The 55,181-nt window shown below is 73.1% G+C and carries 52 protein-coding genes and 2 riboswitches (1 of these 54 cut by a window edge); of the genes, 23 read left to right on the top strand and 29 right to left on the bottom strand.

Annotation, left to right across the window (positions count from 1 at the left end; genetic code table 11):
- Positions 1-1,066, top strand: the 3' portion of a protein-coding gene (gene ald, locus ACYVM4_RS14655) for an alanine dehydrogenase (RefSeq protein WP_368822041.1). 29 nt of this gene lie to the left of the window's left edge; the window shows 1,066 of its 1,095 coding nt (coding positions 30-1,095); its start codon lies off the left edge, out of view; its stop codon occupies positions 1,064-1,066.
- A gap of 25 nt (positions 1,067-1,091) precedes the next feature.
- On the opposite strand, the gene ACYVM4_RS14650 is transcribed toward ald, so the two are convergent.
- Complete coding sequence (locus ACYVM4_RS14650) at positions 1,092-1,592, bottom strand: MarR family winged helix-turn-helix transcriptional regulator (RefSeq protein ID WP_368822040.1); 501 nt, start codon at positions 1,590-1,592, stop codon at positions 1,092-1,094.
- Between the two features lie 72 nt (positions 1,593-1,664).
- Between ACYVM4_RS14650 and ACYVM4_RS14645 the strand changes: the two genes are divergently transcribed.
- A complete protein-coding gene (locus ACYVM4_RS14645) occupies positions 1,665-3,620 on the top strand; it encodes an ABC transporter ATP-binding protein (protein WP_460668999.1) in 1,956 nt (651 codons plus the stop codon).
- Between the two features lie 81 nt (positions 3,621-3,701).
- Here the strand turns inward: ACYVM4_RS14645 and metE are convergent, their stop codons facing one another.
- Both metE and ACYVM4_RS14635 read right to left on the bottom strand, forming a co-directional pair.
- Positions 3,702-6,107, bottom strand: a complete 2,406-nt coding sequence (gene metE, locus ACYVM4_RS14640; RefSeq protein WP_460668998.1) for a 5-methyltetrahydropteroyltriglutamate--homocysteine S-methyltransferase — start codon at positions 6,105-6,107, stop codon at positions 3,702-3,704.
- A 56-nt stretch (positions 6,108-6,163) separates the two neighbouring features.
- Positions 6,164-7,090, bottom strand: a complete 927-nt coding sequence (locus ACYVM4_RS14635) for a methylenetetrahydrofolate reductase (protein WP_368822036.1) — start codon at positions 7,088-7,090, stop codon at positions 6,164-6,166.
- Positions 7,091-7,161: 71 nt separating this feature from the next.
- Positions 7,162-7,268: riboswitch (SAM riboswitch) on the bottom strand.
- A gap of 208 nt (positions 7,269-7,476) precedes the next feature.
- On the opposite strand from ACYVM4_RS14635, the gene ACYVM4_RS14630 reads away from it, so the two are divergent.
- From ACYVM4_RS14630 to ACYVM4_RS14605, 6 genes are read left to right on the top strand one after another with little or no spacing between them, the layout of a single operon-like run.
- On the top strand, positions 7,477-8,469 hold the full coding sequence (locus ACYVM4_RS14630) for a glycosyltransferase (protein WP_460668997.1): 993 nt from the start codon (positions 7,477-7,479) through the stop codon (positions 8,467-8,469).
- Positions 8,466-9,875, top strand: coding sequence for a hypothetical protein (locus tag ACYVM4_RS14625; RefSeq protein ID WP_460668996.1), 1,410 nt, complete (start codon positions 8,466-8,468; stop codon positions 9,873-9,875). The genes ACYVM4_RS14630 and ACYVM4_RS14625 overlap by 4 nt, the downstream gene beginning before the upstream one ends.
- A gap of 46 nt (positions 9,876-9,921) precedes the next feature.
- On the top strand, positions 9,922-10,278 hold the full coding sequence (locus tag ACYVM4_RS14620) for an ArsR/SmtB family transcription factor (protein WP_368822143.1): 357 nt from the start codon (positions 9,922-9,924) through the stop codon (positions 10,276-10,278).
- Between the two features lie 3 nt (positions 10,279-10,281).
- Positions 10,282-10,764 carry an SRPBCC family protein gene (locus tag ACYVM4_RS14615; RefSeq protein ID WP_460668995.1) on the top strand — a complete coding sequence of 161 codons (483 nt, stop codon included), beginning with the start codon at positions 10,282-10,284 and terminating at the stop codon, positions 10,762-10,764.
- A gap of 58 nt (positions 10,765-10,822) precedes the next feature.
- Entirely contained in the window at positions 10,823-11,320 is a 498-nt protein-coding gene (locus ACYVM4_RS14610; protein WP_460668994.1) for an SRPBCC family protein, read from the top strand.
- A gap of 2 nt (positions 11,321-11,322) precedes the next feature.
- Positions 11,323-11,748 (top strand): VOC family protein, encoded by a 426-nt coding sequence (locus ACYVM4_RS14605; protein WP_368822030.1) that lies wholly within the window; start codon positions 11,323-11,325, stop codon positions 11,746-11,748.
- A 76-nt stretch (positions 11,749-11,824) separates the two neighbouring features.
- On the opposite strand, the gene ACYVM4_RS14600 is transcribed toward ACYVM4_RS14605, so the two are convergent.
- Positions 11,825-13,228 carry an amino acid permease gene (locus ACYVM4_RS14600; RefSeq protein WP_460668993.1) on the bottom strand — a complete coding sequence of 468 codons (1,404 nt, stop codon included), beginning with the start codon at positions 13,226-13,228 and terminating at the stop codon, positions 11,825-11,827.
- A gap of 241 nt (positions 13,229-13,469) precedes the next feature.
- Between ACYVM4_RS14600 and ACYVM4_RS14595 the strand changes: the two genes are divergently transcribed.
- The gene (locus tag ACYVM4_RS14595) at positions 13,470-14,756 is read left to right on the top strand and encodes an adenylosuccinate synthase (protein ID WP_460668992.1); all 1,287 of its coding nucleotides are present in this window, start codon (positions 13,470-13,472) and stop codon (positions 14,754-14,756) included.
- 96 nt (positions 14,757-14,852) lie between these two features.
- Here ACYVM4_RS14595 and ACYVM4_RS14590 read toward each other — a convergent pair whose 3' ends face one another.
- Together ACYVM4_RS14590 and ACYVM4_RS14585 are read right to left on the bottom strand one after the other, a co-directional pair.
- Positions 14,853-15,221, bottom strand: coding sequence for a DUF202 domain-containing protein (locus ACYVM4_RS14590; protein ID WP_460668991.1), 369 nt, complete (start codon positions 15,219-15,221; stop codon positions 14,853-14,855).
- 1 nt (position 15,222) lies between these two features.
- Positions 15,223-15,609, bottom strand: a complete 387-nt coding sequence (locus ACYVM4_RS14585) for a YidH family protein (RefSeq protein WP_368822027.1) — start codon at positions 15,607-15,609, stop codon at positions 15,223-15,225.
- Positions 15,610-15,735: 126 nt separating this feature from the next.
- Here ACYVM4_RS14585 and ACYVM4_RS14580 point away from each other — a divergent pair, with 126 nt between their 5' ends.
- Genes ACYVM4_RS14580 through ACYVM4_RS14570 form a run of 3 tightly spaced genes read left to right on the top strand, consistent with a single transcriptional unit; the run spans position 15,736 to position 18,486 of the window.
- On the top strand, positions 15,736-16,542 hold the full coding sequence (locus ACYVM4_RS14580) for a carbon-nitrogen hydrolase family protein (protein WP_460668990.1): 807 nt from the start codon (positions 15,736-15,738) through the stop codon (positions 16,540-16,542).
- Between the two features lies 1 nt (position 16,543).
- The gene (locus ACYVM4_RS14575) at positions 16,544-18,091 is read left to right on the top strand and encodes a DUF2142 domain-containing protein (RefSeq protein WP_460668989.1); all 1,548 of its coding nucleotides are present in this window, start codon (positions 16,544-16,546) and stop codon (positions 18,089-18,091) included.
- Between the two features lie 26 nt (positions 18,092-18,117).
- Entirely contained in the window at positions 18,118-18,486 is a 369-nt protein-coding gene (locus ACYVM4_RS14570; protein ID WP_460668988.1) for a DUF4190 domain-containing protein, read from the top strand.
- Positions 18,487-18,528: 42 nt separating this feature from the next.
- Here ACYVM4_RS14570 and ACYVM4_RS14565 read toward each other — a convergent pair whose 3' ends face one another.
- The 7 genes from ACYVM4_RS14565 to paaA all read right to left on the bottom strand — a co-directional run bounded on the left by ACYVM4_RS14565 (position 18,529) and on the right by paaA (position 25,413).
- Positions 18,529-20,511: a M13 family metallopeptidase gene (locus ACYVM4_RS14565; protein ID WP_460668987.1), complete on the bottom strand. Its 1,983-nt coding sequence runs from the start codon at positions 20,509-20,511 to the stop codon at positions 18,529-18,531.
- 125 nt (positions 20,512-20,636) lie between these two features.
- Entirely contained in the window at positions 20,637-21,413 is a 777-nt protein-coding gene (locus ACYVM4_RS14560) for an enoyl-CoA hydratase/isomerase family protein (RefSeq protein WP_368822020.1), read from the bottom strand.
- Between the two features lie 126 nt (positions 21,414-21,539).
- The gene (gene paaE, locus ACYVM4_RS14555; RefSeq protein ID WP_368822019.1) at positions 21,540-22,700 is read right to left on the bottom strand and encodes a 1,2-phenylacetyl-CoA epoxidase subunit PaaE; all 1,161 of its coding nucleotides are present in this window, start codon (positions 22,698-22,700) and stop codon (positions 21,540-21,542) included.
- Positions 22,700-23,245, bottom strand: coding sequence for a 1,2-phenylacetyl-CoA epoxidase subunit PaaD (gene paaD / locus ACYVM4_RS14550; RefSeq protein WP_368822018.1), 546 nt, complete (start codon positions 23,243-23,245; stop codon positions 22,700-22,702). Before paaD ends, paaE begins: the two co-directional genes overlap by 1 nt.
- Before the next feature lie 7 nt (positions 23,246-23,252).
- On the bottom strand, positions 23,253-24,080 hold the full coding sequence (gene paaC / locus ACYVM4_RS14545; RefSeq protein WP_368822017.1) for a 1,2-phenylacetyl-CoA epoxidase subunit PaaC: 828 nt from the start codon (positions 24,078-24,080) through the stop codon (positions 23,253-23,255).
- Entirely contained in the window at positions 24,077-24,394 is a 318-nt protein-coding gene (paaB, locus tag ACYVM4_RS14540) for a 1,2-phenylacetyl-CoA epoxidase subunit PaaB (RefSeq protein WP_460668986.1), read from the bottom strand. Before paaB ends, paaC begins: the two co-directional genes overlap by 4 nt.
- 2 nt (positions 24,395-24,396) lie before the next feature.
- Positions 24,397-25,413, bottom strand: coding sequence for a 1,2-phenylacetyl-CoA epoxidase subunit PaaA (paaA, locus tag ACYVM4_RS14535; RefSeq protein WP_017833091.1), 1,017 nt, complete (start codon positions 25,411-25,413; stop codon positions 24,397-24,399).
- 212 nt (positions 25,414-25,625) lie between these two features.
- Here paaA and ACYVM4_RS14530 point away from each other — a divergent pair, with 212 nt between their 5' ends.
- The 3 genes from ACYVM4_RS14530 to ACYVM4_RS14520 all read left to right on the top strand — a co-directional run bounded on the left by ACYVM4_RS14530 (position 25,626) and on the right by ACYVM4_RS14520 (position 28,191).
- Positions 25,626-26,117, top strand: coding sequence for a hotdog fold thioesterase (locus ACYVM4_RS14530; RefSeq protein WP_368822016.1), 492 nt, complete (start codon positions 25,626-25,628; stop codon positions 26,115-26,117).
- Position 26,118: 1 nt separating this feature from the next.
- Entirely contained in the window at positions 26,119-27,462 is a 1,344-nt protein-coding gene (locus ACYVM4_RS14525) for a phenylacetate--CoA ligase family protein (protein ID WP_460668985.1), read from the top strand.
- Positions 27,463-27,567: 105 nt separating this feature from the next.
- Complete coding sequence (locus tag ACYVM4_RS14520) at positions 27,568-28,191, top strand: TetR/AcrR family transcriptional regulator (RefSeq protein ID WP_368822013.1); 624 nt, start codon at positions 27,568-27,570, stop codon at positions 28,189-28,191.
- Between the two features lie 219 nt (positions 28,192-28,410).
- Here ACYVM4_RS14520 and paaZ read toward each other — a convergent pair whose 3' ends face one another.
- Entirely contained in the window at positions 28,411-30,501 is a 2,091-nt protein-coding gene (paaZ, locus tag ACYVM4_RS14515; protein ID WP_460668984.1) for a phenylacetic acid degradation bifunctional protein PaaZ, read from the bottom strand.
- Positions 30,502-30,654: 153 nt separating this feature from the next.
- On the opposite strand from paaZ, the gene ACYVM4_RS14510 reads away from it, so the two are divergent.
- Positions 30,655-31,092 (top strand): hotdog fold thioesterase, encoded by a 438-nt coding sequence (locus tag ACYVM4_RS14510; RefSeq protein ID WP_460668983.1) that lies wholly within the window; start codon positions 30,655-30,657, stop codon positions 31,090-31,092.
- A gap of 24 nt (positions 31,093-31,116) precedes the next feature.
- On the opposite strand, the gene ACYVM4_RS14505 is transcribed toward ACYVM4_RS14510, so the two are convergent.
- From ACYVM4_RS14505 to ACYVM4_RS14490, 4 genes are all read right to left on the bottom strand, one after another.
- Positions 31,117-31,827 (bottom strand): tyrosine-protein phosphatase, encoded by a 711-nt coding sequence (locus ACYVM4_RS14505; protein WP_460668982.1) that lies wholly within the window; start codon positions 31,825-31,827, stop codon positions 31,117-31,119.
- 151 nt (positions 31,828-31,978) lie between these two features.
- The gene (locus ACYVM4_RS14500; RefSeq protein ID WP_460668981.1) at positions 31,979-32,848 is read right to left on the bottom strand and encodes a 3-hydroxyacyl-CoA dehydrogenase family protein; all 870 of its coding nucleotides are present in this window, start codon (positions 32,846-32,848) and stop codon (positions 31,979-31,981) included.
- A 13-nt stretch (positions 32,849-32,861) separates the two neighbouring features.
- Positions 32,862-33,647, bottom strand: a complete 786-nt coding sequence (locus tag ACYVM4_RS14495; protein ID WP_368820967.1) for an enoyl-CoA hydratase/isomerase family protein — start codon at positions 33,645-33,647, stop codon at positions 32,862-32,864.
- Complete coding sequence (locus tag ACYVM4_RS14490; protein WP_368820968.1) at positions 33,647-34,855, bottom strand: thiolase family protein; 1,209 nt, start codon at positions 34,853-34,855, stop codon at positions 33,647-33,649. The genes ACYVM4_RS14495 and ACYVM4_RS14490 overlap by 1 nt, the downstream gene beginning before the upstream one ends.
- A 359-nt stretch (positions 34,856-35,214) precedes the next feature.
- Between ACYVM4_RS14490 and ACYVM4_RS14485 the strand changes: the two genes are divergently transcribed.
- Positions 35,215-35,595, top strand: coding sequence for a DUF1622 domain-containing protein (locus ACYVM4_RS14485; protein WP_368820969.1), 381 nt, complete (start codon positions 35,215-35,217; stop codon positions 35,593-35,595).
- Between the two features lie 24 nt (positions 35,596-35,619).
- Here ACYVM4_RS14485 and ACYVM4_RS14480 read toward each other — a convergent pair whose 3' ends face one another.
- Positions 35,620-35,892, bottom strand: coding sequence for a hypothetical protein (locus ACYVM4_RS14480; protein WP_368820970.1), 273 nt, complete (start codon positions 35,890-35,892; stop codon positions 35,620-35,622).
- A 109-nt stretch (positions 35,893-36,001) separates the two neighbouring features.
- A complete protein-coding gene (locus tag ACYVM4_RS14475; protein ID WP_460668980.1) occupies positions 36,002-37,315 on the bottom strand; it encodes a condensation domain-containing protein in 1,314 nt (437 codons plus the stop codon).
- 89 nt (positions 37,316-37,404) lie between these two features.
- Between ACYVM4_RS14475 and ACYVM4_RS14470 the strand changes: the two genes are divergently transcribed.
- Positions 37,405-38,208 carry an alpha/beta fold hydrolase gene (locus tag ACYVM4_RS14470; RefSeq protein WP_460668979.1) on the top strand — a complete coding sequence of 268 codons (804 nt, stop codon included), beginning with the start codon at positions 37,405-37,407 and terminating at the stop codon, positions 38,206-38,208.
- 46 nt (positions 38,209-38,254) lie between these two features.
- On the opposite strand, the gene ACYVM4_RS14465 is transcribed toward ACYVM4_RS14470, so the two are convergent.
- From ACYVM4_RS14465 to ACYVM4_RS14450, 4 genes are all read right to left on the bottom strand, one after another.
- Positions 38,255-39,919 (bottom strand): thiamine pyrophosphate-binding protein, encoded by a 1,665-nt coding sequence (locus tag ACYVM4_RS14465; RefSeq protein WP_460668978.1) that lies wholly within the window; start codon positions 39,917-39,919, stop codon positions 38,255-38,257.
- 139 nt (positions 39,920-40,058) lie between these two features.
- Positions 40,059-41,468: an MFS transporter gene (locus tag ACYVM4_RS14460; RefSeq protein WP_368820974.1), complete on the bottom strand. Its 1,410-nt coding sequence runs from the start codon at positions 41,466-41,468 to the stop codon at positions 40,059-40,061.
- A 355-nt stretch (positions 41,469-41,823) separates the two neighbouring features.
- The gene (locus ACYVM4_RS14455) at positions 41,824-43,041 is read right to left on the bottom strand and encodes a cobalamin-independent methionine synthase II family protein (protein WP_460668977.1); all 1,218 of its coding nucleotides are present in this window, start codon (positions 43,039-43,041) and stop codon (positions 41,824-41,826) included.
- Positions 43,042-43,081: 40 nt separating this feature from the next.
- Positions 43,082-44,284 (bottom strand): cobalamin-independent methionine synthase II family protein, encoded by a 1,203-nt coding sequence (locus ACYVM4_RS14450; RefSeq protein WP_460668976.1) that lies wholly within the window; start codon positions 44,282-44,284, stop codon positions 43,082-43,084.
- A 13-nt stretch (positions 44,285-44,297) separates the two neighbouring features.
- Positions 44,298-44,400, bottom strand: a riboswitch (SAM riboswitch).
- 171 nt (positions 44,401-44,571) lie between these two features.
- Here ACYVM4_RS14450 and ACYVM4_RS14445 point away from each other — a divergent pair.
- Positions 44,572-45,327, top strand: a complete 756-nt coding sequence (locus ACYVM4_RS14445) for a 3-hydroxybutyrate dehydrogenase (RefSeq protein ID WP_460668975.1) — start codon at positions 44,572-44,574, stop codon at positions 45,325-45,327.
- Positions 45,328-45,380: 53 nt separating this feature from the next.
- Here the strand turns inward: ACYVM4_RS14445 and ACYVM4_RS14440 are convergent, their stop codons facing one another.
- Entirely contained in the window at positions 45,381-46,160 is a 780-nt protein-coding gene (locus ACYVM4_RS14440; RefSeq protein WP_368820978.1) for an IclR family transcriptional regulator, read from the bottom strand.
- A gap of 142 nt (positions 46,161-46,302) precedes the next feature.
- Between ACYVM4_RS14440 and ACYVM4_RS14435 the strand changes: the two genes are divergently transcribed.
- From ACYVM4_RS14435 to ACYVM4_RS14425, 3 genes are read left to right on the top strand one after another with little or no spacing between them, the layout of a single operon-like run.
- Positions 46,303-47,046: a CoA transferase subunit A gene (locus ACYVM4_RS14435; RefSeq protein ID WP_368820979.1), complete on the top strand. Its 744-nt coding sequence runs from the start codon at positions 46,303-46,305 to the stop codon at positions 47,044-47,046.
- On the top strand, positions 47,043-47,744 hold the full coding sequence (locus ACYVM4_RS14430) for a CoA transferase subunit B (protein ID WP_368820980.1): 702 nt from the start codon (positions 47,043-47,045) through the stop codon (positions 47,742-47,744). The genes ACYVM4_RS14435 and ACYVM4_RS14430 overlap by 4 nt, the downstream gene beginning before the upstream one ends.
- Complete coding sequence (locus tag ACYVM4_RS14425) at positions 47,741-48,931, top strand: acetyl-CoA C-acetyltransferase (RefSeq protein ID WP_460668974.1); 1,191 nt, start codon at positions 47,741-47,743, stop codon at positions 48,929-48,931. Before ACYVM4_RS14430 ends, ACYVM4_RS14425 begins: the two co-directional genes overlap by 4 nt.
- Positions 48,932-49,102: 171 nt before the next feature.
- Here ACYVM4_RS14425 and ACYVM4_RS14420 read toward each other — a convergent pair whose 3' ends face one another.
- The 4 genes from ACYVM4_RS14420 to ACYVM4_RS14405 all read right to left on the bottom strand — a co-directional run bounded on the left by ACYVM4_RS14420 (position 49,103) and on the right by ACYVM4_RS14405 (position 53,110).
- The gene (locus ACYVM4_RS14420) at positions 49,103-49,705 is read right to left on the bottom strand and encodes a hypothetical protein (RefSeq protein ID WP_460668973.1); all 603 of its coding nucleotides are present in this window, start codon (positions 49,703-49,705) and stop codon (positions 49,103-49,105) included.
- A 38-nt stretch (positions 49,706-49,743) separates the two neighbouring features.
- Positions 49,744-50,892 (bottom strand): zinc-dependent alcohol dehydrogenase, encoded by a 1,149-nt coding sequence (locus ACYVM4_RS14415; RefSeq protein WP_460668972.1) that lies wholly within the window; start codon positions 50,890-50,892, stop codon positions 49,744-49,746.
- 109 nt (positions 50,893-51,001) lie between these two features.
- Complete coding sequence (locus ACYVM4_RS14410) at positions 51,002-51,295, bottom strand: hypothetical protein (protein ID WP_460668971.1); 294 nt, start codon at positions 51,293-51,295, stop codon at positions 51,002-51,004.
- A 288-nt stretch (positions 51,296-51,583) separates the two neighbouring features.
- On the bottom strand, positions 51,584-53,110 hold the full coding sequence (locus tag ACYVM4_RS14405; RefSeq protein ID WP_460668970.1) for a gluconokinase: 1,527 nt from the start codon (positions 53,108-53,110) through the stop codon (positions 51,584-51,586).
- A 219-nt stretch (positions 53,111-53,329) separates the two neighbouring features.
- On the opposite strand from ACYVM4_RS14405, the gene ilvD reads away from it, so the two are divergent.
- Positions 53,330-55,162, top strand: coding sequence for a dihydroxy-acid dehydratase (gene ilvD / locus ACYVM4_RS14400; protein WP_460668969.1), 1,833 nt, complete (start codon positions 53,330-53,332; stop codon positions 55,160-55,162).
- Positions 55,163-55,181 lie beyond the last annotated feature (19 nt).

Genomic DNA, 55,181 nt, shown 5'->3' with positions numbered 1-55,181 from the left:
GCCGGCCGAGCGGCGGGTGGGCCTCGTGCCCGCCGGGGTGACCCAGCTCGTGCGGGACGGCCACGAGGTGTTCGTGGAGACCGGCGCGGGGGAGGGCTCGGGGTTCGACGACGACGCCTACACCGCCGCGGGAGCCCAGGTCGTCGACCGGTCCACCGTGTGGGAGCGGGCGGAGCTGCTGGTCAAGGTGAAGGAGCCGGTGGCCGAGGAGTACGGATTCCTGCGCTCCGACCTCACGCTCTTCGCCTACCTGCACCTGGCCGCCGACCGGCCGCTGACCGAGGCGCTGCTCGGGGCGGGCACCACCGCCGTGGCGTTCGAGACCGTGCGCGCCGGCCGGATCCTGCCCCTGCTCCAGCCCATGTCCGAGATCGCGGGCCGGCTCGCCGCCCAGTCCGCCGCCCACCACCTGCAGTCCAACGCCGGCGGCCCCGGGCTGCTGATGGGCGGGGTCCCCGGCGTCGCCGCGGCCAAGGTCGTGGTGGTCGGCGGCGGGACCGTGGGCACCCAGGCCGCCCTCATGGCCTCGGGCCTGATGGCCGACGTCACGGTGCTGGACGCCAACGGCGCGCGGATCCGCGAGCTCACCGACCTGCTCGGGCACCGGGCCCGCGTGCTGATGAGCGACGAGCACGTGCTCGAGGAGGAGATCTCCGGGGCGGACGTGGTGATCGGGGCGGTGCTCGTCCCGGGGGCGGCGGCGCCCAAGCTCGTGCGCCGCGAGCACCTCGGGGTGCTGCACGACCACGCCCTGCTCGTGGACGTCGCCATCGACCAGGGCGGGTGCTTCGAGACCTCCCACCCGACCACCTACGACGACCCGACGTTCGAGGTGGACGGCATCACCCACTACTGCGTGGCGAACATGCCCGGAGCGGTGCCGCGCACCGCGACCCGGGCGCTCGCCAACGCCACCACGCCCTATCTGCGGCGCCTGGCCCGCGGCCCGGAGCAGGCCCTGGCCGCCGACCCGGAGTTCGCGGCCGGGCTCAACACGGCCGCCGGCAGCATCCGGCACGCCGGGGTGGCGGCGGCCTTCCCGGACCTGCCGGCGCAGCTGGACTGAGTCCCGGCGGGCGCCCCCCCGGGACTCAGTCCGGCGCGGAGCCGTCCGTCGTGAGCAGGCGGAGCAGCCGCTCCAGCTCGACCCGGTCCGCCGGGTCCAGCCGCGAGAAGTACTCGTCGGACTCCCGGCGCCGGTCCTCCCGCACCTGCTCGCGCAGGGCGGCGCCCCGGGGCGTCAGCGCCACCAGCGTGGCGCGCCGGTCGGAGGGGTCCGGCACCCGCTCCACGAGCCCCTTCCGCTCGAGCAGGTCCACCACCTCCGTGGCGGACCGGGGGGCGATGCGCAGGGCGTCGGCGAGGTCCTTCACGCGCAGGCTGCCGGACCCGCCACCGGGGCGGCAGTTCCCGGCGGGGCCGTGCCGGTGCCCTGTCCCGCCGCGGCACCCCGCGAGGGCGTCGAGCGCCCGGAACTGGTGCGGGGTGAGCCCGAAGGGGGCCAGCTGCTCCGCCCAGCGGCGGCGCAGCCGGCGGAAGACGGCGTGCAGGAGGTCCCCCAGCCGGGCCGGGTCGGGTTCGTCGTAGGGCATGGCGCCATCCTATCCCCGTTGCGGGCTACCTCATAGAGAGGTAACCTCCTGATAGTTCCCGAGGAGGATCACATGGCGACGACCTATCGCAGCGCGCGCGTCCGCACCCCGGCGCACGACGGCGGAGGCACCCCGGCCGGCGGACCCGGCGGCCTGCCCAGTGGTTTGCCCGGTGCCGGCCCCAGCGGTGGCGGCGGCGGAGGGGCCCGCGCCGCCCGCCCCGACCCCGCGGACCGGACGCAGCTCACCCGGCACCCCGTCAGCCCGCGCCGGATCGCGGCGCTGTTCGCCCCGCACCGCGGCACGATCGCGCTCGTCGTCGTGCTCATCACGGCGTCCTCGGTGGTCAACCTCGCCCAGCCGTTCCTGGTCCGCGGCGTCATCGACGACGCCCTGCCGAACGGCGACACCCGACTGCTGCTGGTGCTGACCGCCTCGATGGTGGGGGTCGCGGCGCTGACCGCCGTGATCGGCGTGGTCCAGACCTGGATGGCCACCACCATGGGGCAGCGGGTCATGCACGCGCTGCGCGTGCAGCTCTTCACCCACCTGCAGGCCCAGTCCCTGGGGTTCTTCACCCGGACCCGGGGCGGGGAGGTGCAGTCGCGGCTCACGCACGACATCGCCGGGATGCAGTCCGTGGTCACCAGCTCCGCCACGGGCGTGGCGTCCAACCTCACCACCGCCGTGGCGACGGCCGTGGCCATGGTGGCGCTGTCCCCGGCGATGAGCCTCGTCTCCCTGCTGGTGCTGCCGCCGGCCGTCTGGCTCTCCCGCCGCGTGGCGCTGATCCGCCGGGACGTGACCGACGAGCGCCAGCGGGAGCTCGCCGCGCTCCACACCCAGGTCGAGGAGGGTCTGTCCGTCTCGGGGGTCCGGCTCGCCAAGACCCTGGGCACCACCGCGCGGGACGCGGCCCGCTTCACCGAGCACTCCGACCGGCTCGTGGGCCTGGAGCTGCGCAGCCAGCTGGCCGGGCGCTGGCGGATGGCCACCATGCAGATCGTCTTCGCCGCGATCCCCGCCGTGATCTACCTGGCCGCCGGCTTCCCGGCCACGAGCGGCGGGATGACCATCGGCACCCTGGTGGCCTTCACCGCCCTGCAGGGAGCCATCTTCCGGCCCGTGATGGGTCTGCTGAACATCGGCGTGCAGTGGGTGTCCGCGCTGGCCTTCTTCAGCAGGATCTTCGAGTACCTCGACCTCGAGCCGCAGCTCGTCCCGCCCGCCGCGCCCGTCCGGCTGGACCCGGCCGGCGTGCGCGGGGAGGTCCGGTTCGAGGGCGTGCGCTACGCCTACGACGACGGGGCCGACGTGCTGCGCGACCTCGACGTGGTGCTGCCGGCGGGCACCACCACGGCGGTGGTCGGGCCCACCGGCTCGGGGAAGAGCACCCTCGGCTCCCTGCTGCCGCGGCTCAACGACGTCACGCAGGGGCGGGTGACGATCGACGGCGTCGACGTGCGGGAGATCGATCCGGCGGACCTCGCCCGGATCGTGGGCGTCGTCTCCCAGGAGACCTACCTGGTGCACGCCACGGTGCGCGCGAACCTCCTGCTCGCCGATCCGGACGCCTCCGACGCCGAGCTGTGGCGCGCCCTGGGCACCGCGCGCATCGCCGACACCGTCGCCGGGCTGCCGGAGGGGCTGGACACCGTGGTCGGCGCCCGCGGCCACCGATTCTCCGGCGGGGAGCAGCAGCGCCTGGCCATCGCCCGGACCGTGCTGCGCAACCCGCCCGTGCTGGTCCTCGACGAGGCCACCAGCGCGCTGGACAACACCACCGAGGCGCAGGTCCAGGAGGCCCTCGACCGGCTGGCCGCCGACCGCACGACCCTGACCATCGCCCACCGGCTCTCCACGGTCGAGGACGCCGACCAGGTGGTGGTGCTCGAGGGCGGCCGCGTCGTCGAGCGGGGCACGCCGCGGGAGCTGCGCGCGGGCGGCGGTGCGTTCGCGCTGCTGGTCGCACGGACCGGCCGGGAGGACGCAGCCGGTCGGCGCACCGGATCCTCCGCCACCCCGTGACCCTGTGATCCGCGGGAGCCCGCACGACCACGACAAGGCGTGGTCGTGCGGGCTCCCGCGGATCGGCCGGTGCGGTCCGGATCAGCCGCGCGTGCCGTGCTGGAGGATCAGCGGCCGGCCGGTGGGCTGGGCCACGCGCTCGCGCGCGGTCCGGGCCGCCGCCACGAGGTGCTCCAGCGACGCCGTCGTCTCCGCGTAGCCGCGGGTCTTCAGGCCGCAGTCCGGGTTGACCCACAGGGTCCGCGCCGGGACGTGCTCGAGGGCCCGCTCGAGCAGCTGCTCGATCTCCTCCTGGGAGGGCACGCGCGGGGAGTGGATGTCCCACACGCCGGGCCCGATGCCCCGGGAGAAGCCGGCGGCCTCGAGATCGGTCAGCACCTCCATCCGGGACCGGGCGGCCTCAATGCTCGTCACGTCGGCGTCGAGGCCGTCGATCGCCCCGACCACCTCGCCGAACTCCGAGTAGCACAGGTGGGTGTGGATTTGGGTCTCGTCCCGCACCCCCGAGGTGGCCAGGCGGAACGCGTCCACCGACCAGCCGAGGTAGGCCGGCTGGTCCGCGCGGCGCAGCGGCAGGAGCTCCCGCAGCGCCGGCTCGTCCACCTGGATGATCCCGATCCCGGCGGCCTCGAGGTCCGCGACCTCGTCCCGCAGGGCGAGCGCCACCTGGTTCGCCGTCTCCCCGAGGGGCTGGTCGTCGCGCACGAAGGACCACGCCAGGATCGTCACCGGGCCCGTGAGCATGCCCTTGACCGGCCGGTCGGTGAGGGACTGGGCGTGGCGGATCCACGGCACCGTGAACGCCTGGCCGCGCAGGCCCTCGCCCTCCCGGCTGACGTCGCCCCACAGGATCGACGGGCGGGTGCAGCGGGAGCCGTAGGACTGCACCCAGCCGTGCACGGTGGTCGCGAAGCCGTCGAGGTGCTCGGCGAAGTACTGGACCATGTCGTTGCGCTCCGGCTCGCCGTGCACCAGCACGTCCAGGCCCAGCTCCTCCTGCAGCCGCACGACCCGCTCGATCTCCTCCCGCAGGAAGGCGTCGTACGCGGCGTCCGTGAGGGCGCCGGCACGGTGCCGGGCGCGGGCCGCACGGACCTCGGCGGTCTGCGGGAAGGAGCCGATCGTGGTGGTCGGCAGCGGGGGCAGCGGCCCGGACGCCGTGAAGGACCGGCCCTCCTGCGCGGCCCGGCGGACCTCCGCCGCCGTCCGCCCGATGTCCGCGGCGGTCAGGGACCCGGCGCGCTCGCGGACGGCCGCGTCGCGGACCCCCGCCGCGTCCTGCCGGGTGCGGCGGGCCTCGGCCGCCTCGGCCAGCTCCTGCGCGACCGACTCCGTCCCGGCGGCGAGACCGCGGGCCAGGGTGACGACCTCGCCGACCTTCTGGTCGGCGAACGCGAGCCAGCTCCGCAGCTGCGGGTCCAGCCGGGTCTCCTCGGCCACGTCGTGCGGGACGTGGAACAGGGACGTGGAGGAGGCCACGGACACCTGGGCGCCCCCGCGGGCCAGCTCCCCGAGCTGGTCGAGCCGGCCGGCGAGGTCGGCCCGCCACACGTTGTGCCCGTCCACGGCGCCGGCCACGAGCACGGCGGAGTCCTCGCCCTGGAAGAACTCCAGCTCCTCGGGCGTCGGGGTCGCGCCCTTGACGAGGTCGAGGTGCAGGGCCTCCACCCCGGAGCAGGCCAGGGGGTGCAGCAGCGGCCCGGGGGAGCCGTAGGAGGTGGTGACGAACAGCTGCGGGCGCGCCGTCACGGCGGTCAGGGTCGTGTAGGCGTCCCACACGGACGCGGCGAGCTGCTCGGCGGGGACGTGCTGGTCCGCCACGAGGGCCGGCTCCTCCAGCTGCACCCAGTCCGCGCCGGCCGCGGCGAGCTCGCCCAGCAGCTGCGCGTACACGGGCAGCAGCTCGGGGAGCCGCTGCAGCGGGTCGAAGCCGGCGGGGGCGTCGTCGTCCGCCTTGGCGAGGAGGAGGAAGGACACGGGGCCCACGAGGACCGGGCGGACGGCGAAGCCGTGCGCGGCGGCGCGGCGGACGTCGGCCACGAGCCGGTCGGCGGTGGCGCGGAACGGGGTCTCCGGGCCGATCTCGGGCACGAGGTAGTGGTAGTTGGTGTCGAACCACTTGGTCAGCTCGAGCGGAGCGCGCCCGGCGTCGCCGCGGGCGAGCACGAAGCTCGCGTCGAGGTCGAGCCTGCCCTCGGTGTCGGCGAGGTCGGCGAAGCGGGACGGGACCGCCCCGAGGGCCACGGTGGTGTCCAGCACCTGGTCGTAGAGGGGGAACGCCGCGGGCAGCGACGAGTCCTGGGCGCCGAGGCCCAGCTCCACGAGCCGGCGGTGGGTCGCGAGCTGCAGGTCGGCGGCCGTCGACTCGAGCTCCTCGCGGGTCGAGCGCCCGGCCCAGTAGGCCTCGAGGGCCGTCTTCAGCTCGCGGCGGCGGCCGATCCGGGGGTAGCCGGTGATGGTGGCGGCGGGGAACGGGACAGTGGTCATGGTGGTCTCCTGAAAAGGGGTCGAGAGGTCGTGCGGAACGGTGGGGCAGTGCGTGCTCAGGCGGGGAGCAGCAGGTCGTCGAGCGGGACGGGCACGTGCGGGACGCGCGGGAGCTCCACGTGCTCCAGCAGGTCGAGCGCGGCCCGGTGCTCGTTGAAGGTGTAGAGGTGCACTCCGGGGGCGCCGGCGTCCAGGGCGGCGCGGGCCAGCCGCGCCGCGAAGGCCACGCCGGCGCGGTGCCGCTCGACGGGACCGGGTGCGTCCTCCAGCGCCGCGGCCAGACCCGGGTGGGGCGCCAGGCCGGCCAGCCGGCACAGCGTGCGCAGCCGCCGCGGGTCGGTGACCGGCATGATCCCCGGGACGATCGGGATGGTCACCCCGGCAGCGCGCGCCGCCGCGACGAGGCGCTCGTAGCGCTGCGGGCGGAAGTAGACCTGGGTGATCGCGAAGTCCGCCCCGGAGCGCTGCTTGGCCAGCAGCACCTCGACGTCGTGCCGGAACGAGGGCGACTCCGGGTGCCGGGTCGGGTAGGCGGCCACGCCTACGGCGAGCCGGCCGGCCGCCAGGGCCGCGGTGTGGCGCTGCTCGACCTCCCGCACGAGCTCCACGAGCTCGCCGGCGTGCCGCAGCTCGCCCGGCTCGGCCCCCGGCTCCCGGTCCCCGCGCAGGGCCAGGACGCCCCGGACGCCGCGTCGGACCAGCACGGCCACGGTCTGCTCCAGCTCGGCCCGGGTGCTGCCGACGCACGTCAGGTGCGCCAGGGGCCGCAGGCTCGTGCGGGCCAGGAGGTGGTCGAGCAGGGCGAGCGAGCTGTCCCGGCGCTGCTCGTCCCCGCTGTACGTCACCGAGACGTGGTCGGGCCGGGTGGGCTCGAGCTCCTCGATGGTCCGCAGCAGCGTGTCGGCGCTCGCCGCGCTGCGCGGTGGATACAGCTCGTAGGACAGGGACGGCGGCGCCGGCCGGGGGATCGGGGGTGGTGTCACGTTCTTCCTCCAAGGGTCACCCCGAGGGAGGGCAGCAACCGTCCCGGGGTGGACCCGGAAGGGAAGCGACAGCTCCATCGGTCCTGGCGGGAGCACCGTTCCGCCCACCCCGTGGCGGGGGCGCGGATGGTTGCTGCGGCGTCGACGAGCCAGGTCTCTCGGCCGCTCTGGATAGATGCAGGACCCATTCCAGCGGCTGCCCCGCCGTGCTGCCAAGTGCGGACGCCCAGAAGACGCCGGTGCGCCGACTGTGACGACCGGGACGTCACAGGACGCAACACGGACGCACGTCGACGCACCGGCGGGGGACCACGGTCCTGCGCCCCGCGCCCACTCGCCATAATGGACGAGCCACCCCCCGCCCCGGACCGCAGGAACGAGTGCCCATGCCCTCCACCCCCCGCATCGTCGCCGTCGTGCCCTGCCACAACGAGGAGACGGCCGTCGCGCGGGTCGTGACCGACCTGCACGCCGCGGTGCCCGGCATCGAGGTGCACGTCTACGACAACTGCTCGACCGACGGCACCGTCGAAGCCGCCCGGCGTGCGGGGGCGCACGTGCGGCGCGAGGACGAGAAGGGCAAGGGCAACGTGGTCCGGCGGGCCTTCGCGGACCTGGACGCCGACGTCTACGTGCTCATCGACGGCGACGACACCTACGACGTGGCCGACGTCCCTCTCCTGATCGAGACGCTGCTCGCCGGACCCTACGACCACGTGGTGGGCGTGCGCCGGCAGGTCACCAGCACCGCCTACCGGTCGGGGCACGAGTCCGGCAACAGGTTCTTCAACGCGCTCGTCACCTTCGCCTTCCGTCGGAGGGTCTCCGACATGTTCAGCGGCTACCGGGTCTTCTCGCGCCGCTTCGTCAAGTCCTTCCCCGGTCTCTCCCGCGGGTTCGAGATCGAGACGGAGCTGACCGTGCACGCCGTCAACGCGCGGATGCCGCAGACCGAGGTCGCCGTCGGCTTCCGCGACCGGGCGGAGGGGAGCGAGAGCAAGCTGCGGACCTACCACGACGGCTTCCGGATCCTGGGCGTCTTCGGGCAGCTGCTCTTCCACGAGCGCCCGTTCTTCGTCACCGGTGCCGTCTCGCTGGCGCTGTTCCTGCTGGGCCTGGTCCTCGGCCTCCCCGTGGTCGCGGAGTTCGCCGGCACCGGACTCGTCCCGCGCTTCCCGACGGCGCTCCTGGCCGCCTCCCTGATGATCCTGTCCGGGGTGTTCCTGCTGATGGGCGTGCTGCTCAGCGGCCAGGCGAAGATCCGCCGGGAGACCTCCAGGCTGTTCTACCTGCGGCAACCGGCTCCCCCCTGGAACGGCGGGGACGGTCAGGAACGGACCGGGTCCGGCGGCACGGAGCGCCGGCGGCAGCTGCCGTGAGCGCGGGGCGGGAGGGGCTGCGGTCGCGACTGGTCCCTCTGCTGCCCTGGGCCCAGGGGCTGGGGATGCTCCTGGTCCTGCAGTTCGCCCTGTTCGGGCTGCTGACGGCGGGCCAGGCGGTGCCGGACCGGCCCATCGTCGAGAACCTGCTGGCGGCGGTCGAGGACGGCACCTACGGCCCGCACGGGACGATCGACCGGATGGGCGGACCCGCCGACACCTTCACCGAGTGCGTCGTGGCGGGCACGGGCCTGGGCGCGTCCCCGGAGGAGTCGGCGTTCAGCCGTGCCGTCCGGATGCCCCGGCTCGCCACCTGCGGCGGCGGCCCGGAGCAGCTGCGGGCCCTCTCCGGGGGGGCCGTGCTCACCGACAACGACTACTTCAAGTACTGGGCCGGCTACACCGTGCTCACCCGTCCCGTGCTGGCGCTGACCGGTCTCGAGGGCCTGCGGATCGTCTCGGGCACCCTCATGGTGCTCGCCCTGGGCGGGGCGTTCCTCGCGGTCCGCGCGCGGACGTCCACCGCCGTGGCGCTGGCCCTGATCCTGCCCTACCTGGTGGGGACCAACCTGCTGTCCACGCCCTCGACGTCCTTCAGCCAGTCGATCTCCATCGCCTTCATCTTCCTGTCGGTGGTCCTCGCCGCGCTCGGGGCGGGGCGCTCGCCCCGGACGGCGTACGCGGGAGTGGCGCTGGGCGCGGCGCTGTTCTGCTTCGTGGACCTCCTCACGACCCCCGCGGTGCCCTGGGCGATGTCCGCGTTCGTGGTCGGCGCGGCGGTCTGGTGCCGCACCGGGGCCCTGCGGGAGACCGCCGCTGCGGTGCTGGCGAGCGGTCTGGTCTGGCCCGTGGCCTTCGCCGTCACGTGGCTCGCGCGCTGGGTCGTCGCCGGCGCCTTCCTGGGCGTCCCGGAGACCCTGGAGGTGGTCCGCCGCAACGTGGGGATCCGGACCGGAGGCGACCACACGGGGGTCTCCGAGGCGTTCGGCGCGGGCGTGCGCCGCAACGTCACCTACTGGTGGGAGGTCGTGCCCACCTCCGGGCTCGTGCTGTCCGGCTGCCTGCTCGCGGCGGGCGTGGGCCTCGTCCTGGCGCTGCGCCGGGGAGGGCCCGCCCGGTGGGGGGCCGCCGCGGTCCTCACCCTGCCCGCCCTGGCCGTGCCCTTCTGGTACACGGTGCTCAGCAACCACTCCCAGATCCACGCGTTCTTCGTCAACCGCGGGGTGGCGGCGGCGCTGGCCGTCCTCACCGCCGCCTGCCTGGCCGCGGCCGTGCGGCCGCACGCGGGGACAGGGGAGCCGCGGACCGGGTCGCCGCACCGCTCCGAGGAGGGCGCGGAGCCCGGGGAGACCTCCACCCGTCACGATCCGGTTTCGGACCTTGCCGGGGCGGCGCGGGAGCCCTAACCTTTAACAACCAACAGGTTGATCAAGGAATCAGTTGACAAACACCGTGGACCCCGGCGATGACGACCTCCTCGACAAGGCCTTCCTGGCCCTCGCCGACCCGGTCCGCCGCCGCATCGTCGCCCGGCTCAGCCGAGGACCGGCCACGGTCACCGAACTGGCGGAACCCTTCGCGATCTCCCTGCAGGCGGTCTCGAAGCACATCCAGGTCCTCGAGCAGGCGCAGCTCGTCACGCGCACCCGTGACGCCCAGCGCCGGCCCGTCCACCTGGACCCCGCACGGCTCGAGGCGCTCACCACGTGGATCGACCGGTACCGGCTGGTCCGGGAGGAGCAGTTCCGCCGCCTCGACGCCGTGCTCGACACCCGAGCCGCGGACCGCGGCGAGCACACCCAGGACTGAACCATGGGACACCCACTGCACCTGACCGTTCCCGACGGCCTGCCGTTCATCGACTTCGAGCGCGAGTTCGACCATCCCGTGGCCGACGTGTTCCGCGCCCACGCCGATCCCGCCCTGCTGCGCGAGTGGCTCGGCCCGCGCGGCACGCACGTGGAGGTCGACTCCTACGACTTCCGCACCGGCGGCGCCTACGAGTACCACCACACCGGCCCGGACGGCGTCTCCTACGCGTTCCGCGGCATCCTGCACACCGGGCGCGAGAACGAGCTCGTGATCCAGAGCTTCGAGTTCGGGGGCTACCCGGACGTGGTCGACCTCGAGTTCCTGCGCTTCGAGGACCTCGGGGACGGACGGTGCCGGCTGGTCGGTCACGCCGTCTACCCCACCCAGGAGGCCCGCGACGGCATGGCCGGCTCCGGCATGGAGACCGGCATGTCCGACGGCTACGAGCGGCTCGAGGAGCTGCTCACCGCCCGGGTCCGCTGAGCAGTCCACCACCGAGGAACACTCCACCACCGAGGAACACTCCACCGAGGAGCATGTCATGGCCAACACCCTGCACGTCACGGCGCCCGAGGGCGTCCCCTGCGTCGACTACGCCCGCGAGTTCGACGCCCCTGCCACCGAGGTCTTCCGCGCCCACACGGACCCGGAGCTGTACCGGCAGTGGATCGGCCCGCGCGGGCTCGAGACCCGGATCGACGGCTTCGACTGCCGCAGCGGCGGGTCCTACCGGTTCGTCCAGCGCGGCGCGGAGGGCGGTGACGAGTACGCCTTCCGCGGCGTCTTCCACACCGTCCGGCAGGACGCCCTCATCGTCCAGACGTTCGAGTTCGAGGGCTGGCCGGACCTGGTCACGCTCGAGTACTCGACGTTCGAGGACCTGCCCGGCGGGCGATCCCGGCTCACGGGACGATCGGTCCACCCGTCCGTCGAGTCGCGCGAGCGCTACCTGGCCACCGGCATGGAGTCCGGGATGGCCGAGGGCTACGACCGGCTGGAGGAGCTGCTGACCGGGCGGCCCGCGCAGGACGGGGCCTGACCGTGGACTGGACGCTCGAAGTGGTCCTGCTGCCGGTCGCGGACATCGACCGCGCGATCGCGTTCTACCGGGACGGGGTCGGCTTCCACCTCGACCACCGCACGGCCACGGAGCAGATGGACATCGCCCAGCTCACCCCGCCCGGGTCGGGGTGCTCCATCGTGGTCGGCAACCTCCCCGCCCACCGGGAGATGGCCCCCGGGTCGCTGCGCGGGCTGCAGCTGGTCGTCTCCGACGCCGGGGCGGCGCGCGAGGAGCTGCTCGCCCGCGGCGTGGAGGCGGGCGAGATCACCGTGGTGGACGAGCGGGACGGCGGCACGCTCTTCGGGTTCAGCGACCCGGACGGCAACACGTGGGTCGTGCAGCAGCTGCGGGCCCGGGCCGAGCAGCCGCTGATCCCGCAGCAGCGCCCGGCGCCCGGGCCCTGACCCACCACGACCCCTGGCCCACGGCGAACTTCCCGGCCGGCCACGGGCTTCCCGTGGTCGGCCGGGAGACCCGTGCTCAGCCGCGGGGGAGATGCTCCGCCCGCCGGCCGAGGGTCCGCGCGGCGAGCGCGATGAGCAGCACCAGCCCGGCCGTGAGCAGGAGCTGGCCCCGCACGGCGTCGTCGAGCAGCCCGAGCAGGACGATCCCGGCGAGGAGCGCCAGCGCCAGGTAGGACAGCCACGGGAAGGCCCACATCCGCAGCGGCAGCGCGGTGCCGTCCCGGTCCGCGCGGCGGCGCAGGACGATCTGCGAGACCAGCGCGAGCCCCCAGACGACCAGGCACGTGGCGCCCACGGTGTTGAGCATCCACAGCAGCACGGTCTCCGGCCACCGGTAGTTGAGCACCACCGCGGCGAAGCCGAAGGCCACGGAGACGACCACCGCGGTCCGGGGCACCCCGCGGTCGGAGACGTCGGCGAAGGCCCGCGGCGCCGAGCCGCGGCGGGCCAGTGACCAGAGCATCCGGGACGCGCCGTAGATGTTCGCGTTGAGGGCCGAGAGCAGCGCCAGGATGATGACCACGGCCATCACCACGTCGGCGCCGGGCACCCCGGCGGTCTCCAGCACGGCCACGAACGGGCTGACCGAGAGCTGCTCGTCGTCCCACGGCAGGACCAGGACCATGACGGTCACGGCGCCCACGTAGAAGACGAGGATCCGGACCAGGATGGTGCGCACGGCGCGGGCCACGTTGCGCTGCGGGTCCTCGGTCTCCGCCGCGGCGATGGTCACGAGCTCCGTGCCGCCGAACGCGAAGACCACCACGAGCAGCGCGGCGGCCACCCCGGTCGGGCCGTTGGGCAGGAAGCCGCCGTGGGCGGTGAGGTTCCCGAGCCCCGGGGAGGGCGCGTCGGACAGGCCCAGCAGCACGGCGACCCCGACCGCCAGGAAGGCCAGCACCGCGAGGACCTTCATCAGCGCGAACCAGAACTCGGTCTCGCCGAGCGTGCGCACCTTCACCAGGTTGACCGCCGTGAACACCACCATGAACAGCAGCGCCAGCACCCACTGCTCCGTCACGGGCCACAGCTCCGTGAGCAGCTGGGCCGCGGCCGTGGCCTCCGCCGCGACCACCACCACGATCTGCGCCCACCACAGCCAGCCGAGTGTGCGGCCCACGGTGCGGCCCATGGCCTTCTCGGCGTAGGTCGAGAACGCGCCGGGGGACGGGTCCGCGGCGGCCATCTCGCCCAGCGCCCGCATCACGAGCACCAGCAGCACGCACGCCACCAGGAAGGACAGCAGCACCGCCGGCCCGGCGGTGCGGATCGCGGCGCCCGTGCCGATGAACAGGCCGGTGCCGATCGCGCTGCCGAGGGCCATCATCACGAGGTGACGGGCCTTGAGGTGGGTGCCCGGCACGGCCGCGGGCGCGGAGGACGGGGACCCGGTCGGGGTCCACGTGGAAGGGGAACTCATGAGCACCGAGGGTATCGGACCGCGGCGGTCCCCGGACGGGGCGGCGAATGCCTGCCCCGGGTCCCGGGCCGCTAGACTTGCACGGTACGAGCCCCTGGGTCTCCTCCTGCCGGCGCCGCGCCTCCTCGGGCGTGCGGACGGGAGCGGGCCGACGCAGGGGCGTTGTCGTGCCCGGCCGGTGCGCGCCTCCGCCGGGTCCCGCGGGAGAAGTCCCGCTTCATCCAGGCAGGAGAGTCGTTCAATGCCAGCAATCGTGATCGTCGGCGCCCAGTGGGGCGACGAGGGCAAGGGCAAGGCCACCGACCTGCTGGGAGGCCGCGTGGACTACGTGGTCAAGCCCAACGGCGGCAACAACGCCGGGCACACCGTGGTGGTGGGCGGCGACAAGTTCGAGCTCAAGCTCCTGCCGGCGGGCATCCTGAGCCCCAACGCCGTCCCCGTGATCGGCAACGGCGTCGTCGTCAATCCCCAGGCCCTCTTCGAGGAGATCGACGGTCTCGAGGCGCGGGGCGCGGACACCTCCCGGCTGCGGGTCTCCGCGAACGCCCACCTGGTGGCCCCGTACCACCAGACCATGGACCAGGTCTCGGAGCGCTTCCTCGGCAAGCGGGCGATCGGCACCACGGGCCGCGGCATCGGCCCCGCCTACATGGACAAGGTCGGCCGGCTCGGCATCCGCGTCCAGGACGTCCTGGACGAGTCGATCCTGCGGCAGAAGATCGAGGGCGCGCTGCGGCAGAAGAACGAGCTGCTCGTGAAGCTCTACAACCGCCGGGACATCGACGTCGAGGAGGTCGTGCAGTACTTCCTGGGCTACGCCGACCGGCTCGCCCCGATGATCGTGGACTCCACCTACCTGCTCAACCAGGCGCTCGACGAGGACAAGGTGGTCCTCATGGAGGGCGGCCAGGCGACCTTCCTCGACGTGGACCACGGCACCTACCCGTTCGTGACGTCCTCCAACCCCACGGCGGGCGGCGCGTCCGTGGGCTCGGGCATCGGGCCGACCCGCATCACCCGGGCGATCGGCATCATCAAGGCCTACACCACCCGCGTGGGCGCCGGGCCGTTCCCCACCGAGCTCTTCGACGAGATGGGCGAGCAGCTGCGCACCACCGGCGGCGAGTTCGGCGTGAACACCGGCCGTCCCCGCCGCACCGGCTGGTACGACGCCGTGATGGCCCGCCACGCCTCCCGGATCAACGGCTTCACCGACTACTTCCTCACCAAGCTCGACGTCCTCACCGGCATCGAGCAGATCCCGGTGTGCGTGGCCTACGACGTCGACGGCGTCCGGCACGACGAGATGCCGATGACCCAGACCGAGTTCCACCACGCCAAGCCGATCTTCGAGCAATTCGACGGGTGGGAGGAGAACATCACCGGCTGCCGCACCCTGGAGGACCTGCCGGCGAACGCCCGGGCCTACGTCGAGGCGCTCGAGTCGATGAGCGGCACCCGGATGTCCGCGATCGGGGTGGGCCCGGACCGCGACGACACCATCGTGGTGCGCGACCTCATCAACTGACCCCTCACCTCCGCTCCTCCTCCGCGAGGCCGCCCGTGCCGGCGACCGGCGCGCCGTCCGTCGCCGGCACGCGGCCTCGCGGGCAGGGAGGGGGGCTCAGACGAGGACCAGCACCACCCAGATGCCGAGGCCGCCGAGGGCGAGCACCGCGACCGACGTGGCCAGCACAGCGCCGACCTCCGGCTCGGTGCCCTCCTCGACGATGCCGCGGGCGCTGCGGACGTAGCGGGGCCGCTGCGTGAGGTAGATCGCCGCCGCTGTGAGGACGGCCAGGCCGAACAGCACCAGCACGAACGGCCCGTGGTGCGGCAGCCAGCGCAGGAAGACCGCGGAGACCACCACGAAGGACATCAGGGTCCGGCCCCACGCCATCGTGGTCCGCTCCGGCTGCAGCCCGGGGTCCCCGTGCGGCGGCCGCGGGGGGTCCGGCGGCCCCGGCGGGGGGCCGGGCCGCGGGCGCGGCATCTCAGCCCTGCAGGACGACGACGACGAGCACTCCCGCCGCGATCGCCCCGCCCACCGCGAGCACCGGCGCGATCAGGGGCAGGGGCAGCGGGGTCTGGCGCCGCATGCTCCGCTCCACCCCGATCCAGCGGAACGTGGCGCCCGCGCTGAGGAGCATGCTCAGGACCAGCAGGACGATCGCGAGGAACGTCCGCACGCCGTCGTCGAACAGGTCCGCGGTGAACGCCTCGATGGCGATCCCGCCGGCCAGGAACGCGAGCGCGGTCCGGATCCAGGCGAGGAACGTGCGCTCGTTGGCCAGCGTGAACCGGGGATCGGGGGCGACCCCGCCGCCCAGCACACGCTCGGACAGCCGGCGTCGCCCCGGGGTCTCGGACTGCTCGCCCATCGCCTGCCCTTCGCTCGCGCGGTCGTCCCACGACCCATCCTGTCACGGGCAGTGCCACGAGCGAGGGGGCACGGGTCGGTCGCGGATACAGTGGGAGCTCCAGCCGCGACCCCGAGGAGGACACCCGTGAAGATCGCCGTCGGACAGTTCGCACCCACCGCCGACACGGCCGAGAACCTGCGGACCATGCGCCGGCTGGCCGAGCAGGCCGCGGCCGGCGCGGCGCAGCTGGTGGTGTTCCCGGAGGAGGCCATGTTCTCCGAGCAGCTCCTCGGGGAGGACTTCGAGGACCGGGTGCTGCGCGGCTGGTCGGGTTTCGTCCAGCAGTTGTCCTTCCTGGCCGCGGAGACGGGTGTCGCGGTGATCGCAGGCGGCTACGAGGGCTCCGCCGACGGACGCCCCTACAACACGCTCGTGGCCGTGGACGCGCAGGGCGCGATCCTCGGCACGTACCGCAAGCTCCACCTCTACGACGCCTTCAGCCACCGGGAGTCCGACCGGATCCGCCCGGGGGACAAGGGCGTCGCGGTGGTGCGGATCGGGGACCTCGCGGTCGGCATGATCACCTGCTACGACCTGCGCTTCCCCGAGATCTGCCGCGCCGTGGTCGACGCCGGCGCGGAGCTGCTCACCGTGCCCGCCGCCTGGTTCGCGGGCGAGCACAAGGTGGACCACTGGCAGGCGCTGCTCAAGGCCCGCGCCATCGAGAACACCGTCTGGGTCGCGGCCGCGGACACCTGCTCCGAGCACACGGTGGGCCGCTCCGCGGTCCTCGACCCGCTCGGCGTGGTGGTCGCCGAGGCCGGGGAGGACGAGACCGTGCTGACCGCCGAGGTCACGCGCGAGCGCATCGCCGAGGTCCGGGAGACCGTGCCCGTGCTCGCCAACCGCCGTTTCGGCGCCGCGGAGCTGCTGCCCGCGGACGAGGACTGAGGTGGCCACCGCTGTCCGGGCGCCCGACCGGGCCCCCGAGCAGGTCCTCGGCCGGGGATCCCGCCCGGGTCTGCGCCCCCGAACCGTGGTGGTCCTGTTCACGGGACTGTCCCTGCTCTTCGGGGCGGTCTTCGCCGCCGTGGTGCCGGCGGCATGGGGCCCGGACGAGAGCTCCCACTTCAAGCGCGCCTACCAGGTCTCCCAAGGAGGCCTCGCCCCCGAACGACTTCCGGACGACGGCCCCTACCCGGTCTACGGCGGCTCCGTCCCGGTCGCCGCGGCGCAGCTGATGACCGGCCACGGCGGACCACCCAGGACCAAGGAGCGCGGCTCCGACCCCCTGTTCGTCCCGTCCGAAGCCCGTGACCGGGCGCTCGCGGCGCCGCTGGGGGAGGATCACGTGCAGACCTCGTTCTCCAACACCGCGGCGTACTCGCCCGTGCCCTACCTGCCCTCGGCCCTCGGGGCGCGCATCGCCACCGCCGCGGACCTCGACGTGGGCAGCACATGGGCCCTGATGCGGGTCCTGCAGGTGCTGTCCTACACGGCGGTGGTCGCCGTGGGGCTCTGGGCCCTGCGCCGCACCCGCTTCCTGTGGACGGGGTTCTGCGTGGCGCTGGTGCCCACCGCGCTCTACCAGTCGGCGGTGATCTCCGCCGACTCCGTCACCAACGCCGTGGTGTTCACGTTCATCGCGCTCGTACTGCGGGCCACGGTGCTGAACCGCTCCGAGGAGCCGCTCTCCCGGTTCGAGCTGGGGGCGGTGCTCGTGGGCGCGTGCGTCCTGCCGCTGATGAAGCCCACCTACGTCATCCTCTCCCTGCTGCTGCTGGCGGTCCCGCTGCGGCGGTATCCGCTGCCCCGCCGCGCCGACGGGCGGCCGGTGGCCGCCGCGCTGGTGCTCACCGCCTGCCTGCTCCTGACCCTGCTGGGCTTCGCGGTGTGGATGTCGCTGGCCGCGGGCACGACCGAGGCGATGGGCATCCTCCGCGGCCCGGAGGAACGGCACATGGTGCGCCCCGCGGACCAGCTGGCCTTCGTGCTCGCCGAGCCGGTCGCCGTCCTGGGCGTGGCGGCGCGGACGATCCTGACCCTGGACTGGCAGTACGCGGCAGGCGTCGTGGGGCAGATGGGCTACGGGCCCGGCGGGAACATCAACGGACCGTTCGTCGGCGCGGTGTGCTGGCTCGTCGCCGTGGGCGCGGCCTTCCTCCACGGGCCCCGCGGCCGGGCGTCGCGCCGGGCCGTCGTCTGGTTCGCGGTGGTGCTGCTGCTCAACGTCGCGGCCATCTTCGGGACGCTGTACCTGAGCTTCGCCCCCGTGCAGTCCGGGATCGTCAACGGGGTGCAGGGCCGCTACTTCGTCCCGCTCGCCCTGCTGCTGCTGGGGACGCTCGTCCCGCTGGTGAGCGCACGACTCCCCACCACCCCGCAGGCGCTGCGCAGGGTGGACACGGCCGTGCTCGTGCTCGTGCCGCTCTCCGCCGCGCTGGCCGTGGCCGGCTACGCCACCGTGGTCCACATCACGGGCCACTACGCGCTGCCCTGACCGATCACCGACCCCTGGAGGACCCCGTGGACGACGACCGATCCGACGACACCCCGCGCCCGGGCGGCAGCTCCGGACCGCCCCCGGGTCCCACGGCGCCGTGGGACCCGGGGGCGTGGCAGCCGGTCCCGCCGTGGCTCGCGGACCGGTACGCCAGAGGGCGCAGCCACGCCGAGACCGCGCTGATCCTCGGCATCCTCGGGGTGGTGCTCCTGCCGGTGCTGGCGCCGTTCGCGATCTGGCAGGCGCGCGAGGCCGAGAAGCTGGGCGTCCCGGCGACCGCCGGCCGGGTGCTCGGGTGGGTGGGCACCGTGCTGCTCGGGGTCTTCCTGCTGTTCCTCGTGCTGTGGCTGGTGGCCGCCGCGTTCCTCATCGGCTTCGGCGGAGGCGGCTGAGCCCGGTGGCCGGGACGTGCCCCGGGCCACCGGGCGCCGGGCTCACCAGATGCTGACGCGCTCCACCTCGGGCAGCCACAGCGCGTCCGACTCCACGACCCCGAACGCCTCGTAGAAGGCGGGGACGTTGCGGACCACCTGGTTCGCCCGGAACTCGTTGGGGGAGTGCGGGTCGGTGGCGATGCGGTGGCGCAGCGCCTCGTCCCGGGACTTCTGCTGCCACACGTAGGCCCAGGACAGGAACAGCCGCTGCTCGGGGCTGTAGCCGTCGATCAGCTCCCCGGGGCCGAAGGCGCTGCCGCTCTCCCGGGACATCCGCCACGCCTTGTGGGCGATGGTGAGCCCGCCCAGGTCCCCGATGTTCTCGCCCAGGGTGAGCTCGCCGTTGACGTGCGTGCCCTCGTCCTCCAGCTGCTCCGGGACCAGGCGGTCGTACTGGCGCACCAGCTCCGCCGTGCGCTCCTCGAAGGCCTGCCGGTCGGCGTCGGTCCACCAGTTGCGCAGCCGGCCGTCGCCGTCGCACGTCGAGCCCTTGTCGTCGAAGCCGTGGCCGATCTCGTGGCCGATCACGGAGCCGATCGCGCCGTAGTTCACGGCGTCGTCGGCGTCCTCGTCGAAGAACGGGGGCTGCAGGATCGCGGCCGGGAAGACGATCTCGTTGCGCAGCGGGTGGTAGTAGGCGTTGACCGTCTGCGGGGTCATGAGCCACTCGTGCTTCTCCACCGGCTGGCCGGCCTTGCGGACCAGCTCGGCGAGCCGGAACTCCGTGGTGCGGACCCGGTTGCCCACGAGGTCCTTGGGGCTGATCCGCAGGGAGGAGTAGTCCTTCCACTGCTCCGGGTAGCCGATCTTCGGGGTGAACTGGGAGAGCTTCTTCAGTGCCTCCTGGCGGGTCTCCTCCGTCATCCAGTCCAGGCCCGTGATCGAGACGCGGTAGGCCTCCAGGAGGTTGGCCACGAGCTCGTCCATCCGCTCCTTCGCGGTGGGGGAGAAGTGTGCCGCGACGTAGAGCTCGCCCACGGCCTCGCCGAGGACCCCGTTGACGAGCTCGACCCCGCGCTTCCAGCGGTCCTTGAGCCGAGGGGTCCCCGAGAGCACGGTGCCGTAGAACGCGAAGTCCTCCTCGACGAACGCGGAGGACAGGTAGGAGGCGCGCGCGGAGACCAGGTGCCAGCGGGCCCAGGACCGCCACGCCGGCAGCAGCTCGTCGACGAGCAGCTCCTCGACCCCGGTGAAGAAGGAGGGCTGGGCGTTGACCACGGTGCGCAGCGCCGTCCCGGGCAGCTCCGCGCCCTCGGCCAGGAGCCTCCAGTCGAGGACCGTGCCGGAGGCCGCGAGCTCCTCGAAGCTCATGGGGTTGTACATCTTGGTGAGATCGCGGACCGTGACCTTGTCCCAGTGCCGGGAGGCGATCCGCGTCTCGAGCTCCACCACCGCGCGGGCCTGCTCCTCGGCGTCCTCGAACCCGGCCAGGGACAGCATGGTGCGCACGTGCTCCAGGTACTTCCCGCGGATCGAGGCGTGCTGGTCGTCCCGGTAGTACTCCTCGTCGGGCAGGCCCAGTCCCGACTGCCCCACGAACACGAGCTGGCGCTCGGGGTCGCCCGGGTCGGCGTCCACGTCCACGCCGACGAGCCCGCCCGCACCGCGCCGGATCATCCGGCCCAGATGGCGGACCAGCCCGGGCACGTCCGCCACGGCGTCGACCTCCGCGAGGTCCGGGGCGAGGGGGGAGGCGCCCAGCGCCTCGATCCGCTCCTCGTCCATGAAGGACGCGTAAAGGTTCGCGATCTTGGACTCCACCGCCTCGGGGTCCCCGGCCCGGGCCCGGGTGATGAGCTCGCGCACGGCGGCCTCCGCCTGGTCCCGCAGCTCGATGAACGCGCCCACGGACGGCTTGTCGTCGGGGATCTCGGTCCGTCGCTGCCACGTGCCGTTGACGTGGCGGTAGAGGTCGTCCTGGGGGCGGACGGAGCGGTCGAAGCCGGAGAGGTCGAACACCGAAGAGGTCACCGTAGATGTCATGACCACCACGCTAACCGGCTCCGGGGGGGAGCGGGCAGGCTGTTCCCCGACCGCTTAACCCCGCTCGCCCCGCGGCCGCGCCGGGCTCGTCCCGGGGCCGACTCCGGTGGGGCCGTCCTCCCGGGTCAGCCCCGGGCGCCGGTGAATCGCGGCTTGCGCTTCTGCTGGAACGCGGCGAAGCCCTCGGCGTAGTCGGCGCTGCGGCACAGCTCGCCCTGCACCCGGTTCTCGTTCTCCACGGACTCCCAGAGCCCCAGGCGCTCGTCGCGGATCTGGGCCACGAGCTCGCGGGAGGCGAGGAACGCGCCGGTCGCGCCCTCGGCCACGGCCGCGGCCTTGGCGCGGGTGAGCTCGAGCAGCTCGTCGGCGGGCACCGACCGGCTGAACAGCCCGGAGCGCACCGCCTCCTGGCCGCTCATCAGCTCGGCCGTGTAGATGAGGTCCAGGGTCCGGTGGGCGCCGAGCCGCTCGGTGAACAGGGCGTGCCCGCCCGAGTCGAGGGTCGCGCCCAGGTTCGCGAACGGGGAGCCGATCTTCGCGCTGTCCGCGACGTAGACCACGTCCGTGGCGATCGCGAGGCCGAGCCCCACGCCCAGGCAGGCGCCCTGCACGGCGGCGAACGTCGGGGCGGGGAACTGCGTCATGGCGCGCAGCAGCGGGGTGACCTTCCCCGCCAGGTAGCCGTGGGCGTCGTCGGTCGCGGGATCCACGGCGGAGATGTCGCGGCCGGCGCAGAAGCCGCGGCCCTCGCCGCGCAGCACGAGGGCCCGGACGCCGGCCCTCCCGGCCTCGGCGTAGGCGTCGCCCAGCTCGGCGAGCGCGGCCTCGTCCAGGGCGTTCATCCTCCCGGGCGCGTTCAGCACCACTTCGGCCACGGATCCGTCGATGGTCAGGTCGATCACTGCTGCTCCTCGGTGAGATCGGGACTGGGAGGTCGGGGACCCGGTGCGGGGACCGCGGTCGGGGCCCGGGGCGGGACGGCCCGGGGCCCGGCACCGCTCAGGTGCCGGGCCCCGGGGCCGCGCGGCTCAGGCGTCGAAGTCGACGACGAGCTCCTTGGAGGTGGGGCGGGTCTGGCAGGTGAGCACGTAGCCCTTCTCGATCTCGTCCTTCTCGAGGGCGTAGTTCTCCTCCATCACGAACTCCCCGGAGACGACCTTCGCGCGGCAGGTGCCGCACACCCCGCCGGCACATGCGAACGGGACGTCGGGGCGGACCCGCAGGGCCGCGTTGAGGACGGTCTCCTGGGCGTTCTTCGGGGACTCGATCGAGGAGGAGAGCCCGTCCAGGTTGAACGTGATGTCGTAGCTCTCGCCCGACGGGTCCGCCGGGACCACGCGTCCCTGCTGGCCCTGGGGTGTCTCGGGGCGGCCGGTGCTGAACAGCTCGAAGCGGATTTTGTCCTCCGGCACGCCGCGCTCCGCGAGGGTGTCCCGGCACAGCTGGACGAGCTCGAAGGGCCCGCACAGGAACCACTCGTCCGCCCGGTCCACCTGGAGCACCTCGTCCAGGATGTCCTTGAGCTTGTCGGCGTCGATCCGACCGGACATCAGCGGGCTGATCCGCTGCTCGCGGGAGAGCACGTGGTGGATCGCCAGGCGGGACGGGTACTTGTCCTTGAGGTCCCCGAGCTCCTCGGCGAACATCACCTCCATGGCGGAGCGGTTGGCGTAGACGAGGTCGAACGTGGAGGACTCCGAGGCGCGCAGCACGGCCTTGGCGATCGCCATGATCGGGGTGATCCCGGAGCCCGCGGCGAAGGCCACGAGGTGCACCGACGCGTTCTTCGCGACCTCCTCGGCGGCGAGCCTCTCGGGGTCGTTCATGCTCGTGAGCCCGAGCTTGGAGGTGAACGCGCCCTGCGGGTTCATGACGTCGAGCGTGTCGCCGGCCTTCAGGGACTCGTTGGCCCACGTGGAGAAGACCCCGCCGATGTCCTGCTTGATCGCCACCCGGATCTCGCCCGGCCGCGGCTCCGCGCAGATGGAGTAGGACCGGCGGACCTCCTGTCCGTCGATGTGTGCGCGCAGCGCCACGTACTGCCCGGGCAGGTAGTCGTAGTCGTCCACGAGCTCCGGGGGCACCGCGAAGGCGACCTCCACGGAGTCCGCGGTGAGCTTGCGGACCTGGGAGACCTCGAGGGTGTTGAACGTGGCCCGGCGCCGGGCCGGGGCGGTGATCTCGGTCATCAGTGCACCTTGAAGTAGTCGAAGGGTTCCAGGCACTCGTTGCAGACGTGGAGCGCCTTGCAGGCGGTGGACCCGAAGCGGGTCAGCTCGCGGGTGTTCAGGGAGTGGCAGCGCGGGCACTTGACGGTGAGCCCCAGCCGGACGGGGCCGGCGGCGGCCCGGCCGCTGGGCGGGGCGATGCCGTACTCGTCGAGCTTGCGCCTGCCGTCCTCGCTCATCCAGTCCGTGGTCCACGCCGGCTGCAGCACGAGGTCGACCCGCACGTCGTCGTAGCCCTGCGCGTTGAGCGCCCGGGTGACGTCCGTGGTGATGGTCTCCATCGCGGGGCACCCGGAGTAGGTCGGGGTGATGACGACGACGGCGCGCCCGCCCTCGACCCGGGCGTCCCGCAGGATGCCGAGGTCGGCGATGGAGAGCACGGGGACCTCCGGGTCGTTCACCGTGGCGGCGATGTCCCAGACGCGGCCGGCGGCCTCGTCCCGGGGACGCAGCTCCCGGCCGGTCACCTTCGTGGTGCCCGTCGGCTCGTGCTCGGTCATCGTCATCGCCCCCTCACCAGGTGGCGCCGGGGTGCTGGCGCGCCAGCACCTGCATCTCGGCGAGGATGTGGCCCCGCTGCTCGCTGAACTGCCCCGAGCGGTCGCCGCCCCAGGCGCCCAGGACCTCGGGGACGGACAGCTCCGCCTCGTCCAGGATCGCCGCGATCCGCCGGTCGAAGTCGGCGCGCAGGGAGGACGGGCGCACGGCGGCGTCCCCGAGGGACTCGATGAGCTCGTCGTCGTGGAACAGCTCGTCCACGTAGGGCCACATGTAGTACAGGCCGGCCTGGACGCGGCGCTTGGACTCCTCCGTGCCGAGGCCCAGGCGCAGGATCCACTGGCTCGCGTGGTCCTGGTGGTACTCGATCTCCTTGAGCGCCTTGTCCGCGATGGCCGCGAGCGTCGGGTCGGAGGAACGGACCAGACGGCGGTACAGCTCGTACTGGTAGTAGGAGAAGATCAGCTGCCGGGCGATGGTCTGCCCGAAGTCGCCGTTCTCCTGCTCCACGAGCCGGCAGGAGCGGAACTCCTCCTCGTCGCGGAAGTAGGCGAGGTCGTCCTCGGTCTTCCCCCAGGCGGTGCCCGCGTACGTGAGGAAGAAGCGGGCGTGCCCGAGCAGGTCCAGGGCGATGTTGGCCAGCGCGATGTCCTCCTCGAGCTCCGGGGCCCGGGCGATCCACCAGCCGAGGCGCTGGGCGAGCATCAGGGCGTCGTCGCCCAGGTACAGGGCGTAGCGGGCCACGTCCTCGGGCGCCTTCGCGCCGCCGGCCTTGATCTCCTCCGCGGTGATCGCGTCGCCCGCGCTCTGCCGGGTCGCGGACTCGTGGGATGCGAAGCTCACAGATGCTTCACCCCTTCGCTCTTGGTGTAGTACGTGGCGTGGCGGTAGCTCTTGCCCTGCGCGGACTCGAAGAACCCGCCCTTGGAGTCGGGGTCCGAGGCGGTGATGGCCGCGGAGGGCACGACCCACACGGAGGTCCCCTCGTTGCGGCGCGTGTAGAGGTCCCGGGCGTTGCGCACGGCCATCGTGGCGTCCGGGGCGTGCAGGGATCCGGCGTGGACGTGGGAGAGCCCGCGCGAGGACCGCACGAACACCTCCCACAGGGGCCACTCGTCGGAGGACGCGCCGATCGGGCTCACGGTGTTCTCGCTCATGCTCAGGCTCCGATGAGTTCGGCGGAGGCGCGCTCCGCGGCGGTCTTGCGGGCGTAGGCGGCGGCGGCCTCGCGGACCCAGGCGCCGTCCTCGTGCGCCGTGCGGCGGCGCTGCATGCGCTGGAGGTTGCACGGGCCCCGGCCGCCGACGACGGCCTTGAACTCGTCCCAGTCCAGCGGTCCGTAGTCGTAGTGGCCGCGCTCCTCGTTCCACTTGAGGTCCGGGTCCGGCAGGGTCAGGTCCAGGGCCGCGGCCTGCTCCACGATCATGTCCACGAAGCGCTGGCGCAGCTCGTCGTTGGAGAAGCGCTTGATGTTCCACGCCATGGACTGCTTCGAGTTGGGCGAGTCGTCGTCCGGGGGGCCGAACATCTGCAGGGAGGGGCCGTAGAAGCGGTTCACGGCGTCCTGGGCCATCTGCTTCTGGGCGGGCGTGCCGTGGGAGAGCTCGTAGAGGATCTCCCAGCCCTGGCGCTGGTGGAAGGACTCCTCCTTGCAGATCCGGACCATGGCCCGGCCGTAGGGGCCGTAGGAGGCCCGGCACAGCGGGACCTGGTTGGCGATCGCGGCGCCGTCCACGAGCCAGCCGATGGCGCCCATGTCGGCCCAGGTGCGCGCGGGGTAGTTGAAGATCGAGGAGTACTTCGCCCGGCCGTCCAGCAGCTGCTGGTTGAGCTCGGAGCGGGGGGTGCCCAGGGTCTCGGCGGCGGAGTAGAGGTACAGCCCGTGGCCGGCCTCGTCCTGCACCTTGGCCATGAGGATGGCCTTGCGCTTGAGGGACGGCGCCCGGGAGATCCAGTTGCCCTCCGGCTGCATGCCGATGATCTCGGAGTGGGCGTGCTGCGAGACCTGGCGGACCAGCGTCTTGCGGTAGGCGGCGGGCATCCAGTCGCGCGGCTCGATCCGGGAGTCCTCGGCGATGATGCGGTCGAAGTGCTCCTCGCCCGCGCGGTCCAGTTCGGCCTGCTCGGCCGCGTCCGCGGCGGGCACGGCGTGGAGGCCGGTGTTCTGCGTAGTCATGGTGTCCCTCTTCCGACGAGATGGCGCCGCGGGGCGGGAGGGCCGCACGCGACTAACTGACCGTTCGTTCAGGATATAAGTCCGCGGGGGCGGCGTCAACAGGTTGTTCCCACGGGGTGTCCGGACCCGTCTTCGAGGTGGCGCGGGTTGACACGGGCGGCGGAGTGGGATTGTCTACTGAACATTCGGTCGTGAACTGTGAGGAGAGTTACATGTCCCAGGGCCATCCGATCCTCGCGGGGGACCACACCTCGCGCTGGATGGGCATCACCGTGGACCGTGCCGACTACGGCCACGCCCAGATCCGCATGACGCTGCGGGAGGAGATGCTCAACGGGTTCGGCATCGCCCACGGCGGCATGGTCTTCGCCTTCGCGGACACCTGCTTCGCCCTCGCCTGCAACGACCCCGCCGGTGACGGCAGCACCATCACGGTGGCCGCGGGGGTGGACATCAACTTCCTCGCCTCGGCCCACCGCGGGCAGGAGCTCACCGCCGTGGGGACCGTGCGCGCCCAGGCGGGACGCAGCGGTGTCTACGACATCCAGGTCCTGGCCGACGGCCGGCTCATCGCAGAGTTCCGGGGCCGCAGCCGCACGATCCCGAACCCCGCCCGCCGCGCGGCGGCGCCCGCCGAGCGGCCGGCCGGCGATCCGGCCGCGCAGCCCGTCCTGCAGTCCGCCCAGCAGCCCGAGGAAGTCTGACATGACCGAGTGCTCCGTCCCCAACCCCTACACCCCCGCACCCGCCCCCGCGGACCGGTCGCAGCCGGACCCGGAGGAGACGATGAGCCGGGACCAGGTCGAGTCCCTGCAGGTCGAGCGGCTGCGCTGGACCCTGCACCACGCCTACGAGAACGTTGCCGCCTACACCGAGCTCTTCGACGGCCACGGCGTGCACCCCGGCGACTTCAAGGAGCTCGAGGACCTCCGGCTCTTCCCCTGCACGGACAAGGAGTTCCTGCGGAAGGCGTACCCGTTCAAGTCCCTCGCGGTGCCGATGAGCGAGGTCCGGCGGATCCACGCCTCCTCCGGCACCACCGGGCAGCCCACCGTGGTGGCCTACACCCAGAACGACATCGACACCTGGGCGGGCCTCGTGGCCCGCTGCTTCCGGCTCTCGGGCGTGCGGCCCGGCGACAAGGTGCACAACGCCTACGGCTACGGGCTGTTCACAGGCGGGCTCGGCGCCCACTACGGCGCCGAGCGCCTGGGCTGCGCCGTCATCCCGATGTCCGGCGGGCAGACCGAGAAGCAGGTCCAGATGATCCGGGACTTCGAGCCCGAGGCCATCCTCTCGACCCCCACCTACCTGCTGACCATCGCCGACGGCTTCAAGAAGCTCGGCCTGGACCCGCGCGAGACGTCGCTGCGCACCGCGGTGCTCGGGGCGGAGCCCTGGACCGAGGAGATGCGCCGCGAGATCGAGACGGCCTTCGACGTGGACGCGTGCGACATCTACGGCCTCTCGGAGGTCATGGGCCCCGGTGTGGCCGGGGAGTCCGCCGCCTCCAAGGACGGCTCCCACATCTGGGAGGACCACTTCCGCCCCGAGATCATCGACCCGTTCACGGACGAGGTCCAGGAGACCGGCCGGCCCGGCGAGCTCGTGTTCACGGCGCTCACCAAGGAGGCCCTGCCGATCATCCGCTACCGCACCCACGACCTGACCCGCCTGCTGCCCGGCACGGACCGGCCCGGGCACCGGCGGATGGGCCGGATCACGGGCCGCTCCGACGACATGATCATCCTGCGCGGGGTCAACCTGTTCCCCTCCCAGATCGAGGAGCTCGCCCTGCAGGTGCCGGAGCTGAGCCCGCACTTCACGCTCGAGATCACCCGCCCGCACCGGATGGACCAGATGACCATCAACATCGAGCGGCGCGAGCAGGTGACCGTCGAGGCCGCCGAGGCCGGCGGCCAGAAGCTCCTGCACGCCATCAAGACGAAGATCGGCTCCTCCGCCTCGATCCGGATCGCCGAGCCGGGGACCCTCGCCCGCTCCTCCGGCAAGCTGCGCCGCGTTTACGACCACCGCAAGGACGCATGACGTCCGCGCGCCGACCCGTGCCGCGACCGGCCCCCGAGACCGCTCGGGGGCTCGTCGCGTCATAGGATCGTTGTCCTGCCCGTCCCCATCGAGATCGAGGTCCCCATGACGCACGCACCGGCGCCCGCCCCTCCCGACAGCGCGGCCCCGCGCCGTGGCCGGCCCGGCTACGACCGCGAGACGCTGCTCGACGTGTGCGTGGAGGTCTTCAACGTCCACGGCTACGACGCCACGTCGATGGGCACGCTCTCCAAGCACCTGGGGATCTCCAAGTCCGCGATCTACCACCACGTGGAGTCCAAGGAGGAGATCCTCGAGCAGGCGCTGGGCCGGGCCCTCGACGCGCTCGAGGAGGTCCTGGCCACCGCCGAACGGACGGAGGCCCCGGCGGTCGAGCGGCTCGAGCAGGTGATCCGCGGGACCGTGCACGTGCTCGTGGAGCAGATGCCGTACGTGACCCTGCTGCTGCGGCTGCGGGGCAACTCGGAGGTCGAGACGCGGGCGCTCGAGCGCCGCCGCACGGTCACCCGCCGGGTCGGCGCGCTCATCGAGCAGGCCCAGGAGGAGGGCGACCTGCGCCGCGACCTCAGCGCCCGCTCCGCCTCGCGGCTGCTCCTGGGCATGATCAACTCCATCGTCGACTGGTACCGGCCGGACCCGGACAAGACCGACGACGGGCTGGCCGACACCGTGGTCGCCCTCGCCTTCTCGGGGCTGCGGGCCACCTGACCCGTCGGCCGGCCGTTCCACCGAGTCCCGGCGGTCCCTCCGCCCGTTGTCCGCCGAGTCCCCAGGTTCCCTGCAGGCTCTCCGCCGAACCCCCAGTGACAGCGCAATCCCCCACGCACCGGCGTGGGGGATTGCGTGCGTCGTGGGGACTCGGCGGCCCGGGGCGTGCCCCGGGTGGGGACTCGGCGGCCCGGGGCGGGTCCCGCCCGGGTCAGCCGCTCAGGCGGCGGGCCAGGTCTTCGCGACCAGGGTCAGCACGTCGTAGGTCGCGACAATCTCGTCGTGCTGGTTGTGCAGGATCGCGTCCCAGCAGACCTCGCCGTACTCGTCGGTCACCCGCGGGGTGATCTGCTTGGCCGTGAGGGTCACGCGGATGCGGTCGTCGTAGGTCACCGGCGTGATGAAGCGCAGGTTCTCCAGCCCGTAGTTCGCCAGGACGGGGCCGGGGGCCGGCTCCACGAACAGCCCGGCCGCCCAGGAGACGAGCAGGTAGCCGTGGGCCACCCTGCGCGGGAAGAACGGGTTGGCCGTGGCGGCCTCCTCGTCGGTGTGCGCGTAGAAGGTGTCGCCGGTCTTCTCGGCGAACTCGGTGATGTCCTCGAGGGTCACGGTGCGCAGCTCGGAGGCGAACTGGTCGCCGATCCGCAGGGTCTCCAGGGACTTGCGGAACGGGTGCTCGCCGGTGCCGTTCTCGACCGCCTCACGGGTCACGGTGTTCGCCGCGGCGCCCCGGTGCCACACGCCGGTCACGGCCGTGAGGATGTCCGGGGGACCCTGGATGGCGGTGCGCTGCATGTAGTGCTTGACGCCGCGCACGCCGCCCAGCTCCTCGCCGCCGCCGGCGCGGCCGGGGCCGCCGTGGACCAGGTGCGGCATGGGGGAGCCGTGGCCGGTCGAGGTCCTGGCGTCCTGGCGGTTGAGGAAGTGCACCCGCCCGTGGTGCGAGCCGATGCCCGCCGTGAACCGGGCGGCGGTCGCGCCGTCGTTAGTGCACACGGTCGCCACGAGCGAGCCGCCGCCGAGCGCGGCGAGCCGCACGGCGTCGTCGACGTCGGTGTAGCCCAGCACGGAGGTCACGGGGCCGAAGGCCTCGACGAAGTGCACCTCCGGGGTGTCCGGGTCGTCGAAGGACAGCACCGTGACGGGGAAGAACGCGCCCGCACCGGTGTCCGCGTCACCGACGGACGCGTCCGGGCCGCCCAGGCGGACGGTGCCGCCGGCGGCGACCAGGCGCTCCACGGCCTTGCGCACCTCGCTCTGCTGCTCCTTGGAGGCCAGGGCGCCCATGGTGACGCCCTCGGTGCGGGGGTCGCCGATGACCACGCGCTGCTGCACGCGCTCGGCGACGGCCGCCACGACGTCCTCCACGCGGTCCTGCGGGACGATGACGCGCCGGATGGCGGTGCACTTCTGCCCGGCCTTGGACGTGATCTCGACGAACACCGCCTTCACGAACGCCTCGAACTCCGGGGTCTCCGGGGTGGCGTCGGGGCCGAGGATCGCCGCGTTGAGGGAGTCCGTCTCGGCGGTGAAGCGCACTCCTCCGTTGATGACGTTGTCGTGGTGGCGCAGCGACTGCGCGGTGCCGGCGGAGCCGGTGAAGGCCACGTGGTCGCGGTAGTCCAGGTGGTCGAGCAGGTCCCGGGCGGAGCCGGAGATCAGCTGGAGAGAGCCATCGGGCAGGATGCCGGAGTCGAGCATGAGGCGCACGCAGGCGGCCGTGACGTAGCCGGTCGGCGTGGCCGGCTTCACCAGGGTCGGCATGCCGGCGATGAAGGCGGGGGCGAACTTCTCGAGCATGCCCCACACCGGGAAGTTGAACGCGTTGATCTGCACGGCGACGCCGGGCATGCGGGTGTAGATGTGCTCGCCCAGGAAGGACCCGTCCTTGGAGAGCTGCTCCACCGCGCCGTCCACGATGACGTTGGCGTTGGGCAGCTCCCGCCGGCCCTTGGAGGAGAACGTGAAGAGGGTGCCGATGCCGCCGTCCACGTCGAAGAAGTGGTCCTTCAGGGTGGCGCCCGTCGAGTAGGAGACGTCGTAGAGATCCTGCTTGTGCTCGGTGAGGTGCTGGGCGAGCTCCTTGAGCTTGAGTGCCCGCTCGTGGATGGTGAGCTCCCCGAGCGAGCGCTGGCCCACGGTCCGGCCGTAGTCCACGGCGGAGGCGATGTCGATGCCGTCCGTGGACACGCGCGCCACGACCTCGCCGGTCGAGGCGTCGGCCACCTCCGTGACCTTCTGCGGGTTCTCCGGCGTCCACCACCGGCCCCGCAGGTAGCTGGGGAGGATGGTCTGGGTCTGTGCTGCCACGGTGCGTGGTCCTTTCGCTCGGGTGCCTGCGGGCGGTCCGCTGCCCGCATCCTGACCGATCGTTCGGTATTATGACCACGATAACCTACGTCACACCTCAGGACCACTGCCCCGCTGTGGACCTGTCACGTCGCCGAGCTCCCGAGGAGTGCCATGACCACGATCGAGACCCACGAGCCCTGGCGCATCGTCCTGGGCGAGCTCGACGAGAAGATGGGCGTCACCGTCCTGGAGGAGTCGGCGGAGCGCGTGGTCGCCTCCATGCCCGTCGAGGGCAACCGTCAGTCGCTGGGCCTGCTCCACGGCGGGGCCATGGTGGCCCTCGGCGAGGCCGTGGGCTCCTGGGCCGCGGTCATCCACGCGTCCACGATGGGCAAGGTCGCCGTGGGTGTGGACGTCAACGCCACCCACCACCGGTCCTCCCGCACGGGCACCGTGACGGCCACGGCCACCGCTCTCCAGCTCGGCCGCTCCCTCACGTGCCACGAGGTGGTCGTCGAGCACGAGGACGGCACCCGGCTGTGCACCGTGCGGATCACGAACTTCCTCAAGGACAGGCCGCAGCAGGCCGGGAACCCGGCCGAGAGCTAGGCGGGAGACAGGCCGGGCAACGGGTCAGGACGGACGGCCGAGCCGCCGGCGCAGGGAGGCCAGCTCCTCGGGTGCCAGCCCGGCGTCCACGAGCCAGCGCTCGGCGTCGAACTCGGCCAGCAGCTCCTCGAGGGCCGCGCGGCGCTCCGCGAGCAGCGCGGCGAGCTCGGGCTCGGGGTGGTGGCGCTCGACCGGGTGGGGGACGGGCGCGACGCGGTGCCACTCGTTGATCCCGCGCGCGGCGGCCTCGTCCTCCGCGACGAGACGCTCCGGGGGCGCTCCGGCCAGTCCGAGGAGCAGCAGCGCGAGCACCCCGGTGCGGTCGCGGCCGGCCGAGCAGTGCACCACCACGGCGCCCTCGGCGGTCGCCACCGCCCGCACCGCCTCGGCGAGGAGGCCCGGGAACAGCCGCAGGTAGTCGCGGTAGCCGCGCGGATGGTTGAGGTAGGGCGTGCCCACCAGCGGGAACTGCGGATGGGCGGGGTCCTCGGTGGGGCGGTGCAGCACCGTGATGCCGGCGCGGGCGGCCGGGTCGTCCAGGGGGTCCGTGGGCCGGCGCCGCCGCTCGTCCGCGTTGCGCAGGTCCACCACCGTGCGCACGCCGTCCGCCGCGGCGGCACGCCAGCCCGCGGGGCTCAGCCGCTCGGAGCGGCCCATCCGCCACACGTCGCCCGCCAGGCGCCGCGCGTTGAGCGCACCGTCCCACGTGGCGGGGGTCCCGGGCTGTGCATGCATGCCCCCACGATAGGACCCGCGTCCGACGGCGCGCCGCTCCCGCACACCTGCGCCGCACCCCCACGCGGACCGACCGGCTCCGCCCGGGACGCCGGCACTGTGCATGCGGTCCCGGGTGGAACCGGTGAGGTCGGCGGCAGGGAGGGCTGTGCTACTGGTCGTAGGTGAAGAAGCCCTTGCCGGTCTTGCGGCCGAGCTCGCCCCGGGCCACCATGTCCCGCATCAGCTGCGGGGGAGCGAAACGTGGGCCGAGCTCCGACTCGAGGTACTCCGCGATGCCCAGGCGCACGTCCAGGCCCACGATGTCCGTCAGGGCCAGCGGGCCGACCGGGAACTTGTAGCCCAGGACCATGGCGTTGTCGATGTCGGCGGCCGAGGCCACACCCTCCTCGACCATCCGGATGGCCTCGAGGGCGATCGCCACGCCCAGTCGCGACGAGGCGAAGCCGGGGGCGTCGTTGACGACCACCGGGGTCTTGCCGAGGCCCTCGACCCACTGCACCGAGAGCCGCTTGAGCTCCTCGCCGGTGTGCTTCGAGTTCACGACCTCCACGAGCTTCGAGGCCGGCACGGGGTTGAAGAAGTGCAGCCCGCAGAACCGCTCGGGGCGTCCCAGCTGCTCGGCCAGCCCGTCCACGGACAGCGAGGACGTGTTGGTGGCCAGCCACGCGGTCGCGGCCAGCTGGCGCTCGACCTCCTGCAGGGCCGAGACCTTCAGGTCCCACACCTCGGGCACCGCCTCGACGACGAGCTCGCACGGGGCGAAGTCGGCGTGGTCGAGGGAGACGGCGAGGTTCTCGGACCACTCGTCCAGGTTGCCGTCCACGCTCCCGCGCTCCAGGGACTTGGCCAGGTCCCGCTCGATCCGCTCCCGCGCGGCCTCCGCGGCCTGACCGTCCCGCTCCACCACGGTCACCTCCGCCCCGGCGAGCAGGAAGGCGTGGGCGATGCCCGCGCCCATGCGGCCTCCGCCCAGGACGCCGACGACGGCGGGAACGGCCAGTGCGTGCTTCTCGGTCATGGTCGGGGTGCTCCTACTTCTTGTTCTTCTTGCGGTCCAGGAAGGACTGCATGCGGTCGAACTTCGCCTGCGACTCGAAGAGCACGGCCTGGGCCAGCTCGTCGATGTGCGGGTGGGCGGCCGGCGGGGCCGCGAAGACCCGCTTGGAGATCCGCACGGCCAGGGGGTCCTGGGCGCCGATCCGGTCGGCGAGCGCGTGCGCGGCGCCGACGAGCTGTGCGGGCTCGTGCAGCTCGGTGACGAGGTGCAGGGCCAGGGCCTCGTCCGCGTCCAGGATCCGGCCGGCGAGCAGGATGTCCAGGGCGATCGGCTCGCCGACCAGCTCCTTGAGCCGCCACAGGCCGCCGGCGGCGGCGATGATCCCCAGGTTGGTCTCGGGCTGGCCGATCCTGAGGTGCGGGGTGGCGATGCGGAAGTCCGCGGCGTAGGCCAGCTCCGCGCCGCCGCCCAGGGCGTAGCCGTCGACCGCGGCGATCACGGGCATGGGCAGCTGGTGGATCCGGTCGAAGATCCGGGAGTTGATCCCGGCCAGGGCGTCGTCGCGGCGGCGCTCGCGCAGCTGAGCGATGTCGGCCCCGGAGGCGAAGACGCCCTTGCCGTTCACCTCGGTGCCCGAGAGGATCAGGATCTTGGGGTGCCGCTCCAGGTGGCCGCACACGGTGTGCAGCTCCTCGACCATGGTCGCGTCGATGGCGTTGCGCACGGCGGGGCGGTCCAGGACCACGTGCAGGCGGTCCTCGCGCTCCTCGAGCCGCAGGGCGGTGAACTCGGCGCCGAGGATCTCGCTGGGGCCGACCATCAGAGCTTCTCCACGAGCATCGCGGTGCCCTGGCCGACGCCCACGCACATGGTGGCGAGGCCGCGGTCCGCGCCCTCGCGCTCCATCCGGCCCAGCAGCGTCACGACCAGCCGGGAGCCGGAGGAGCCGAGCGGGTGGCCGAGCGCGATCGCGCCGCCGTCGTTGTTGACGGTGCCCTGGTCGAGACCGAGGCGGCGGATGCAGGCGAGGGACTGGCTGGCGAACGCCTCGTTGAGCTCGACCGCTCCGAGGTCGCCGATGCCCCACCCGGTGCGCTCGAGCACCTTCTGGGTGGCGGGGACGGGGCCGAGGCCCATGATCTGCGGGGCCACGCCGGCGGAGGCGCCGTCGACGATCCGGGCTCGGGGGGTCAGCCCGTACTTCTCGGCGGCGCGCTCGGAGACCACGAGGATCGCCGAGGCGCCGTCGTTGAGCGTCGAGGAGTTGCCGGCGGTGACGACCGTCCCGTGGTCGACCACCGGGCGCAGCTTGGCGAGCACCTCGGTGGTGGTGCCCGGGCGGGGCCCCTCGTCGGTGTCGACGACGGTTTCGGCGCCCTTGCGGCCCTTGACGGTCACCGGGACGATCTCGGGGGCGAAGCGCCCGGCGTCGATCGCGGCGATCGCCCGCTCGTGGGAGGACACCGCGAACGCGTCGGCGTCCTCGCGCGAGATCTTGTCGACGATCGCGACCTCCTCGGCCGTCTCCGGCATCGAGTAGGTCATCTTGTCGTGCTTCTTGAACTCGGGGTTGGTGAAGCGCCAGCCGATGGAGGTGTCGAAGACGTCGCCGGGCTTGGCGAAGCCCTTGGCCGGCTTCTCCATGACCCAGGGGGCGCGGGACATCGACTCGACGCCGCCGGCGACGACGATGTCCGCGGCCCCGGCCTTGATCATGTGCGAGGCCATGATGATGGCGGACAGCCCGGAGGCGCAGAGCCGGTTGACGGTGATGCCGGGGACGGTGTCGGGGAAGCCGGCGAGCAGCCAGGCCATGCGGGCGACGTTGCGGTTCTCCTCGCCGGCGCCGTTGGCGTTGCCGAGGATCACCTCGTCGACGTCGTGCGGGTCGATCCCGGCGTCGGTCACCGCGCGGCCGACGACGAGGGCGGCGAGATCGTCGGGGCGCACACCGGAGAGTGCGCCGCCGTACCGGCCCACGGGGGTGCGGGCGCCGCCGACGAGGAGGGCCTGAGGGGTGGAGGGCATGGGAGGAACTCCTGTCGCGACGGGAAGCGGCCGGCATCCGGGCGTCCTCGCCCGACTTTACTGACCGATCGTTCATCAAACCATCCCACGCGTGCGCCCGTGGGGTCAACAGAGCGCGCCGTCACGAAGGGCTGTGGCCGGCCTCACGCATCGAGACCCTGGCCCACGGTGACCTTCCGGGAGCAGCGGACCAGCGGCAGAACGGCTGACCCGGTCGGCACGAGCACGAGGAGGGCATCACGTGGGAGCCCGCGCCCCAGGGGGTCGTCGCCGCCGGATGACGGCGGCGCCATGAGATCCTGGCGTCCTCATCACAGACTCGAGCCGGCGCGTCCCGCCGGGGTCACCGGAGGTGCAGGATGTCGTTCCAGGAGTCCATGGAGCTCGTCGGAGAGGCCGTCGACGTCGCCGGCGTCGTCGCCATCGTCATCGGGACGGTGGTCGCGACCCTCCTGGCCGGGCGGGACCTGCTGGGGCGCCGGGGCGGGGAGAGCGACACCTACGAGAGCTACCGGCAGCGGCTGGGCCGCTCGATCCTCCTGGGCCTGGAGCTGCTCGTGGCCGCGGACATCATCAAGACCGTCGCCATCACCCCCACGTTCGAGTCGGTGGGGGTGCTGGCGCTCATCGTGCTCGTGCGCACCTTCCTCAGCTGGTCCCTCGAGCTCGAGATCAGCGGGCGGTGGCCGTGGCAGAAGGAGCACGAGAAGTCCGCGCCGCTGCCCGAGCGGACCGTGTAGGCCCGCCGGGTCCCGGCCGGGCGCTCAGGCCTCGGGCGGGTACTCCTCCGGGCGCAGGTCCCGGCTGCACGGCACCCGGTGGCCGGGCACGAGCTGGTTGGCGGCCCTCGCCAGGGTGTCCCGGTCCCGGGGCGGCAGGTACAGGGCGTGGTGAAGGTAGGCGTCGAGCTCCAGCTCCCCGACCTCCCCGCCCAGGTGGACGTACCGCAGCCACAGGTCGCGCGCCCCCAGCCCGGTGCTCGTCAGCGCGGTGCGGATCAACCTGGCCTGCGTCCTGGCGATCGTCCGATCGTCCATCTGACCCCTTCTGCCCGCTGCCACCAGGATAGTCGGGGGGCCGGGACGGAGGCAGCTCGCGCGGGCACGCGGACCGAGGACCCATGGGCGTCCGGGGCCGCGGGACGGGCTACCCGCGGTGCGGCTCCGGGCACGCGTGCGCGCGCAGCCCCGCGCCGACGGCGGACAGCCACGCCTCCACCGACGCGCGGGCCTCCTCGGTGCCCGGGTAGCGGGCGCGCAGGTGCAGGCCTCCCTCGCCCACCACGAACCACACCTGCACCCCGGTGGTCGGCGCCGACGCGGAGATGTGCTGGGCCCGCAGCTCCGGCGCCAGGGCCGCGGGCAGCCGCCGGTAGTCGAGGTAGGACAGCATGAACATGCCCGGCGGGACGGGCATGCCGCCGTGGGGCCGCAGGATCGGCTCCAGGGCGTGCGAGCCCAGCTCCAACGCCTCGCGCACGGCGGCGCGGCAGGACTGCGGATCGGGGTCCGAGCACTCGAGCACCGCATTGGTGATGAACCAGCCCACGGCGTCGCGCCAGCGCGGTGCGGTGCGGCTGTGCACGGGCAGGACCGCGCGCAGGGGCCGTCCGGCCAGCTCGGCGGTCGCCCGGGTCAGCACCGAGACCACCAGGACCAGCAGCCGGACGTGGAGCGCGTCCGCGCGGGCCTCCAGGCGGGCCAGGCCCTCGGCGTCGAGGACGTCGTGCGTGGTCACCGTCTCGGGCGCCGGGGCGCCGAGGTCGCCCAGGGGCAGGGGGAAGACGGGCAGGGCGCCGTCGCCGTCCGCGAGGATCCGCTCCCAGCGCCGCACGACCCGCGGCGGGGCCGGGGGACCCGCGGCGAGCTCCCGCGTGTGCTCGGCGAAGGACGCCGCGGGCGCCCGGCCCGCACCCGGTGGGCGCCCGGCGCGGACGTCGTCCAGCCCGTCGAGCAGGTCCCGGGCGAGCAGGGGCAGGGACCAGGCGTCCACGTGGGCGTGGTCGGCCGCGAGCACGACGACGACGGGCCCGGCCGCGGGCTCGATCAGGCACAGCCGGTGCGAGGGCCGGGCCAGCGGGGAGCAGGCGGCGTCGGCCACCGCCCGCAGGGCCGCCCGCGTTCCGGCGGGGCCGACCTCGTGCCGGGTCCACACGGGTTGCACGGCGTCGGCGATCTCGTGCAGCCGGACGCGGCCGTCGTCGTCGGCGGAGAAGACGGTGCGCAGCGTGTGGTGCCGTCGCACGACACCGGCCCAGGCCTCGCCCAGCTGCGCGGCGTCCACCGGCGCGGTGAGCTCCACGGCCACGGCCATCCAGGACCCCGGCCGGGGACCGGCGCCCACGTGCAGGCCCTGGTCGAAGGACACCGGCAGCGGCCGGCCGGAGTCCGTGGCGGGGACCGTGCAGCTGGACAGGCGGCCCTCGGGCAGCCGGGCGTGCGTGATGCTGGTCAGCCGCATGCGGACCTCCTCGTCGGGCCGGGGACGGGCCGGCCGCCGAGGACGCGCCCGGCCCACCGGTGGTCACAATCTACGCGTACCGTGGCGGCATGCCGACGCTCGAGCTCCCCCGCTGCCGCCTGACCTACGACGTGACCGGCGCCGGCCCGCCGGTCGTCCAGCTGCACGGGCTGCTGTCCGACCAGGCCGCCAACACCGCCGGAGGCCTGGACCTGGCGTCCGCGCTGACCGGGCACCGGACGGTGCGCTACGACGCCCGCGGACACGGCCGCTCCGCGGCGGAGCCCGTGGCCGAGGACTGGACCTGGCCACGGCTGGCCGAGGACCTGCTGCACCTGCTGGACGCCGTGGCGCCCGGTGAACCGGTGCACGGCATCGGCCCGTCCATGGGGGCGGCCACGCTCCTGCACGCCGCCCTGGCCGAACCCCGGCGGTTCCGCTCACTCACGCTCTGCGTGCCGTCGACGGCCTGGGGCTCGCGCCGCGACCAGGCGGGGACATACCGGCGGAGCGCGGACCTGGTGGAGCGCCACGGGCTCGAGGCCTACCTCCGGGCCGGCCGGGCCGCGGTCCGGCCGCCCGCGGTGGCGGACCGCCCGGCGCACCCACCGCGTGTCGACCCAGGTCTGCTGCCCGCCGTGCTGCGCGGAGCGGCCAGCACCGACCTCCCGCCGGTCGACGAGCTGTCGCGGATCGGCGTGCCGGTCCTCGTGCTGGCCTGGTCCGGCGACGCCACCCACCCGCTGTCCACGGCCGAGGCGCTGCGCGCGGCCCTGCCCGGCGACGGCCTGCACGTGGCCGGCACGCCCGCCGAGCTGGCCGAGTGGCCGCGCCGGTGCGCCGCCTTCGTGCGGGCGGTGGAGGTGGGCCGGCAGGCCGGTCCGGCCGTCTGAGCCGCGCGGCCCCCACGGGGGCGGGCTCCGCCGGGGTCTGCTGGGGTCAGAGCCGGCGGCCGGCGGTGAGGGAGGCGCTCATGAACTCGGCGATCACCTTCTGGGAGATCGCGACGTCGAGGACGAACACGCCCTCCTCGTGGCCGGCCAGCCAGTCCGTGAGCACCTGCAGATCGGCCAGGGAATGGATCTTGGCCCCGTCCGCGCCCATCGCCCGGCCGATGGCGGCGAAGTCGACCTCGTCGATGAGCATCGCGGTGGGGTCCAGGCCCTTGGAGGCGTACTGGTGCAGCTCGGCGCCGTAGGCGGAGTCGTTGAGCACCACGACCACCCCGCGCCGGGTGGCGCGCAGGAAGGTCTCGAGGTCGGCCAGGCCCATCAGCCCGCCGCCGTCGCCCGAGACGAACACGGTGGTGCGGTCGGGGCGGGCCACCGAGACCCCGGCCGCGGAGCCGAAGCCCAGTCCGATGGACTGGAAGGCGGTGCCGACCAGGACCATGGCCTGCGGGTCGGGCACGGACAGGTACATCGGGGCCCAGCCGATGAAGTGGCCGCCGTCCATGACCACGGAGCGGTCGGCGGGGAGGATCGCCTCGAGGGCGGAGACGACGGCCCGGGGGTTGAGCCGGCCGTCGGGGCCGAACTCGGCCGGGTCCTCGACCGGGGCGGAGCCGCGGAAGGCGGCGGTGGCGACCTCGGGGGCGGCCGCCCGCCAGGTGTCCTCCGGGGCGGCGGCGGAGATCCGGCCGGTGAGGGCCTGGAGGAACGGTCCCAGGTCCGCGCGCACGTAGTCGGTGACCGGGGGCGTGAGGTCCTCGGGTTCGTTGTCGATGCGGATCACCTGGGTGCCTTCGGCGAAGAGGGTGCCGTAGCGCAGCTGGAAGGCGTTCAGCGAGGCCCCGGCGACCAGGACGACGTCGGCCTGCCGGGCCAGCTCCAGGCGGTGGGCGCGGGTGAAGCCGCCGGCGATGCCGAGGTCCCACGGGGAGTTGAACACCCCGGTGGCCATCGCGGAGGTCATGAACAGCGCCCCGAGCCGGTCCCCGAGCTCGGTGAGCGGGGTCGTGGCCCCCGCCAGGAGCACCCCGCGCCCGGCGAGGACCAGCGGCCTGGCCGCGGTGCGCAGGATCCCGGCGATGCGGTCGAGGTCCTCGGTGGAGGCGGTGAACGTGGGCTTGACCGGCAGCGGGTCCAGGGGAACCGGGGCGGTGAGGGGGGCGGTGGCGTGGTCGTAGGGGAGGGCCAGCACCACCGGCTGGACGGTCTGGACGGCGAGGTCGAAGGCCCGGTGGGCGATCGCGGTGGCGTTGTCCGGGGCCGCGACCAGGGTGGTGACCCCGGCGGCGGCGGCCGCCGTGGTCTGGTCGATGTCGAAGGCCCGGCGCCCGGTGGTGGGGGCGTCGCCGACGACCAGGACCAGGGGGATGCGAGCCAGCCGGGCCTCGGCCAGGGCGGTGTAGGTGTTGGTGAACCCGGCCCCGTAGGTGGTCGTGGCGGCCCCGATCCGCCCGGTGGCCCGGTGGTAGGCGTCGGCCATGGCCACGGTGGCGGCCTCGTGCCGGGCGGAGGTGAAGCCGAAGCCGCGCGAGGTCAGCGAGCTGATCAGGTGGGCGTTGCCGTTGCCCATCAGGCCGAACAGGTGGTCGGTGCGCTCGGCCAGCACATCGGCCACTGCCGTCGAGACGGTGGGGAGCAGGGGATCGGTGGTCATGGAGGAGTCCTTTCGGCGGGGCTCCGGTGGGAGTCCCGGGTGGGAGCGGGGTGTGCTCGGGGGCGGCCCGCACGAGCGGAGCCGCCCGCCCGCACCCGTGGGTGCCGGCGGGCGGCTCGGTCGTCGGCCGCGGCGGCGCTCAGTCGCGCTGCTTCTCGGCGGCCTCGGCGGCCGCGAGGATCTCGGCGGCCTCGGGGTGCTCGGCGACGTAGTCCTCGTGCACCTCCTGGACGTGCAGGTCGATCTCCTGGATGTCCTTGGGGACGAGGGACACGGCGATCAGGGAGACGATCGCGATGCCGGCGATGTAGACGCCGATCGTCCAGGACATCCCCGTCTCGTTGAGCAGCAGCTGGGCGATCATCGGGGCGAACGCGCCGCCGATGATGGAGCCGAAGGCGTAGCCGATCGAGACGCCGGAGTAGCGCACGCGGGCCGGGAACATCTCGGCGTAGAGCGCCGACTGCGGGCCGTAGGACGGGCCGAGGCCCACGGTGAGGATCACGATCGCCAGGGCGAACAGCGGCAGCGAGGCGGTGTCGAGCAGGAACCACATCGGCACGGCCCACAGGATGATGATGGCGTAGCCGATCTGGAAGGTGCGCACGCGCCCGATCTTGTCCGAGATCCAGCCGCCGAACATCGTGAAGACGAGCCAGCCCACGCCGCCGATCAGGGAGGCGATCAGGGTCTGCGAGCGCGGCATGCCCAGCACGTTGGAGCCGTAGGAGGCGAAGAACGCGATCACGAGGTAGCCGGCGGCGTTGTTGGCGGCGAAGATCAGGGCCGCGAGGGTGACCTCCTTGGAGTTGTGCTTGAACAGCTGGCCCAGGGGGGCGGAGGACTCCTTCTTGCGCAGCTGCATCTCCTTGAAGACCGGGGACTCGTCGACGGTCTTGCGGATGAGGTAGCCGACCACGATCAGCACCACGGAGGAGAGGAACGGGATGCGCCAGCCCCACGCCTGGAAGTCCTCGGGGGACATCATCGAGGTGAGGGCGAACATGAAGGACGTGGCGAGCAGCATGCCCAGCGGCACGCCGATCTGCGGGTAGGCGCCGAAGAGGCCGCGCTTGTTGCGCGGGGCGTGCTCGACGGACATCAGGGCCGCCCCGCCCCACTCGCCGCCCGCCGAGAAGCCCTGCATGACGCGCAGGAGCACCAGGAGGATCGGGGCCCAGATGCCGATCGTGGCGTAGGTGGGGAGCATGCCGATCAGCATCGTCGCCGCCCCCATGCCCACGAGGGTGAGGACCAGGACGATCTTGCGGCCGTACTTGTCGCCGAGGTGGCCGGCGACCACCGCGCCGAGCGGACGGAACAGGAAGCTGATGCCCAGCGAGGCCCACGCCACCACCTGGGCCAGGCCGGCGTTCTCCTCGGACAGCGGCGCGAAGTACAGCGGGGCCAGGACGAAGGCCGCCGCCTGGGCGTAGATGAAGAAGTCGTACCACTCGATGGTGGTGCCCACGAGGGTGCCGGCGAGGACCTTGCGCTCCTCGCGCGACATCTCGTGCCGCCCGGCCGGGGCGGATGAAGTGTGCGCCATGTGCTCTCCAGTGGAATCGGGGACGGCGACGTCCTCGGTGGGCCCGAACGGATCATGACCGAACGTTCGGTAGTTCACTGGAATACTACGGGCAGAAGTGATGCCTGTCACCCTCCGGGTCGAATGATCGAACCGGCCATCACGAATGTGACGCAGGCCACCCCGTGGAGGGCACGGGGGCGGCCACGACCGGAGCCCACGGGCCGCGCGGGCCGTACCTGTGCCGCCCTCACCCGGCCGGAACGGGGCCAGAACCCGGCCGGCACGCGGCCGGAACGCAGCCCGAACGCGGCCGGGCCCGGCCCTCCGAGGAGGACCGGGCCCGGGTGGCGCGGCGGGGGTGTTCGGGGGCGGCTCAGCGGTAGAGCCGCTCCGAGGCCAGGCGCGCGCCCGCCACGAGGGACTCGAGCTTGGCCCACGCGATCTGCGGGTGCAGGCGCCCGCCCAGTCCGCAGTCGGTCGAGGCGACGACGTTCTCGCGGCCCACCACGGAGGCGAACTGCTCGATCCGGTCCGCGACGAGCTCGGGGTGCTCCACGACGTTCGTCGAGTGCGAGACCACCCCGGGGATGATGACGCGGCCCTCGGGCAGCTCGTGGTCCCGCCAGACCTTCCACTCGTGGGCGTGCCGGGCCGAGGCGCCCTCGAAGGTGTAGCCGCCGGCGTTGATGGTCAGCATCAGGTCCACGAGGTGCTTCAGCTCGAGGTCGGTGGTGTGCGGGCCGTGCCAGGAGCCCCAGCACAGGTGGAAGCGGACCTGCTCCTCCGGGATCCCGCGCAGCGCGTGGTTGAGGGCCTCGACGCGCAGCCGCGTGAACGCCAGGTAGTCCTCGACCGTGGGCTCGGGGTTGATCTGGTCCCAGGACTCCGCGATGGACGGGTCGTCGATCTGCACGGTCAGCCCGGCGTCCGTGATCGCCAGGTACTCCTCGCGCATCGCGTCGGCGCAGGCGTAGACGAGCTCCTCGTCGGTCCGGTAGTACTCGTTGGTCACGCGCGCCGCGGAGCCGGGGGAGAGGGCGGCGACGAATCCGGTCTCCGCCCCGGTGGCCGCCATGGCGGCCCGGAGGTTGCGGACGTCCGAGGCCGCCGCCTCCTGGCCGGTGTAGGTCAGCGGCCCGGTGATCTTGGGCTGCTTGGTCGAGGAGCGACCGGTGAGGATGCCCGACGCCGGGTCCTCGTACGCCTCCCGGAAGCGCTCGCGGTCCCGGCGGTCCGGGAAGCTCGTGAGCACGATGTTGCCGGGCGAGGAGCGCTTCTTCTCCGTGGACGCCCACCGGTCCTCGTCGGAGGGGGTGAGGCCGCCGAGGCGGGAGAAGGAGTAGTTCCACCACGCGCCGTAGTCGACCGCGCTGGACATCGTGTGCCCGTACTCGCCGTCGTTGACGACGTCCACGCCGATCTCGCGCTGCCGGCGGACCACGTCCTCGACGCCCACGGCGAGCTCGTCGGTGAGCTGCTCGAAGTTGAGGGCGCCGTCGGCGTGCCGCTGGTTGGCCTCGAGCAGGCGCGGGGTGCGCGGCAGGGAGCCCACGTGGGTGGTCTGCACGTGATCGGTGTTCTGCATGGTCATGCGTGTTCTCCTGGGGATCTGCGGGAAGGTGGGGGGCCGGTCAGGACCACAGCCGGCGGGAGGCGAGCTCGGCCCCGCGGGCGAGGGTCTCGAGCTTGGCCCACGCGATCTGCGGGTGGATCCGCCCGCCCAGGCCGCAGTCGGTCGAGGCGATGACGTTCTCGCGGCCCACCTGGCGGGCGAAGCGCTCGATCCGGTCGGCCACGAGCTCGGGGTGCTCCACGACGTTGGTCGCGTGGGAGACGATCCCCGGGATGATGACCTTGCCCTCGGGCAGCTCGTGGTCCTGCCACACCTTCCACTCGTGCTCGTGCCGGGCGTTGGCGGCCTCGAAGCTGTAGCCGCCGGCCCTGATGGAGAGCATGAGCTCCACCAGGTGCTCGAACCCGAGGTCCGTGGTGTGCGGACCGTGCCAGGAGCCCCAGCACAGGTGGAAGCGGACCTGCTCCTCCGGGATGCCCTCGAGGGCGTAGTTGAGGGCCTCGACCCGCTTGCGCGTGAACGCCAGGTAGTCCTCCACGCTGGGCTCGGGGTTGACCTGGTCCCAGTTCTCCGCGATGGACGGGTCGTCGATCTGCACGATCAGCCCGGCGTCCGTGATCGCCCGGTACTCCTCGCGCATGACCTCGGCGCACGCGGTGAGCACCTCGTCCTCGTCCGCGTAGTGGGTGTTCTCCAGCCGGGCGCACGAGCCCGGGGACAGCGCGGCGAGATAGCCCTCGCTCGCGCCCGTGGCCTGCAGGCTCGCCCGGAGGTTGCGGATGTCGGCTTCCAGCGCCGCGTGGCCCGTGTACTCCAGCTTCCCGGTGATCTTCGGGAACGGCGCCTGCTTGCCCGTGGTGATGCCCGAGGCGGGGTCCGTGTACGCCTCGTGGAAGATCCGGCGGTCCCGGCGGTCCCCGAAGCTCGTCAGCACCACCCGGCCGGGGGAGGAGCGCTGCGGCTCCTGCTCCCACAGGTCCACCTCGCCGGGGGTGAGGCCCGAGATCCGCGCGAAGATGTAGTGCCACCAGGCGCCGTAGTCGACCTCCGCGGCCATGACGTGGCCGTACTCGCCGTCGTTGACCACGTCGATCCCGAGCTCGTCCTGCCGGCGGACCACGTCGACCACGGAGTCCTGCAGGAGCCGGTCGTACTCGGCCTCCGGGACGCCGCCCTTCACCCGGTTCGCCTCGAGCAGCGACGGGGTCCGGGGGAGGGACCCGGCGTGGGTCGTGAGGATGCGGTCGGCACTGTGCAGCATGGGGCGTACGTCCTTTCCATCGGTCCTGGCGGTAGCACCGGAGGCGAGACGGGGAACCGTCGCCCGGGTTGCTGCGGCGTCGTCGAGCCAGATCTCTCGGCCGCTCTGGATGGTGACCTCCCCATCCAAGCGCACCGCCGGGCGCCGCGCCATTCGGCGCCCGCGTGACGGGCGTGACGGAATGTGACACGCGCGGTCCTGCTCGCCGTCGTGGTCCGGATCACATACCGTGACGGTGAGCGGTGCCCCGGACCCGGCGGGCACCGCGGACGGAAGGAAGGATCCCCATGTTCCAGGACAACGGCCTCGAGGGGCGCACCGCGCTCGTGACGGGCGGAGCGAGCGGCATCGGCCTGGCGGCCGCCCGAGCCCTCGCCGGCTCCGGCGCCCACGTGGTGGTGGCCGACGTCGACGAGGCCGGCGCCCAGCGCGTCGCCGGCGAGCTCGGCGGGCGGGCCTGGGCCGTGGACCTGCTTGACACCGGGGCGCTCGCCGGGCTGAGCCTGGAGGTCGACGTGCTGGTCAACAACGCCGGCATCCAGAAGGTGTCCCCCCTGCAGGAGTTCGACCCCGCGGACTTCCACCGCATCCTCGTGCTGATGCTCGAGAGCCCGTTCCTGCTGGTGCGCGCGGCGCTGCCCCACATGTACGAGAAGGGCTGGGGGCGCGTCATCAACGTCTCCTCCGTGCACGGGCTGCGGGCGTCCCCCTACAAGAGCGCCTACGTCTCGGCCAAGCACGGTCTCGAGGGGCTCTCCAAGACCATCGCGGTGGAGGGCGCGGCCCACGGGGTGACCAGCAACTGCATCAACCCCGGCTACGTGCGCACCCCGCTCGTCGAGAAGCAGATCGCCGACCAGGCGATGGTGCACGGCATCCCCGAGTCCGAGGTGGTGGAGCGGATCATGCTCGGCGAGACGCCGATCAAGAAGCTCGTGGACCCGGAGGACGTCGGCAGCCTCGTCGCGTGGCTGGCCGGGCCGCACGCATCCATGGTCACCGGGGCGTCCTACACGATGGACGGCGGCTGGACCGCGCGCTGAACCCCGCCCCGTGCGCCGGTCGTGCGCCTCGTCCGGGACCGTCCCGGGGCCGCTCAGCGGTGGCCCAGCTCCCGGGAGAGCCGGTGGGCCTCCGTGAGCAGGGCCCGCCCCAGCGGCTGCCGGCGCTCGCCGGTGAACCGGGGCTCGATGCCGGTGAGGCTCAGCGCGTAGACCGGTGCGCCCGTCGCGTCGAAGACCGCCGCGGCCATGCCCCAGCTGCCCTCGACGATCAGCCCCGGGTTCACCGCGAAGCCCTCCCGCCGCACGTCCGCGAGCAGGTCCCGGATCCGCTCGGGCGTGTGCAGCGGCCCCCACTCGGCGCGGGCCCCGGCCGTGGCCGCGAGGACCCGGTCCACCTCCGCGTCCGGGAGGTGGGCCAGGATCGCCAGCCCCGCCGAGGCCACGCCGAGCGGGAGCCGCAGCCCCTCGTAGAGGACGTGGGAGCGGATCGGGAAGGCGCCCTCCACGCGCGCCAGGCAGACGGTCTCCAGCCCGCGGCGGACGGAGAGGAAGGCGCTCTCGCCGGTGGCCTCCGCGAGCCGGCGCAGCGAGGGCCCGGCCAGTTCCCGGATCGGGTAGCGGTGGGCGGCCACCGCGCCCAGCACGTACAGCTCCGGGCCCAGCTGCCAGGCCCCGGTGCCGGCGGCGCGGTCCACGAGACCCTCCTCGGCCAGTCCCGTGAGCAGCCGGTGCACGGTGGGTCGGGTCAGTCCGGTCTCGGCCGCGAGCTCCGCGACCGTGCTGCCCTCCTCCCGTCCGGCGACGGCCCGCAGCAGCTGCCCCACCCGGTGGACCACCTGGGTGCCCGCGCTCGTCGTCCGCTCCTCTCCCATGACTCCACTATATGGACAGTCGGGGCACGATTGGCCGGATGCTGAGGAGAAGCGCCGCCATTCCGGCGGAGCTGTTGACCGGTATGTGGAGGCTCCCTAGATTGAGTGCTGAGTCACAGTCGCACGAGAGGGAGGGACAAGGGTGTCCAAGGTCAGAGACAACGCCGCGGAGCTGCTGGCGGAGAGCCTGCGGGACGGCATGACGCTCGCCGTGGGCGGGTTCGGGCTGAGCGGGATCCCCCGGGATCTCATCGACGCGGTGCGGGACTCCGGGGTCACGGGCCTGACGGTGGTCTCCAACAACATGGGCGTGGACGGCAAGGGCCTCGGGGTCCTGCTCGAGAACCGCCAGGTGCGGAAGGTCCTCGCCTCCTACGTGGGCGAGAACAAGCGGTTCGCCCAGCAGTACCTGGACGGCGAGCTCGAGGTCGAGTTCAATCCGCAGGGCACCCTCGCCGAGCGGCTGCGGGCCGGCGGCGCGGGCATCCCCGCCTTCTACACGAAGACCGGCGTCGGCACCCTCGTGGCCGAGGGCAAGCCGCACGCCGAGTTCGACGGCGAGACCTACGTGCAGGAGCGCGGCATCGTCGCCGACATCGCCCTGGTCCACGCCCACACCGGGGACGCCGACGGCAACCTCGTCTACCGCTACACCGCGCGCAACTTCAACCCCATCGTGGCGACCGCGGGGAAGGTCACCCTCGCCGAGGTCGAGCACCTCGTGCCGGTCGGCGAGATCCACCCCGACCACATCGTGACCCCCGGCGTCTACGTCCAGCACGTCGTGCAGTACAGCGGCGCGCCCAAGGACATCGAGCAGCGCACCGTCCGCCCCCGGCCCGCCATGGCCGGGCAGTCCTCCCCGCAGAACGGAGACCAGGCATGAGCTGGACCCGCGACGAGATGGCGGCGATCGCCGCCGTCGAGCTCTCCGACGGCGACTACGTCAACCTCGGCATCGGCATCCCCACCCTCGTGGCCAACAACCTGCCCGAGGGCGTCAACGTGGTGCTGCAGTCCGAGAACGGCGTGCTCGGCATGGGCCCGTTCCCCTACGAGGGCGACGAGGACCCGGACCTCATCAACGCCGGCAAGCAGACCATCACGCTGCTGCCCGGGGCCTCCATCTTCGACTCCGCCACGTCCTTCGGGATGATCCGCGGAGGCCACGTCAAGATCGCGATCCTCGGCGCCATGCAGGTCTCCGGCACCGGCGACCTCGCCAACTGGATGATCCCCGGCAAGATGGTCAAGGGGATGGGCGGCGCCATGGACCTGGTGGCCGGCACCCCGCGCGTCGTCGTGCTGACCGAGCACGTGACCAAGGACGGCTCCGCCAAGATCAAGACCGAGTGCGATCTCCCGCTCACCGGGGTGCGCGTCGTCGACCGCATCGTCACGGACCTGTGCGTGTTCGACGTCGAGGACGGCGGGCTCGTGCTGCGCAGCCTCGCCCCCGGGGTCACCGAGGACGAGATCCGCGAGAAGACCGAGGCGTCCTTCCGCACCGACCTGCAGGACGTCACCCCCGACACCGTCCCCACCGAGACCGCCGCCCCCGGCGGCGCTGAGGAGAACCGATGAGCACCGCCACCGACGTCGTCGTCCTGTCCGGCGCCCGCACGCCCCAGGGCAAGATCCTGGGGCACCTGGCGTCCTTCACCGCGGCCGAGCTGGGCGCCCACGCCATCCGGGCCGCGCTCGAGCGCGGCGGGATCGCCCCCGAGCAGGTCGACTACGTGGTCATGGGCCACGTCCTGCAGGCCGGCGCCGGGCAGAACCCGGCCCGGCAGGCGGCCGTCACCGCGGGCATCCCCCTGAGCGTGCCCGCCGAGACCGTCAACAAGGTCTGCCTCTCCGGGCTCGTGGCCATCACCAACGCCGCCCGGATGATCCGCGCGGGCGAGGCCGAGATCGTCGTGGCCGGCGGCCAGGAGTCCATGACCAACACCCCGCACCTCGCGATGGGGGTGCGGCAGGGCAAGAGCTACGGCGACCTCAAGCTCGAGGACGCCGTGGCCAAGGACGGTCTGGTCGACGTCGCCGCGTGCGTGTCCATGGGCTCCCTCACCGAGTCCGGCAACGGCGAGCGCTCGATCTCCCGCGAGGAGCAGGACCAGGTCGCGGCCCAGAGCCACCAGCGCGCGGCCCGCGCCGCGGAGGACGGCATCTTCCGCGACGAGATCGCCCCCGTGACCGTCCCGCAGCGCAAGGGCGACCCGCTGGTCGTCGACACCGACCAGGGCGTCCGGCCGGAGTCCACGGCGGAGTCGATGGCGAGGCTGCGCCCGGCCTTCGCGAAGGACGGCACCATCACGGCCGGCAACTCCTCACCGCTGTCGGACGGCGCGGCCGCCGTGGTGCTGACCAGCCGGGAGTACGCCGAGCGCCGCGGCCTCGAGTACCTGGCCGTCGTCGGGGCCCCCGGCCAGGTGGCCGGCCCCGACACCTCGCTGCACTCCCAGCCCTCCCGGGCGATCGAGGCCGCCGTGGTGAAGGCCGGGTGGTCCGTGCAGGACCTCGACTTCATCGAGATCAACGAGGCGTTCGCGTCCGTGCTGATCCAGTCGCTGCGGGACCTCGACTACCCGGTGGAGAAGGCCAACATCCACGGCGGCGCCGTGGCCGTCGGCCACCCGATCGGCGCCTCCGGGGCGCGCCTGGCGCTGCACGCGGCGTTCGAGCTCTCCCGCCGCGGGTCCGGGAGGGCCGCGGTGTCGCTGTGCGGCGGCGGCGGCCAGGGCGAGGCGCTGCTGCTCTACCGCGACTGACCCCCGTCCCGGGCCTCGACCCCGGGACAGCCCCAGCGCGGTGGCCGTCCCCACCGGGCCGCCGGCGCCCGCCGGGACGGGGTCCCGGACCGGGTCCCGGCCGTGGTGCTCGTGGTCCCGGGCCCGGTGTTCGGGTCGACCCTGCTGCGCGTCGCCGCGGCTGAGCCGGCCTCAGCCGCGGCGCCGGGCCAGGGCCCGCCCCGCGGCGACCGCGGCGCCGCCGGCCAGGACCCAGGGCCCGGCGACGACGACCGGGTCCAGCCACGTGTGCGAGAGGTCGGCGCGCGTCGACCCGAGCCGCGAGGAGACGCCGTGCCGGGAGAACTCGCTGAGCACCCCGGTCCCGGTGACCGGGTTGTCCGGGCGCGGGCTCGCGAAGGACACGAGGTGGCTCTCCCACGCGTCGACCCGGTCGGCCGCCAGCAGGATCACCCAGTGCGCTGCCCGGGCCTCGCTGTACCTGCGGTAGGCGTGCCGGCGCAACACCCCGGAGAGACCCTTCGGCGGGCAGGAGGTGCCGAAGACGGGCGTGAGCCCGGCGTGCTCGACCGACCGCTCCCGCGGCCGCTTCTCCTCCTGGCGCTCGGGGACGTCCCAGTGGGCGCCGGTCGCGCCCGGGTCGTAGCGCAGCCTCGGCACGGACGGGCGGTCGGCGGGATCCAGGTCCGCGCCCCAGCCGGGGATGCGGGCCCGCAGCGCCTCGCGGTCGACGGAGCGCACCGGTTCGCCGGCGGTGTACGGGGTGTGCTGGGAGACATCGGGGGTGTTCGTCATGGTGCTGCCTTCCGGGTCGGTCCCGCGGCCCTGCCGCCTCAGGAGGAGGTGGGCACGACGAGCGGCTTGATGCAGCCGTCGAGCTTGGACGAGAAGATGTGGTACCCCTCGGCGATGTGCTCCAGCGGGATCCGGTGGGTCACGAGGTCGCTGGGGGTGAGGTGGCCGTTGCGGATGTGCTCGAACAGCCGCGGCCACTGCCGCTTCACCGGGCACTGGTTCATCCGCAGGGTCAGGCCCTTGTTCATGGCGTCGCCGAACTTCACGGCGCTGAACATCGGCCCGTAGGCCCCCATCACCGAGACCGTCCCGCCCTTGCGCACGGCGTCGATCGCCCAGTTCAGCGCGACGGGGGACCCGCCCTGCAGCTTGAGCTTGGCCGAGGTCACGTGCTGGACGAAGCTGCCGTCCGCCTCCGCCCCGACGGCGTCGATGACGACGTCCGCGCCCAGGTGGTCCGTGGTCCTCTTCATCTCCACCACGATGTCGTCGTGCTCGGCGAAGTTGAACGTCTCGGCGTGGGCGAACTGGCGGGCCTTCTCGAGCCGGTACTCCAGGTGGTCGACCACGATCACCCGGCCGGCGCCCATCAGCCACGCCGACTTCGCCGCGAACAGCCCCACCGGCCCGGCACCGAGGACGACGACGGTGTCGCCCTCGACGATGTCACCCAGCTGCGCCCCGAAGTAGCCGGTGGCCAGGGCGTCGGTGCACAGCACCGCGTCCTCCTCCGCCATCCAGTCCGGGATGATCGAGGGGCCGACGTCGGCGAACGGGACGCGCACGTACTCGGCCTGGCCGCCGTCGTAGCCCCCGCAGGTGTGGGAGTAGCCGTAGATCCCGCCCACCGCCGTGGCGTTGGGGTTCACGTTGTGGCAGTTGGAGTACAGCCCCCGGGCGCAGAACCAGCAGGACCCGCAGTACACGTTGAACGGCACCATCACCCGGTCCCCCGGCTTCAGCCGCTCCACGGAGGAGCCGACCTCGTGGACCACCCCGACGAACTCGTGGCCGAAGGTCATCCCCACCCGGGTGTCCGGCATCATCCCGTGGTAGAGGTGCAGGTCCGACCCGCAGATCGCCGCGAGCGTGACCTGCACGATCGCGTCGTTGGGGTGCTCGATCCCCGGGATGTCCTTCTCCTCCACGCGCACCTTGTACGGCCCGCGGTACACCATCGCCTTCATCCGACCCGCCCTGATTCATCAGTGGACTTCCGATGTGGCTCAGCGTCCCACCGGGCGGGTGGGGGGTCAACCCTTCCGCCGGACCGGACGGCACCGGGGCGCCGTCCCGTCAGGCGGTGCGCTCCGGGACGCCGTGGTCGGTCCCCCGGCGCCGGAGGTCGGCGCTCGTGGGGACGCGCGGGTGGTACCGGCGGTCGAGCAGGGTGTTGGCCGCCCACGTCAGCAGGTCCCGCTCACGGACCGGCAGGTCCAGGCACTGGTGCAGGTACGCCCCGACCTCGAGCTCGTCGGCGGTCCCGCCGAGGCTGAGGTAGCGGACCCACAGCCGGCGGTGACCGATCGACGCCCGTTCGAGCGCCTGGTGCAGTCTGACGGCCTGTTCCCGGCCCGGGGAGTCGTCCATCGTGGTTCCTTCCGTGCTGCAGTGCGGGGGTGCGTGGAGGCGGGTGCTCGAACCGCGTGCATCCGCACCACGGGCTCCACGGTAGGAAAGCGGCCGCGCCGGAGCGACAGTATTAGCGGAGGTACACCATTGTGTCCGAGTGTGAGGAAACGCCCGGCTCGCACCCAGGCGGCGCCGAGACCACGCAGACGCATGGACACCCCGGCCCCCTTCGCCGAGCGCACCTCCTCTGCCCGAGAAGCCGGGAGGAATCGCCGGATCTCGGTCAGAGGAGGTGCGCTCGGCGGATCAGGAGCCGACGACCCCCTCGTAGAGCTCCTCGAAGCGGGCGCGGACGGCGCGGTAGTGCTCCGCGTGCCCGGGCACCGGCTCGTGCGCCGGCCCGTAGGGCGGCCGGGCCCGCTCCACGTCGGGGGCGAGGGTCTCGAGCGCCAGCAGGGCGGTGCCGCGCAGGGTGGCGCGCTTGAACTCGGCCCGCGCCACGGGCTTGCCGAGGGCGTCGGCGAGCAGCTGCAGCAGCTCCGGCACGTCCTGCGACGCGCTGCCGGAGGCCACCACGCGGTCCACGCCGCCGGCGGCGTCCTCGAGCTGCTCGGCCACCCGGGCGTAGGAGACCGCGACGCCCTCGAGCACCCCGCGGGCGAGGTCGGCCCCGGTGCTCGAGGCGGAGACGCCGGCGAGCACCGCCCGGGCGCCACCGGCCCAGCCGGTCGAGCGCTCGCCCGTGAAGAACGGCAGGACCACGGGCGTGGAGCCGGCCACGTCCGCGGCGGCGACGTCCGTGAGCGTCGTGCCCTCCGGCAGGACCACCGTGCGCCCGAGCCAGTCGAGCGCACGGCCGACGTCGTTGAGGGCCCCGCCCAGCAGGCACCGTTGCGCGTCGATGCGGTAGCACCACAGCCCGGTCGGCACCCGGTCCGGGATCCGGTGCAGCAGCACGCGCGCGGCCCCCGACGTGGCGGTGGAGACGACCATCGTCGAGGCGTCGGTGCCCCCGGTGCCGAGGTTGGCGCTCAGCCCGTCGGCCACCGGCGCGAACCAGGCCGCGCCCTCGAGGGCCGGCCAGCGCTCGGCCACGGAGTCCGCGACGTCCGGGATCGGCTCGTGCGGATCGGCGAGGGGGTTGAAGTGCTCGGCGTCCAGTCCGCAGGCCAGGAGCAGCGGCTCGTCCCACCGGCCCGTGCGGCGGTCCAGCATCCCGGTCCACGCGGCCGTGGCGGTCCCGGCGCGCGCGGTGCCCAGCAGGCGCAGGTGCACGTACTCGCCCAGGGACATCCACCGCCGGGCCCCCTCCCACGCCTCCGGGTCCGTCTCCCGGAGCCACCGCAGCCGCGGGGCCAGGTACGAGGTGTGCAGGCGGGCGCCGGTGCGCTGCAGGACGGCGGACTCGTCGAGCTCCTCGCGCAGCCCGGCGAGCTGCTCGGCGCACCGGGAGTCGGCGTAGGTGAAGCACGTGGTGACCGCTTCGCCGCCGGCCCCCACGCCCACCAGCGAGGACGCGAAGGTGTCCAGGGCGACGCCCGCCACCCGGCCGGCCAGCGCGGGGTCGGCCAGGACGAGGTCGAGGACCGCCGTGAGCTCGTCCGTCACCTGGTCGGGGTCGATCACGGAGGTCCCGTCGGCCGCGGTGGTGAACTCGTGCTCGATCTTGTGCCGGTAGCCCCGCACCGGGGTCCCCGTGGCGTCGTGCAGGCCGCCCCGGCTGCCCGTGGAGCCGACGTCGAGGGCCATCACCAGCGGGTCGACGGCGTCCTGCAGGTCCACGCTGAACGCGGCGCCGTCGTCCGGCCGCGGGGGCGTCGGGTGGTGGCTCATGGTCGGCTCCTCCGGTCGGCTGCGCGGCTGGCCCCAGTGTAGGAGGCGACACGGTGCCGTCCGGCCACATCGTGAGACGCGAGTCCGCCCATCAGAACGTTGCGGTCGGGAAGCGTATTCTGGACGGCGGACCGCCGGCGGCCGGCCCGGGCGCTCCACGGCTCGTGCGCCGTCCGCCCCGCCACCGGACACCCTCGACCAAGGAGAAGCAGCTCCGCCATGCCCCACCTCCGCTCCCGCACCTCGACCCACGGCCGCAACATGGCCGGCGCCCGCGCCCTGTGGCGCGCCACCGGCATGGGTGACGACGACTTCGGGAAGCCGATCGTCGCGATCGCGAACTCCTACACGCAGTTCGTGCCGGGCCACGTGCACCTCAAGGACATGGGCGACCTCGTGGCCTCCGCGGTCAAGGAAGCGGGGGGTGTGGCCAAGGAGTTCAACACCATCGCGGTCGACGACGGCATCGCGATGGGCCACGACGGCATGCTCTACTCCCTGCCCTCCCGCGACATCATCGCGGACTCCGTGGAGTACATGGTCAACGCCCACCGGGCCGACGCCCTGGTCTGCATCTCCAACTGCGACAAGATCACCCCGGGCATGCTGCTGGCCGCGCTGCGCCTGAACATCCCCGTGGTCTTCGTCTCCGGCGGGCCCATGGAGTCCGGCGAGGCCGTCGAGGGCGTCGTCGAGCACCGCCTGGACCTCGTGGACGCGATGTCCATGGCCGTCGACGAGTCGATCACCGACGAGCAGCTGGGCCAGATCGAGCGCAACGCCTGCCCCACCTGCGGCTCCTGCTCGGGCATGTTCACCGCCAACTCCATGAACTGCCTCACCGAGGCCCTCGGGCTGTCCCTGCCCGGCAACGGCACCACGCTGGCCACCCAGGTGGCCCGCAAGGAGCTCTTCCTCGAGGCCGGGCGCCGAGTGGTGGACCTGTGCTGCCGGTACTACGAGCAGGACGACGAGTCGGTGCTCCCGCGCAACATCGCCACCAAGGCGGCGTTCGAGAACGCCATGGCCCTGGACATCGCCATGGGCGGGTCCACCAACACGATCCTGCACATCCTCGCCGCCGCCCAGGAGGGCGAGGTGGACTTCACCCTCCCGGACATCGACGCCCTGTCCCGCCGGGTGCCCTGCCTGTGCAAGGTCGCGCCGAACTCCACGCGGTTCCACATCGAGCACGTGCACCGTGCCGGCGGCATCCCCGCGATCCTCGGCGAGCTGCGCCGCGCGGGCCTGCTCAACGAGGACGTGCACACGGTGCACGCCCCCGACCTGGCCACCTGGCTGGACGAGTGGGACGTCCGCAGCGGCCGGTCCTCGGAGCGCGCCCGGACCCTCTTCCACGCCGCGCCCGGCGGCGTGCGCACCACGCAGGCGTTCTCCACGGCCAACACGTTCGAGTCCCTCGACCTCGACGGCGAGGACGGCTGCATCCGCTCGGTGGAGCACGCCTACACGCAGGACGGCGGGCTGGCGATCCTCTACGGCAACATCGCCGAGGACGGGGCGGTCATCAAGACCGCCGGCATCGACGAGGAGCTGTTCCACTTCGTCGGCAAGGCGTTCGTGGTCGAGTCCCAGGACGAGGCCGTCTTCGAGATCCTGTCCAAGAACGTGCAGGCCGGCGACATCGTGGTCATCACCCACGAGGGCCCCAAGGGCGGTCCGGGCATGCAGGAGATGCTCTACCCGACCTCCTACCTGAAGGGCCTCGGCCTCGGCCGGGAGTGCGCGCTCATCACCGACGGCCGCTTTTCCGGCGGCACGTCCGGCCTCTCGATCGGGCACATCTCCCCGGAGGCCGCCGCCGGCGGCGCCGTGGGGCTCATCGAGACCGGCGACGAGATCGAGATCGACGTCGCGCAACGGGTGCTGCGGGTCAACGTCGACGACGCGACGCTCGCCGCCCGGCGCCAGGCCAGGGGCCCGGCCCCCTGGTACCCCACCAAGCCGCGGGAGCGAGAGGTCTCCAAGGCCCTGCGCGCCTACGCCTCCATGGTCACCTCCGCGGACAAGGGCGCGGTGCGCGTGATCTGACACCCCCTCCACCCGCTCC

Source organism: Kocuria himachalensis (genome assembly GCF_054784195.1).
Note: the sequence above shows the minus strand (reverse complement) of the source record. Positions and strands in the feature narration are given on the sequence as shown.

Bases quoted from the DNA above. Each gene is read 5' to 3' on its own strand.
- ACYVM4_RS14650 (WP_368822040.1), bottom strand. From the start codon at position 1,592: ATGCCCTACGACGAACCCGACCCGGCCCGGCTGGGGGACCTCCTGCAC.
- ACYVM4_RS14645 (WP_460668999.1), top strand. From the start codon at position 1,665: ATGGCGACGACCTATCGCAGCGCGCGCGTCCGCACCCCGGCGCACGAC.
- metE (WP_460668998.1), bottom strand. From the start codon at position 6,107: ATGACCACTGTCCCGTTCCCCGCCGCCACCATCACCGGCTACCCCCGG.
- ACYVM4_RS14630 (WP_460668997.1), top strand. From the start codon at position 7,477: ATGCCCTCCACCCCCCGCATCGTCGCCGTCGTGCCCTGCCACAACGAG.
- ACYVM4_RS14615 (WP_460668995.1), top strand. From the start codon at position 10,282: ATGGGACACCCACTGCACCTGACCGTTCCCGACGGCCTGCCGTTCATC.
- ACYVM4_RS14610 (WP_460668994.1), top strand. From the start codon at position 10,823: ATGGCCAACACCCTGCACGTCACGGCGCCCGAGGGCGTCCCCTGCGTC.
- ACYVM4_RS14600 (WP_460668993.1), bottom strand. From the start codon at position 13,228: ATGAGTTCCCCTTCCACGTGGACCCCGACCGGGTCCCCGTCCTCCGCG.
- ACYVM4_RS14595 (WP_460668992.1), top strand. From the start codon at position 13,470: ATGCCAGCAATCGTGATCGTCGGCGCCCAGTGGGGCGACGAGGGCAAG.
- ACYVM4_RS14590 (WP_460668991.1), bottom strand. From the start codon at position 15,221: ATGCCGCGCCCGCGGCCCGGCCCCCCGCCGGGGCCGCCGGACCCCCCG.
- ACYVM4_RS14585 (WP_368822027.1), bottom strand. From the start codon at position 15,609: ATGGGCGAGCAGTCCGAGACCCCGGGGCGACGCCGGCTGTCCGAGCGT.
- ACYVM4_RS14565 (WP_460668987.1), bottom strand. From the start codon at position 20,511: ATGACATCTACGGTGACCTCTTCGGTGTTCGACCTCTCCGGCTTCGAC.
- paaE (WP_368822019.1), bottom strand. From the start codon at position 22,700: ATGACCGAGATCACCGCCCCGGCCCGGCGCCGGGCCACGTTCAACACC.
- paaD (WP_368822018.1), bottom strand. From the start codon at position 23,245: ATGACGATGACCGAGCACGAGCCGACGGGCACCACGAAGGTGACCGGC.
- paaB (WP_460668986.1), bottom strand. From the start codon at position 24,394: ATGAGCGAGAACACCGTGAGCCCGATCGGCGCGTCCTCCGACGAGTGG.
- paaA (WP_017833091.1), bottom strand. From the start codon at position 25,413: ATGACTACGCAGAACACCGGCCTCCACGCCGTGCCCGCCGCGGACGCG.
- ACYVM4_RS14530 (WP_368822016.1), top strand. From the start codon at position 25,626: ATGTCCCAGGGCCATCCGATCCTCGCGGGGGACCACACCTCGCGCTGG.
- ACYVM4_RS14525 (WP_460668985.1), top strand. From the start codon at position 26,119: ATGACCGAGTGCTCCGTCCCCAACCCCTACACCCCCGCACCCGCCCCC.
- ACYVM4_RS14520 (WP_368822013.1), top strand. From the start codon at position 27,568: ATGACGCACGCACCGGCGCCCGCCCCTCCCGACAGCGCGGCCCCGCGC.
- ACYVM4_RS14510 (WP_460668983.1), top strand. From the start codon at position 30,655: ATGACCACGATCGAGACCCACGAGCCCTGGCGCATCGTCCTGGGCGAG.
- ACYVM4_RS14505 (WP_460668982.1), bottom strand. From the start codon at position 31,827: ATGCATGCACAGCCCGGGACCCCCGCCACGTGGGACGGTGCGCTCAAC.
- ACYVM4_RS14500 (WP_460668981.1), bottom strand. From the start codon at position 32,848: ATGACCGAGAAGCACGCACTGGCCGTTCCCGCCGTCGTCGGCGTCCTG.
- ACYVM4_RS14495 (WP_368820967.1), bottom strand. From the start codon at position 33,647: ATGGTCGGCCCCAGCGAGATCCTCGGCGCCGAGTTCACCGCCCTGCGG.
- ACYVM4_RS14490 (WP_368820968.1), bottom strand. From the start codon at position 34,855: ATGCCCTCCACCCCTCAGGCCCTCCTCGTCGGCGGCGCCCGCACCCCC.
- ACYVM4_RS14485 (WP_368820969.1), top strand. From the start codon at position 35,215: ATGTCGTTCCAGGAGTCCATGGAGCTCGTCGGAGAGGCCGTCGACGTC.
- ACYVM4_RS14480 (WP_368820970.1), bottom strand. From the start codon at position 35,892: ATGGACGATCGGACGATCGCCAGGACGCAGGCCAGGTTGATCCGCACC.
- ACYVM4_RS14475 (WP_460668980.1), bottom strand. From the start codon at position 37,315: ATGCGGCTGACCAGCATCACGCACGCCCGGCTGCCCGAGGGCCGCCTG.
- ACYVM4_RS14470 (WP_460668979.1), top strand. From the start codon at position 37,405: ATGCCGACGCTCGAGCTCCCCCGCTGCCGCCTGACCTACGACGTGACC.
- ACYVM4_RS14465 (WP_460668978.1), bottom strand. From the start codon at position 39,919: ATGACCACCGATCCCCTGCTCCCCACCGTCTCGACGGCAGTGGCCGAT.
- ACYVM4_RS14460 (WP_368820974.1), bottom strand. From the start codon at position 41,468: ATGGCGCACACTTCATCCGCCCCGGCCGGGCGGCACGAGATGTCGCGC.
- ACYVM4_RS14455 (WP_460668977.1), bottom strand. From the start codon at position 43,041: ATGACCATGCAGAACACCGATCACGTGCAGACCACCCACGTGGGCTCC.
- ACYVM4_RS14450 (WP_460668976.1), bottom strand. From the start codon at position 44,284: ATGCTGCACAGTGCCGACCGCATCCTCACGACCCACGCCGGGTCCCTC.
- ACYVM4_RS14445 (WP_460668975.1), top strand. From the start codon at position 44,572: ATGTTCCAGGACAACGGCCTCGAGGGGCGCACCGCGCTCGTGACGGGC.
- ACYVM4_RS14440 (WP_368820978.1), bottom strand. From the start codon at position 46,160: ATGGGAGAGGAGCGGACGACGAGCGCGGGCACCCAGGTGGTCCACCGG.
- ACYVM4_RS14430 (WP_368820980.1), top strand. From the start codon at position 47,043: ATGAGCTGGACCCGCGACGAGATGGCGGCGATCGCCGCCGTCGAGCTC.
- ACYVM4_RS14425 (WP_460668974.1), top strand. From the start codon at position 47,741: ATGAGCACCGCCACCGACGTCGTCGTCCTGTCCGGCGCCCGCACGCCC.
- ACYVM4_RS14420 (WP_460668973.1), bottom strand. From the start codon at position 49,705: ATGACGAACACCCCCGATGTCTCCCAGCACACCCCGTACACCGCCGGC.
- ACYVM4_RS14415 (WP_460668972.1), bottom strand. From the start codon at position 50,892: ATGAAGGCGATGGTGTACCGCGGGCCGTACAAGGTGCGCGTGGAGGAG.
- ACYVM4_RS14410 (WP_460668971.1), bottom strand. From the start codon at position 51,295: ATGGACGACTCCCCGGGCCGGGAACAGGCCGTCAGACTGCACCAGGCG.
- ACYVM4_RS14405 (WP_460668970.1), bottom strand. From the start codon at position 53,110: ATGAGCCACCACCCGACGCCCCCGCGGCCGGACGACGGCGCCGCGTTC.
- ilvD (WP_460668969.1), top strand. From the start codon at position 53,330: ATGCCCCACCTCCGCTCCCGCACCTCGACCCACGGCCGCAACATGGCC.